At 72.1% G+C, this 56,854-nt stretch carries 53 protein-coding genes, 1 pseudogene and 1 riboswitch; of the genes and pseudogenes, 33 read left to right on the top strand and 21 right to left on the bottom strand.

Annotated elements, in window-relative coordinates:
* Positions 1 to 48 precede the first annotated feature (48 nt).
* The gene (locus AB0447_RS22315; RefSeq protein ID WP_366478456.1) at positions 49 to 489 is read right to left on the bottom strand and encodes a hypothetical protein; all 441 of its coding nucleotides are present in this window, start codon (positions 487 to 489) and stop codon (positions 49 to 51) included.
* 159 nt (positions 490 to 648) lie between these two features.
* Here AB0447_RS22315 and AB0447_RS22310 point away from each other — a divergent pair, with 159 nt between their 5' ends.
* The gene (locus AB0447_RS22310; protein WP_366478455.1) at positions 649 to 1,617 is read left to right on the top strand and encodes a helix-turn-helix domain-containing protein; all 969 of its coding nucleotides are present in this window, start codon (positions 649 to 651) and stop codon (positions 1,615 to 1,617) included.
* Between the two features lie 56 nt (positions 1,618 to 1,673).
* Here the strand turns inward: AB0447_RS22310 and AB0447_RS22305 are convergent, their stop codons facing one another.
* A complete protein-coding gene (locus tag AB0447_RS22305; RefSeq protein ID WP_366478454.1) occupies positions 1,674 to 2,258 on the bottom strand; it encodes a hypothetical protein in 585 nt (194 codons plus the stop codon).
* Entirely contained in the window at positions 2,251 to 3,030 is a 780-nt protein-coding gene (locus AB0447_RS22300) for an alpha/beta fold hydrolase (RefSeq protein WP_366478453.1), read from the bottom strand. Before AB0447_RS22300 ends, AB0447_RS22305 begins: the two co-directional genes overlap by 8 nt.
* A 174-nt stretch (positions 3,031 to 3,204) precedes the next feature.
* Here AB0447_RS22300 and AB0447_RS22295 point away from each other — a divergent pair, with 174 nt between their 5' ends.
* From AB0447_RS22295 to AB0447_RS22275, 5 genes are all read left to right on the top strand, one after another.
* Positions 3,205 to 3,936, top strand: a complete 732-nt coding sequence (locus AB0447_RS22295; protein ID WP_366478511.1) for a lysophospholipid acyltransferase family protein — start codon at positions 3,205 to 3,207, stop codon at positions 3,934 to 3,936.
* A 66-nt stretch (positions 3,937 to 4,002) separates the two neighbouring features.
* Entirely contained in the window at positions 4,003 to 5,217 is a 1,215-nt protein-coding gene (locus tag AB0447_RS22290; protein ID WP_366478452.1) for a DUF5931 domain-containing protein, read from the top strand.
* The gene (locus AB0447_RS22285) at positions 5,214 to 5,894 is read left to right on the top strand and encodes a response regulator transcription factor (RefSeq protein ID WP_366478451.1); all 681 of its coding nucleotides are present in this window, start codon (positions 5,214 to 5,216) and stop codon (positions 5,892 to 5,894) included. The genes AB0447_RS22290 and AB0447_RS22285 overlap by 4 nt, the downstream gene beginning before the upstream one ends.
* Positions 5,895 to 6,013: 119 nt before the next feature.
* On the top strand, positions 6,014 to 7,042 hold the full coding sequence (locus AB0447_RS22280; protein ID WP_366478510.1) for a 6-phosphofructokinase: 1,029 nt from the start codon (positions 6,014 to 6,016) through the stop codon (positions 7,040 to 7,042).
* Positions 7,043 to 7,111: 69 nt separating this feature from the next.
* Entirely contained in the window at positions 7,112 to 8,104 is a 993-nt protein-coding gene (locus tag AB0447_RS22275; protein ID WP_366478450.1) for a 2-hydroxyacid dehydrogenase, read from the top strand.
* 157 nt (positions 8,105 to 8,261) lie between these two features.
* Here the strand turns inward: AB0447_RS22275 and AB0447_RS22270 are convergent, their stop codons facing one another.
* Entirely contained in the window at positions 8,262 to 10,160 is a 1,899-nt protein-coding gene (locus tag AB0447_RS22270) for an anthranilate synthase family protein (RefSeq protein WP_366478449.1), read from the bottom strand.
* Positions 10,161 to 10,260: 100 nt separating this feature from the next.
* Positions 10,261 to 10,317, bottom strand: a complete 57-nt coding sequence (locus tag AB0447_RS22265; protein ID WP_071528813.1) for a trp operon leader peptide — start codon at positions 10,315 to 10,317, stop codon at positions 10,261 to 10,263.
* A gap of 101 nt (positions 10,318 to 10,418) precedes the next feature.
* On the opposite strand from AB0447_RS22265, the gene AB0447_RS22260 reads away from it, so the two are divergent.
* Together AB0447_RS22260 and AB0447_RS22255 are read left to right on the top strand one after the other, a co-directional pair.
* Positions 10,419 to 11,774: a class II 3-deoxy-7-phosphoheptulonate synthase gene (locus AB0447_RS22260; protein ID WP_366478448.1), complete on the top strand. Its 1,356-nt coding sequence runs from the start codon at positions 10,419 to 10,421 to the stop codon at positions 11,772 to 11,774.
* A gap of 154 nt (positions 11,775 to 11,928) precedes the next feature.
* Positions 11,929 to 12,171, top strand: a complete 243-nt coding sequence (locus tag AB0447_RS22255) for a (2Fe-2S)-binding protein (RefSeq protein WP_366478447.1) — start codon at positions 11,929 to 11,931, stop codon at positions 12,169 to 12,171.
* On the opposite strand, the gene bfr is transcribed toward AB0447_RS22255, so the two are convergent.
* Positions 12,172 to 12,648 (bottom strand): bacterioferritin, encoded by a 477-nt coding sequence (gene bfr, locus AB0447_RS22250; RefSeq protein WP_366478446.1) that lies wholly within the window; start codon positions 12,646 to 12,648, stop codon positions 12,172 to 12,174.
* A gap of 154 nt (positions 12,649 to 12,802) precedes the next feature.
* On the opposite strand from bfr, the gene AB0447_RS22245 reads away from it, so the two are divergent.
* The gene (locus tag AB0447_RS22245; RefSeq protein WP_366478445.1) at positions 12,803 to 13,435 is read left to right on the top strand and encodes a sulfite oxidase-like oxidoreductase; all 633 of its coding nucleotides are present in this window, start codon (positions 12,803 to 12,805) and stop codon (positions 13,433 to 13,435) included.
* Positions 13,436 to 13,438: 3 nt separating this feature from the next.
* Here AB0447_RS22245 and AB0447_RS22240 read toward each other — a convergent pair whose 3' ends face one another.
* The 6 genes from AB0447_RS22240 to thiO form a co-directional block, all read right to left on the bottom strand.
* On the bottom strand, positions 13,439 to 13,981 hold the full coding sequence (locus AB0447_RS22240; RefSeq protein ID WP_366478444.1) for a DUF4396 domain-containing protein: 543 nt from the start codon (positions 13,979 to 13,981) through the stop codon (positions 13,439 to 13,441).
* Positions 13,982 to 14,062: 81 nt separating this feature from the next.
* Positions 14,063 to 14,932 (bottom strand): deoxyribonuclease IV, encoded by an 870-nt coding sequence (locus AB0447_RS22235; RefSeq protein WP_366478443.1) that lies wholly within the window; start codon positions 14,930 to 14,932, stop codon positions 14,063 to 14,065.
* A gap of 6 nt (positions 14,933 to 14,938) precedes the next feature.
* A complete protein-coding gene (pknB, locus tag AB0447_RS22230; protein WP_366478442.1) occupies positions 14,939 to 16,846 on the bottom strand; it encodes a Stk1 family PASTA domain-containing Ser/Thr kinase in 1,908 nt (635 codons plus the stop codon).
* A 324-nt stretch (positions 16,847 to 17,170) separates the two neighbouring features.
* Entirely contained in the window at positions 17,171 to 17,965 is a 795-nt protein-coding gene (locus tag AB0447_RS22225) for a thiazole synthase (RefSeq protein ID WP_366478441.1), read from the bottom strand.
* A 4-nt stretch (positions 17,966 to 17,969) separates the two neighbouring features.
* Positions 17,970 to 18,170 carry a sulfur carrier protein ThiS gene (thiS, locus tag AB0447_RS22220; RefSeq protein WP_366478509.1) on the bottom strand — a complete coding sequence of 67 codons (201 nt, stop codon included), beginning with the start codon at positions 18,168 to 18,170 and terminating at the stop codon, positions 17,970 to 17,972.
* An 8-nt stretch (positions 18,171 to 18,178) separates the two neighbouring features.
* Positions 18,179 to 19,348, bottom strand: a complete 1,170-nt coding sequence (gene thiO, locus AB0447_RS22215) for a glycine oxidase ThiO (protein WP_366478440.1) — start codon at positions 19,346 to 19,348, stop codon at positions 18,179 to 18,181.
* Positions 19,346 to 19,458, bottom strand: a riboswitch (TPP riboswitch). It overlaps the preceding gene by 3 nt.
* A 160-nt stretch (positions 19,459 to 19,618) precedes the next feature.
* On the opposite strand from thiO, the gene AB0447_RS22210 reads away from it, so the two are divergent.
* The 5 genes from AB0447_RS22210 (at position 19,619) to AB0447_RS22190 (ending at position 23,981) form a co-directional block, all read left to right on the top strand.
* Positions 19,619 to 20,782 carry an FAD-dependent oxidoreductase gene (locus tag AB0447_RS22210; RefSeq protein ID WP_366478508.1) on the top strand — a complete coding sequence of 388 codons (1,164 nt, stop codon included), beginning with the start codon at positions 19,619 to 19,621 and terminating at the stop codon, positions 20,780 to 20,782.
* A 100-nt stretch (positions 20,783 to 20,882) separates the two neighbouring features.
* Positions 20,883 to 21,248: an Rv2175c family DNA-binding protein gene (locus tag AB0447_RS22205; protein WP_366478439.1), complete on the top strand. Its 366-nt coding sequence runs from the start codon at positions 20,883 to 20,885 to the stop codon at positions 21,246 to 21,248.
* 78 nt (positions 21,249 to 21,326) lie between these two features.
* Positions 21,327 to 21,962: a thiamine phosphate synthase gene (thiE, locus tag AB0447_RS22200; protein WP_366478438.1), complete on the top strand. Its 636-nt coding sequence runs from the start codon at positions 21,327 to 21,329 to the stop codon at positions 21,960 to 21,962.
* Positions 21,963 to 22,048: 86 nt separating this feature from the next.
* The gene (gene metF / locus AB0447_RS22195) at positions 22,049 to 22,966 is read left to right on the top strand and encodes a methylenetetrahydrofolate reductase [NAD(P)H] (RefSeq protein ID WP_366478437.1); all 918 of its coding nucleotides are present in this window, start codon (positions 22,049 to 22,051) and stop codon (positions 22,964 to 22,966) included.
* Positions 22,967 to 23,009: 43 nt separating this feature from the next.
* Complete coding sequence (locus AB0447_RS22190) at positions 23,010 to 23,981, top strand: hypothetical protein (RefSeq protein WP_366478436.1); 972 nt, start codon at positions 23,010 to 23,012, stop codon at positions 23,979 to 23,981.
* A gap of 100 nt (positions 23,982 to 24,081) precedes the next feature.
* Here AB0447_RS22190 and AB0447_RS22185 read toward each other — a convergent pair whose 3' ends face one another.
* The 5 genes and pseudogenes from AB0447_RS22185 to AB0447_RS22165 form a co-directional block, all read right to left on the bottom strand.
* Positions 24,082 to 25,542, bottom strand: a complete 1,461-nt coding sequence (locus tag AB0447_RS22185) for an NAD(P)/FAD-dependent oxidoreductase (RefSeq protein ID WP_366478435.1) — start codon at positions 25,540 to 25,542, stop codon at positions 24,082 to 24,084.
* Between the two features lie 22 nt (positions 25,543 to 25,564).
* The gene (locus tag AB0447_RS22180) at positions 25,565 to 26,203 is read right to left on the bottom strand and encodes a DUF4126 domain-containing protein (protein WP_366478434.1); all 639 of its coding nucleotides are present in this window, start codon (positions 26,201 to 26,203) and stop codon (positions 25,565 to 25,567) included.
* A 63-nt stretch (positions 26,204 to 26,266) separates the two neighbouring features.
* Positions 26,267 to 26,677 carry a DUF3040 domain-containing protein gene (locus tag AB0447_RS22175; protein ID WP_351311459.1) on the bottom strand — a complete coding sequence of 137 codons (411 nt, stop codon included), beginning with the start codon at positions 26,675 to 26,677 and terminating at the stop codon, positions 26,267 to 26,269.
* A 281-nt stretch (positions 26,678 to 26,958) separates the two neighbouring features.
* The gene (locus tag AB0447_RS22170) at positions 26,959 to 27,717 is read right to left on the bottom strand and encodes a methyltransferase domain-containing protein (RefSeq protein ID WP_366478433.1); all 759 of its coding nucleotides are present in this window, start codon (positions 27,715 to 27,717) and stop codon (positions 26,959 to 26,961) included.
* 91 nt (positions 27,718 to 27,808) lie between these two features.
* Positions 27,809 to 28,267 (bottom strand): annotated as a pseudogene (locus AB0447_RS22165) (SAV_6107 family HEPN domain-containing protein); the annotation flags it as partial.
* A 213-nt stretch (positions 28,268 to 28,480) separates the two neighbouring features.
* On the opposite strand from AB0447_RS22165, the gene AB0447_RS22160 reads away from it, so the two are divergent.
* Genes AB0447_RS22160 through AB0447_RS22150 form a run of 3 tightly spaced genes read left to right on the top strand, consistent with a single transcriptional unit; the run spans position 28,481 to position 32,199 of the window.
* A complete protein-coding gene (locus AB0447_RS22160; protein ID WP_366478432.1) occupies positions 28,481 to 29,497 on the top strand; it encodes an ATP-binding cassette domain-containing protein in 1,017 nt (338 codons plus the stop codon).
* On the top strand, positions 29,469 to 31,553 hold the full coding sequence (locus AB0447_RS22155) for a YhgE/Pip domain-containing protein (RefSeq protein WP_366478431.1): 2,085 nt from the start codon (positions 29,469 to 29,471) through the stop codon (positions 31,551 to 31,553). The genes AB0447_RS22160 and AB0447_RS22155 overlap by 29 nt, the downstream gene beginning before the upstream one ends.
* A gap of 22 nt (positions 31,554 to 31,575) precedes the next feature.
* Complete coding sequence (locus AB0447_RS22150) at positions 31,576 to 32,199, top strand: TetR/AcrR family transcriptional regulator (RefSeq protein WP_366478430.1); 624 nt, start codon at positions 31,576 to 31,578, stop codon at positions 32,197 to 32,199.
* Between the two features lie 493 nt (positions 32,200 to 32,692).
* Here the strand turns inward: AB0447_RS22150 and AB0447_RS22145 are convergent, their stop codons facing one another.
* From AB0447_RS22145 to AB0447_RS22130, 4 genes are all read right to left on the bottom strand, one after another.
* Entirely contained in the window at positions 32,693 to 35,083 is a 2,391-nt protein-coding gene (locus AB0447_RS22145) for a DUF3488 and transglutaminase-like domain-containing protein (RefSeq protein WP_366478429.1), read from the bottom strand.
* Positions 35,080 to 36,447: a DUF58 domain-containing protein gene (locus tag AB0447_RS22140; protein ID WP_366478428.1), complete on the bottom strand. Its 1,368-nt coding sequence runs from the start codon at positions 36,445 to 36,447 to the stop codon at positions 35,080 to 35,082. Before AB0447_RS22140 ends, AB0447_RS22145 begins: the two co-directional genes overlap by 4 nt.
* On the bottom strand, positions 36,447 to 37,544 hold the full coding sequence (locus AB0447_RS22135) for a MoxR family ATPase (RefSeq protein WP_366478427.1): 1,098 nt from the start codon (positions 37,542 to 37,544) through the stop codon (positions 36,447 to 36,449). Before AB0447_RS22135 ends, AB0447_RS22140 begins: the two co-directional genes overlap by 1 nt.
* 119 nt (positions 37,545 to 37,663) lie before the next feature.
* Positions 37,664 to 38,221 (bottom strand): carbonic anhydrase, encoded by a 558-nt coding sequence (locus AB0447_RS22130; protein ID WP_366478426.1) that lies wholly within the window; start codon positions 38,219 to 38,221, stop codon positions 37,664 to 37,666.
* A 338-nt stretch (positions 38,222 to 38,559) separates the two neighbouring features.
* On the opposite strand from AB0447_RS22130, the gene rsmH reads away from it, so the two are divergent.
* The 16 genes from rsmH to AB0447_RS22050 all read left to right on the top strand — a co-directional run bounded on the left by rsmH (position 38,560) and on the right by AB0447_RS22050 (position 56,559).
* The gene (gene rsmH, locus AB0447_RS22125) at positions 38,560 to 39,519 is read left to right on the top strand and encodes a 16S rRNA (cytosine(1402)-N(4))-methyltransferase RsmH (protein ID WP_366478425.1); all 960 of its coding nucleotides are present in this window, start codon (positions 38,560 to 38,562) and stop codon (positions 39,517 to 39,519) included.
* A gap of 109 nt (positions 39,520 to 39,628) precedes the next feature.
* Positions 39,629 to 40,204, top strand: coding sequence for a hypothetical protein (locus AB0447_RS22120; RefSeq protein ID WP_366478424.1), 576 nt, complete (start codon positions 39,629 to 39,631; stop codon positions 40,202 to 40,204).
* A gap of 4 nt (positions 40,205 to 40,208) precedes the next feature.
* Positions 40,209 to 42,179: a penicillin-binding transpeptidase domain-containing protein gene (locus AB0447_RS22115; protein WP_366478423.1), complete on the top strand. Its 1,971-nt coding sequence runs from the start codon at positions 40,209 to 40,211 to the stop codon at positions 42,177 to 42,179.
* 39 nt (positions 42,180 to 42,218) lie between these two features.
* On the top strand, positions 42,219 to 43,898 hold the full coding sequence (locus AB0447_RS22110; protein ID WP_366478422.1) for a UDP-N-acetylmuramoyl-L-alanyl-D-glutamate--2,6-diaminopimelate ligase: 1,680 nt from the start codon (positions 42,219 to 42,221) through the stop codon (positions 43,896 to 43,898).
* Positions 43,895 to 45,322 (top strand): UDP-N-acetylmuramoyl-tripeptide--D-alanyl-D-alanine ligase, encoded by a 1,428-nt coding sequence (gene murF, locus AB0447_RS22105; RefSeq protein ID WP_366478421.1) that lies wholly within the window; start codon positions 43,895 to 43,897, stop codon positions 45,320 to 45,322. The genes AB0447_RS22110 and murF overlap by 4 nt, the downstream gene beginning before the upstream one ends.
* Complete coding sequence (gene mraY / locus AB0447_RS22100; protein WP_366478420.1) at positions 45,319 to 46,389, top strand: phospho-N-acetylmuramoyl-pentapeptide-transferase; 1,071 nt, start codon at positions 45,319 to 45,321, stop codon at positions 46,387 to 46,389. The genes murF and mraY overlap by 4 nt, the downstream gene beginning before the upstream one ends.
* Positions 46,371 to 47,897, top strand: a complete 1,527-nt coding sequence (murD, locus tag AB0447_RS22095) for a UDP-N-acetylmuramoyl-L-alanine--D-glutamate ligase (RefSeq protein ID WP_366478419.1) — start codon at positions 46,371 to 46,373, stop codon at positions 47,895 to 47,897. Before mraY ends, murD begins: the two co-directional genes overlap by 19 nt.
* Positions 47,898 to 47,943: 46 nt before the next feature.
* Positions 47,944 to 49,305: a putative lipid II flippase FtsW gene (ftsW, locus tag AB0447_RS22090; protein ID WP_366478418.1), complete on the top strand. Its 1,362-nt coding sequence runs from the start codon at positions 47,944 to 47,946 to the stop codon at positions 49,303 to 49,305.
* A 6-nt stretch (positions 49,306 to 49,311) separates the two neighbouring features.
* The gene (murG, locus tag AB0447_RS22085; RefSeq protein ID WP_366478417.1) at positions 49,312 to 50,406 is read left to right on the top strand and encodes an undecaprenyldiphospho-muramoylpentapeptide beta-N-acetylglucosaminyltransferase; all 1,095 of its coding nucleotides are present in this window, start codon (positions 49,312 to 49,314) and stop codon (positions 50,404 to 50,406) included.
* A 194-nt stretch (positions 50,407 to 50,600) separates the two neighbouring features.
* Entirely contained in the window at positions 50,601 to 51,284 is a 684-nt protein-coding gene (locus tag AB0447_RS22080; RefSeq protein WP_366478507.1) for an FtsQ-type POTRA domain-containing protein, read from the top strand.
* A gap of 279 nt (positions 51,285 to 51,563) precedes the next feature.
* Entirely contained in the window at positions 51,564 to 52,784 is a 1,221-nt protein-coding gene (gene ftsZ / locus AB0447_RS22075; protein WP_366478416.1) for a cell division protein FtsZ, read from the top strand.
* On the top strand, positions 52,781 to 53,515 hold the full coding sequence (gene pgeF, locus AB0447_RS22070; RefSeq protein ID WP_366478415.1) for a peptidoglycan editing factor PgeF: 735 nt from the start codon (positions 52,781 to 52,783) through the stop codon (positions 53,513 to 53,515). Before ftsZ ends, pgeF begins: the two co-directional genes overlap by 4 nt.
* 3 nt (positions 53,516 to 53,518) lie before the next feature.
* Positions 53,519 to 54,238, top strand: coding sequence for a YggS family pyridoxal phosphate-dependent enzyme (locus AB0447_RS22065; RefSeq protein WP_366478414.1), 720 nt, complete (start codon positions 53,519 to 53,521; stop codon positions 54,236 to 54,238).
* A gap of 149 nt (positions 54,239 to 54,387) precedes the next feature.
* Positions 54,388 to 55,005, top strand: coding sequence for a cell division protein SepF (sepF, locus tag AB0447_RS22060; protein ID WP_366478413.1), 618 nt, complete (start codon positions 54,388 to 54,390; stop codon positions 55,003 to 55,005).
* A 38-nt stretch (positions 55,006 to 55,043) separates the two neighbouring features.
* Positions 55,044 to 55,334, top strand: coding sequence for a YggT family protein (locus tag AB0447_RS22055; protein WP_366478412.1), 291 nt, complete (start codon positions 55,044 to 55,046; stop codon positions 55,332 to 55,334).
* 61 nt (positions 55,335 to 55,395) lie between these two features.
* Positions 55,396 to 56,559: a DivIVA domain-containing protein gene (locus tag AB0447_RS22050; protein WP_366478411.1), complete on the top strand. Its 1,164-nt coding sequence runs from the start codon at positions 55,396 to 55,398 to the stop codon at positions 56,557 to 56,559.
* Positions 56,560 to 56,854 lie beyond the last annotated feature (295 nt).

Genomic DNA, 56,854 nt, shown 5'->3' with positions numbered 1-56,854 from the left:
GGTGGCCGGGCGCCGGGCGGAATCGCCCGGCGCCCTTCGTGCCCGCCGTCAGCGGAACTGGACGGAAAGGGTCCGGTCATTCATCCAGTTGCCGATGTAGTCGTTCGGACCGCCCCACCAGCCGCTGGCGTCCCCGGTCCCGTTGTAACCGGAACGGTGGTTGGCCTGGCACCAGGACCAGGTGCGGAACGAGCTGATGTTCCCGACCGCGGTCCCCCACACGTTGCCCGTGATCAGCACGCCGGAATTGCAGGGCGTGCTGCCGTAGAAGGAGCCCAGGAACCCGCGCCGGCCCGCGTGCGTGTACTCCTCGCTGTAGTGGATCGAGGCCGCCGGGACCAGAGTGGAGCCGTTGCTGAAAGCCGCCTGCGCCGGCGATCCGCCCGCCCGGTCGGCACCGCCGTCCGCCGCCGCCGCATGTCCGGTACCGAGACCTGCCACGGCCGCCAGTGCCGCCAGACCGGCGGCAATCCGGGAACGCTTCATCATTTCCCCCTCGTTTCGGTTGGGATTTCCTCCATCAGTTTTGCAAGGAACCTCCCCTCCGGATTGGCGCAGAGTGAACAGTTCCTTGGCGGAGAATGCACTCTCGCCCCGTCGCCGGGCTGTTGCACCATGGCACGCCACGAGACGAAGCGGGGGTGCTCGATGATCGTGGAAACACTCGACAGCGCGGTTGTTCCGGCGGCCGAGCGATTCGACTGGTGGTGCGATCTCGTCGGCCGGGACACCGCGCCCACCCGGATAAGCAGCGATCACCACAGCGATTTCCGGGCCAGTATCGGAATGCTCCGGATGGGGGCGGTGGGCCTCTCGCTGCTCTCCATGCCGCCCATCCGGTCCGAGCGGACGCCGACACTGATCCGGCGTTCGGATCCGGAGGCGTACGAGCTCTGCCTGATCCTCGGCAGCGACATGTGGCTGGAGCAGCGCCGCTCCGACGCCCGGGTCCGGGCCGGCGACCTGCTGCTGTGGGACACCTCGCAGCCGTTCGACGGCCGGGGACTGGGGGCGGACGGTCAGCTGTCGCGGGCGATCATCCTGCACCTGCCGCGAGCGGCGCTGCCGTTACCGGAGGCGCGCCTGAACGAGCTGCTGGCCCGCCGGATGCCCACCGACGCCGGGATGGGGGCGCTGCTGGCCGGGTTCCTGCGCGGGCTCGTCGACGAGGCCGGAGCCTGGACCGGGCAGGACGCCGTCCGGCTCGGGTCCGTGGCGATGGAGCTGTCCGCGGCCTTCCTCGCCCACCGCCTCGACGCCGGTGCGGCCCTGCCGCCGGAGACCCGGCAGCAGTCCCTGCTCCACCGCATCCTCGGCTTCATCGACCTCAACCTCGCCGACCCGCAGCTCACGCCCGCCGCGGTGGCCGCGTACCACCACATCTCGGTGCGCTACCTGCACCGGATCTTCGAGCACCAGGACGCCACGGTGGCCGCCTGGATCCGCCGCCGCCGGCTCCAGCGCTGCCAGGCGGACCTGATCAATCCGCTGTACGCGACCCAGCGCGTCCACGCGATAGGCCGCCGCTGGGGCTTCGTCCACCCCGCCGACTTCACCCGGGCGTTCCGGCAGGCGTACGGCATGACGCCGACGGCCTACCGGAGACTGGGCGCCTGAAGGGGCCGTACCCCTGTGACGGCGCACGCAGCCGCGGCCGGCCGCCCGGACACGTCCTAGACGACGGCGCCGCGGCCCGGGTCGTCGTCCTCGTCGTCGCCGTGGGCCATGCGGCCCACCAGCGTCGCGAAGCCGCCCAGGAAGCCGCCCACCCCCAGTGTGGTCAGCCACCACGTCATGTCCCAGCGCAGCAGCACCGCGAGCAGCAGCAGCACCGGCCCGCCCACCACCGCCAGCCAGGCGAACTTGGCCGTGGTGTCGGCGGCCGGCAAGGGCGGCGGCTCCGGCGGAACGAAGTGGCCCTCGTCGGACTCGTCGAGGTCGTCCTCGCCCGGCTCCGCCAGGGAGTGGTCGCGGGGCCCAGCCCCGCCCACGCCCGGGGCGAACACCACCGAGCTGCCCAGCGGGGCCGGCGGGGCCGCCGGCCCGGTGTCCTTCTCCGGCGGCTTCGCCCCGGCGGCCGGGGCCGGCGACTCCGGCAAGACGTCCTCCTCCGGCAGCAGCAGGTCCTCGATGGGCTTGAACGGCCGCGCCCCCGGCGGGTCCGGCGGCTCCTGTCCGTACCCGGCGACGATCGCCGCCCAGGCCGCTTCCTCGTCCAGCGGCGGGACGCCCCCCGACGGTTCCTCCTGCTCAGCCACCGGTTGCCGCCCCCTCCCTGTCGCCGGTTCCCGCGAGCCGGCCGATGAACGCATGACTGTCCGCGAAGATCCGCTCCGCATCATGGTCCAACGTCGCGACGTGGTAGCTCTGTTCCAGCAGGGTCTCGGTCACGTCCGTCGAGGACACCCGGGCCAGCACCCGGGCCGAGTCGACCGGCGGTACCACGTGGTCCTGCGGGCTGTGCAGCAGCAGCAGCGGCTGCGTGACCTGGGGCAGTTCCTTGTCCACGAGCTGCAGGAACTGCCGCAGAGAGTGCGCGGCCCGGGTGGGGACCCGGTCGTAGCCGACCTCCTCCGAACCGGGCTTGGCGATGTCGGAGGCGATGCCCGGGGTGGAGCGGATGAAGTGCTTGGCCACCGGCAGGGCCACGGCCAGCGGGTCGTGCACCTTGTTGGCCGGGTTGACCAGCACGAGCCCGCTGATCGCGTCCCCGTGCTTCGCCGCCAGCCGCAGGGACAGGGCCCCGCCCATCGACAGGCCGAAAACGAAGACCTTGGCGCACCGGTCCAGCAGGTCCCGCAGGGCCCGGTCGACCTCCGCGTACCAGTCCTGCCACCCGGTCATCTGCATGTCCTGCCAGCGCGTGCCGTGTCCGGGCAGCAGCGGCAGGGACACCGTCAGACCACGCTCGGCCAGATACTCGGCCCACGGCCGCAGTGACTGCGGGGAGCCGGTGAAGCCGTGGCAGAGGAGGACGCCGACCTCTCCGCCCTCGTGGCGGAACGGCTCGGCACCGGGGAGGACGGGCACCAGGATCTCCTTGAAGGCGGTGGGAAAGCGATGTTCGGGGCGGGTGCGCTGTGTGACTTCACCGTACGCGACGGGACAGGCACCGACCAGGGTCGTCGGGCCGCTCCGGGCACGACCACGGGATAAGGTCTGTTCGACGGACACAGGAAGGCTTTCGAGTTGATCTACGGCGCAATGAAGTTCTCCATCGGGGGTTCCCTGAAGCTCGCCTTCAGGCCGTGGGTGGAGGGCCTCGAGAACATTCCCGCCGAGGGGCCGGCGATCCTCGCGAGCAACCACCTGTCGTTCTCCGACTCCTTCTTCCTTCCGGCCGTGCTCGACCGGAAGGTCACCTTCATCGCGAAGGCGGAGTACTTCACGTCCCCCGGCGTGAAGGGGAAGCTGACCGCGGCCTTCTTCAAGGGCGTGGGCCAGCTCCCGGTGGACCGCTCCGGCGCCCGCGGCGCCGGTGAGGCGGCCATCAAGAGCGGCATCGAGGTCATCGAGCGCGGGGAGCTGTTCGGCATCTACCCCGAGGGCACCCGGTCGCCCGACGGCCGGCTCTACCGCGGCAAGCCCGGCGGGCTCGCCCGGGTCGCGCTGGCCACCGGCGCGCCGGTGATCCCCGTCGCGATGATCGACACCGAGAAGATCCAGCCGCCCGGCAAGGTCGTCCCGAAGCTGATGCGCCCGGGCATCCGGATCGGCAAGCCGCTCGACTTCAGCCGCTACCACGGCATGGACGGCGACCGCTTCATCCTGCGCTCGGTGACCGACGAGGTCATGTACGAGATCATGAAGCTGTCCGGCCAGGAGTACGTCGACATCTACGCGACGGCCGCCAAGCGCCAGATCGCCGACGCCGAGAAGGCGGAGAAGGCGGAGAAGGCCGCCAAGGCCAAGGGCGAGCACAAGGGCGAGCACTAGGGCGACCACAAGGGCGAGGGCGCGGAGTAGCAGCGACGGGCGGGCCGCCCGCGAGGGGTGGGGGAGATGGCGAAACGCGAGCGCGTCGTGCGCATGTCGGTCGAGCAGCCGCTGTGGCGTGCGCTGACCGCCTACCGCGTGATCACCATGGTGTACGCGGTCCTGCTGTTCGCCTCCGCCCATCGGGACTTCCAGCGCCCCGGGCTCGCCATCGGCTACCTCGCACTGCTCGCCGTCTGGACCCTGGCCACCGTCCCCAAGGTGGCCAACGCGGCCCGCTGCACCCGGCGGTTCCTGGGCGCCGACCTCACCGTCGCGCTCATCGGCATCCTGCTCACCCCGCTCGTCGACGCGCACGAGCGGATCGCGGCGGGCGGCCCCACCCTGCCCTCCATCTGGACCGCCGGCTCGGTCCTCGCCTTCGCCATCAAGGGCGGCTGGCGCTGGGCGGGCTTCGCCTCCTCCTTCGTGGCCGTGGCCAACATCGTCCAGCGCGGCGAACCCACCCGGGACACCCTGCACAACGTCCTGCTGGTGTGGGTGGCGTCCATCGCCATCGGGTACGTCGTCGAGGTCGCCCGCGCCAGCGAGGCCACCCTGGCCCGCGCCCTGGAGATCGAGGCCGCCACCCGCGAGCGGGAGCGGCTGGCCCGCGACATCCACGACGGGGTCCTCCAGGTCCTCGCCATGGTGCAGCGGCGCGGCAGCGAGCTCGGTGGCGAAGCCGCCGAGCTCGGCCGGATGGCGGGCGAGCAGGAGGTGGCGCTGCGCACCCTGATGTCCAGCGGGCTGGTGCCGGCCTCCCGGGTCTCCCACGATGCGGCGCGCGGCGCACTGGTCGACTCGGTCGAGGTGGCCGAGCCCGGTGCCGACGAGGGCGAGCTGGACCTGCGGAGCCTGCTGGCCCCGCACGCCGGATCCCGGGTCAGCTTCGCGGAACCCGGCACACCGGTGCCGCTGCCGGCGCCGGCCGCCCGGGAGCTGGCCGCCGCTGTCGGTGCCGCCCTCGACAATGTGCGCAAGCATGCCGGGGACGGGGCGAGCGCCTGGATCCTGCTGGAGGACTGGGGCGACGAGGTGATCGTCACCGTCCGGGACGACGGACCGGGCATTCCGCCCGGCCGTCTCGACCAGGCGGAGGGCGAAGGCCGGATGGGCGTGGCCCTGTCCATCCGCGGCCGGCTGCGCGATCTCGGCGGCACCGCCGAGCTGGTGTCCGTACCGGGCCAGGGCACCGAAGTGGAACTGAAAGTACCCAGGGGGAGGACGGACACCCGATGAGCGAGACCCACGGCAACGGCCACATCAAGGTGATGGTCGTGGACGACCATCCGATGTGGCGGGACGCCGTCGCCCGCGACCTGGCCGCGGCCGGCTTCGACGTGGTCGCCACCGCCGGCGACGGGCCGCAGGCGGTACGCCGGGCCCAGGCGGTCGGCCCCGACGTGCTGGTCCTCGACCTCAACCTGCCCGGCATGCCCGGGGTGCAGGTCTGCAAGGAGCTGGTGGGCGCCAACCCCGCGCTGCGGGTGCTGGTGCTGTCGGCGAGCGGCGAGCACGCCGACGTACTGGAGGCGGTGAAGTCCGGGGCGACCGGCTACCTGCTGAAGTCCGCCGCGGCCGAGGAGCTGATCGAGGCGGTGCGCCGGACCGCCGTCGGCGACCCGGTGTTCACCCCCGGTCTGGCCGGGCTGGTGCTCGGCGAGTACCGGCGGCTGGCCACGGACCCGGCGCCGGCCGCCCCCGACGAGCCGAAGGCCCCGCAGCTGACCGACCGGGAGACCGAGGTGCTGCGGCTGGTCGCCAAGGGCCTGTCGTACAAGCAGATCGCGGAGCGGCTGGTCATCTCGCACCGCACCGTCCAGAACCACGTCCAGAACACCCTGGGCAAGCTGCAGTTGCACAACCGGGTGGAGCTCGTCCGTTACGCGATAGAGCGCGGCCTCGACGACGCGTAATCCTGGCGGGTGAACCTGGCGTACACAACGCCTCGTAATTCCACCGGAATTGGCCCTTCGTGCTCGCGCGCTGTGACCTGAGTCTCACTAGCGTGACCGTCATGGCGAAGGGAGATTCCATGAAGGTCGGAGTGCTGACCGGCGGCGGCGACTGCCCCGGTCTCAACGCGGTCATCCGGGCCGCCGTCCGCAAGGGCGTGCAGGAGTACGGATACGAGTTCATCGGCTTCCGCGACGGCTGGCGCGGTCCGCTCGAAGGGGACGTCGTCCCCCTCGACATCCCCGCCGTGCGGGGCATCCTGCCGCGCGGCGGCACCATCCTCGGCTCCTCGCGCACCAACCCGTTCAAGACGGAGAACGGGGTCCGCGGCATCAAGGAGAACCTCGCCAAGTACGAGGTGGACGCGCTGATCGCGATCGGCGGCGAGGACACCCTCGGGGTGGCGGCCCGTCTGCACGGGGAGTTCGGAGTGCCCTGCGTCGGGGTCCCGAAGACCATCGACAACGACCTGTCGGCCACCGACTACACCTTCGGTTTCGACACCGCCGTCGGCATCGCCACCGAGGCCATCGACCGGCTGCACACCACCGCCGAGTCCCACATGCGGGTCCTGGTGGTGGAGGTGATGGGCCGGCACGCCGGCTGGATCGCCCTGCACTCGGGGCTCGCGGGCGGCGCGAACGTCATCCTCATCCCCGAGCAGCGCTTCGACATCGACCAGGTCTGCGCCTGGGTGACCTCCCGGTTCAAGGCGAGTTACGCGCCGATCGTGGTGGTGGCCGAAGGGGCCATGCCCAAGGACGGCGAGATGGTCCTGAAGGACGCGACGAAGGACTCCTTCGGGCACGTCCGGCTGTCCGGTGTCGGCGAATGGCTGGCCAAGGAGATCGAGGCCCGCACCGGCAAGGAGGCCCGGACCACCGTCCTCGGCCACGTCCAGCGGGGCGGCACGCCCAGTGCGTACGACCGGTGGCTGGCGACCCGCTTCGGGCTGCACGCGATCGACGCGGTGCGCGACGGGGACTTCGGGAAGATGGTGGCGCTGCAGGGCACGGACGTGGTGCGGGTGCCGATCGCGGAGGCGACGTCGAAGCTGAAGACGGTGGATCCGGAGCTGTACCGGGAGGCCGGGGTGTTCTTCGGCTGAGCCGCGACGCGGGACGCTGCCACGGGTCGTATCGTGACGATTCGAGCCGTACGACCTGTGGGAGCGACCGTGGAGATCCTGGCATTCGGCGTGCAGGCGGACGAGAAGCCGCTTCTCGAGAAGGCGTTCACCGGCCGGCACGAGGTCCGCTGCCTGGACGTCTTCCTGGGCGAGGACACCGCGCCGATCGCGGCCGGCTACGAGATCGTCTCCTCCAGCGTGAACGCGGACCTCAACGGGCGGGTCCTGCACACCCTGGCGGACGGCGGGACGAAGATGATCGCCCAGCGGTCCACCGGCTTCAACAACATCGACCTGGACGTCGCCCGCCGGCTCGGGCTGACCGTCAGCCGCGTCTCCTACTACTCCCCCTACTCGGTGGCCGAGTTCGCCTGGACCCTGGCGATGGCCGTCAACCGCAACATCGTCCGCGCCTCGAACCGCACCCGGGACTTCGACTTCCGGCTGAACGGCCTGATGGGCCGGGACATGCGGGGCCGCACCGTGGGCGTCCTGGGCACCGGGAAGATCGGCGAGGCCTTCACCCGGATCGCGGCCGGCTTCGGCATGAACCTGCTGGGCTGGGACGTGGCGGAGAACCCGGCCTGTGTGGAGCTGGGCATGAAGTACGTGGACAAGGAAGCCCTGTTCGCGCTCTCCGACCTGATCAGCCTGCACGTACCGCTGCTGGACTCCACGCACCACCTCATCGACGCGAAGGCGCTGCGGACGATGAAGGACGACGCGATCCTGGTGAACTCCAGCCGCGGCGGCCTGGTGGACACGGAGGCGCTGGTCGCCGAACTGCGGGCGGGCCGGTTCGCGGGGGTCGGGCTGGACGTGTACGAGGCGGAGAGCGGGCTCTTCTTCACGGACCGGTCGCTGGGGGTGGTGGAGGACGACACGTTGGCGCGGTTGATGACGTTTCCGAACGTGGTGGTCACTTCGCACCAGGCGTATTACACGCACGACGCGGTCGGCCAGATCATCGATGCGACGGTCCGGAACGTGGCGGACTACCTGGCAGGCCGGCACAGCGAAAACACGCTCTCGCCGGCATGACCCGCTGCGTCGTACCGTGCGGCGCCGTTGCCGGGGGCGCTGCCCCCGGACCCCCGCGCCTCAAACGCCGGCGGGGCTGGGTGGGCGTTTGAGGTGCGGGGTCCGGGGCGGAGCTCCGGTTCGGGAAGGGGCGGGGAGGGGAAAAGGCCCCGCAGGGCTACGCCGGGGTTCGGGTGGTTACGCCCGACAGCAGGTCGCGGAGGAGGTCCGCGCCGCGGAGGGTGAGGACCGATTCCGGGTGGAACTGGACGCCCGCGAAGCCGGGGCCCCGTAGCGCGTGCACCTCCCCGGTGCCGGGATCGCGGGACACCTCCACCCCCCGCTCCACCAGGCGCCCGGCCAGCACCGCGTCGCAGGCGGCCGCATACGTGTTGTAGAAGCCGACCACCTCCGACCCCCCGAACAGGTCGATCCGGCTCTGCGCGCCCTGCGCCGGCTCCCGCTTCCGGACCAGCGGAAGCCCCAGCTCGGCCGCCAGCAGTTCATGGCCCAGGCAGACCCCGAGCAGGCCGTGCCGGTGTCCGGTCAGCAGCTCCGCGGCCAGGGCCCGCAGCAGCCGCATCTTCGGGTCCGCGGAGTCCGCCGGGTTCCCGGGGCCCGGGCCGAGGACCACCGGGCCCGGGTGGGCCAGGGCCGCGGCGCGCAGCTCCGGATCGTCGTAGCGGCGTACCGTCACGGTGAACCCGGCCACCCGCAGGACGTGCGCCAGCATCGCCGTGAAGGTGTCCTCCCCGTCCACCACCAGCGCATGACCCGCCGGCGCCGCCGGCCGCTCCTGCATCCGCAGCCAGAACGGGGCCAGGTCCGCCCGGCGCGCGGCGAGCGCCGCCTGGACCCGGGGGTCGTCCGCGAGCCGCCCGGCCCCCTCCCGGGAGGCCCGCGGGCCGGCCGGCCGGACCCCCAGCGCGGCCAGCACGCCGGCCGCCTTCGCATGGGTCTCGGCGACCTCCCCGGCCGGGTCGGAGTGCCGGACCAGGGTGGCGCCCACCCCCACCTTCAGGGTGCCGTCGGCGGCGATGTCGGCGGTCCGGATGAGGATGGGGGAGTCCAGGGTCTGGCCCCCGGCCGCGTCCCGGCCGAGCAGGGCCAGCGCCCCCGCGTAGTAGCCCCGCCCGTCCCCGTCCCCGCGGGGCTCGTACCGCTCGATCACCCGGCAGGCGTTCTCCACCGGCGAGCCGGTCACGGTGGCCGCGAACATGGTCTCCTTCAGGACCTCCCGCACGTCCAGCGAGGAGCGCCCGCGCAGCTCGTACTCGGTGTGCGCCAGGTGGGACATCTCCTTCAGGCGCGGCCCGACCACCACCCCGCCCCGGTCGCCGACCGTGCACATCATCTTCAGTTCCTCGTCGACCACCATGGAGAGCTCCTCGGTCTCCTTGCGGTCCGCGAGGAAGGCCAGCAGCGAGTCCACCGAGGGCCCCTCGGCCGGATAGCGGTAGGTCCCGCTGATCGGGTTCATCACGACGGTCCCGCCGGACATCCGGACGTGCACCTCCGGGCTGGCCCCGACCAGCGTCCGTGCGCCCGTGTGCACGACGTACGTCCAGTACGCCCCGCGCTCGGCGGTCAGCAGCCGGCGGAACAGGGCCAGCGCGTCGGCCCGGCCGAAGCCCTCGATCCGGCCCCGGTAGGTGCGCCGGATGACGAAGTTGGCGCCCTCGCCGCGGCCGATCTCGTCCTCGATCACCCGCTCGACGGTGGACGCGTACTCCTCGTCGCCGACGTCGAAGGCGCCCCCGGTGACCGTGACCGGGTGCGCGGGCAGCGCGGCCAGGGCCTCGGCGAGCGGGATCCCGTACGCCTCCTCGGCGACCAGCACGCTCAGCGGGGTCCCGTCGTCGCGTACGTCGAATCCGCGCTCGCGGATCTGCCGGAACGGGACCAGGGCCAGGGTGGGCAGCTCGCCGACGGGCAGGTCGGCCAGCCGGTCCGCCTCGTGGACGGGGCCGACGAGCACCTCGACGGTGTCGTGGTCGCGGCCGGGGGTGCGCCGCCGGAGCAGGGCGAAGGGCGGGCAGCCGGGGTCGAGCAGCCGGCTGAGGGGGCTGTCGGTCATGGGGGCGGGTTCCTTCCGGAGGAGGATGGAGAGGAACGGCCCCGGACAAGCAGAAAGGCCGCCCTCGGGCGGCCTTCGCGTCGGTATCGGGTACGCGCAGTCAGTGGGCCGCCGGATGAGCGGTCCACCACCAGTTCTGGGTCGAATGCGCGAACATGCCGCAAACCCTACATGGACATCGGTGTGACCTGACAGACATGCGTCTCACGTTGTGGGCAGCGGGCCGGACCGCGACATTCAGCCCGTAATGTTTACGAGGTGACCGTGAACGCAGAAACCCAAGCCCCCGCCGCCAAGGCGACCTGGCGAGATCTTCCCGCGGCGCAGCAGCCTTCGTACCCCGATGCCGAGGCTCTGCGCGCTGTCGTCGCGGACCTCGAGTCGTATCCTCCGCTCGTTTTCGCGGGTGAGTGCGACCAGCTGCGCGCCCGTCTGGGAGCCGTCGCCAAGGGCGAGGCGTTCCTGCTCCAGGGCGGCGACTGTGCCGAGGCCTTCGATGCCGTGTCCGCCGACCACATCCGAGCCAAGCTGAAGACGCTGCTGCAGATGTCGGCCGTCCTGACCTACGCGGCCTCCGTGCCCGTGGTCAAGGTCGGCCGGATCGCCGGCCAGTACTCCAAGCCGCGCTCCAAGGACACCGAGACCCGCGACGGCGTGACCCTGCCGACCTACCGCGGCGACTCGGTCAACGGCTTCGCCTTCACCGAAGAGGCCCGCGTCCCGGACCCGGAGCGGCTGAAGCGGATGTACCACGCCTCCGCCTCCACGCTGAACCTGGTGCGCGCCTTCACCACCGGTGGCTACGCCGACCTGCGCCAGGTGCACGCCTGGAACCAGGACTTCGTGAAGTCCTCCCCGTCCGGGCAGCGCTACGAGCAGCTCGCGCGGGAGATCGACAACGCGCTGAACTTCATGAAGGCCTGTGGCACCGACCCGGCCGAGTTCAAGGCGGTCGAGTTCTACGCCTCGCACGAGGCGCTGCTCCTCGACTACGAGGGTGCGCTGACCCGCACCGACTCGCGGACCGGCAAGCTGTACGACACCTCCGGCCACATGGTGTGGATCGGTGAGCGCACCCGCCAGCTGGACCACGCGCACATCGAGTTCTGCTCGCAGATCGCCAACCCGATCGGCATCAAGCTCGGCCCCACCACCACCGTGGACGAGGCCCTGACGTACATCGACCGGCTGGACCCGGAGCGTCAGCCGGGCCGGCTGACCTTCGTCGTCCGGATGGGCGCCGACAAGGTCCGCGACAAGCTCCCCGAGCTGGTCGAGAAGGTCACCGCCTCCGGTGCCACCGTGGCCTGGGTGACCGACCCGATGCACGGCAACACCTTCGAGGCCGCCTCCGGCCACAAGACCCGCCGCTTCGACGACGTGCTCGACGAGGTCAAGGGCTTCTTCGAGGTCCACAAGGCGCTGGGCACCCACCCGGGCGGCATCCACGTCGAGCTCACCGGTGACGACGTCACCGAGTGCGTGGGCGGCGGCGACGAGATCTTCGTCGACGACCTGCACCAGCGCTACGAGACGGCCTGCGACCCGCGGCTCAACCGCAGCCAGTCCCTGGACCTGGCGTTCCTGGTCGCCGAGATGTACCGCGATCAGTAAGTACTTTCCTACGACTGTGGGGCGTGGATCTGTGATCCGCGCCCCACAGTCGTATTCAGGTCTTTTAGGTGACCCTAACTTTGGGTACGGTTAGGTAAGCCTCACCAAAAGGGGATGGCTCGCACGACCCGTTCCTGCCCGGGAGGTGAACCGCGTGTACGTCTGCTCTTGCTTCGGTATCACCGACCAGCAGGTCAAGGAACACGCGGCTGCCGGGGCCTGCACCCCCCGCCAGATAGCCTCGGCCACCAAGGCCGGCACGGACTGCGGATCCTGCGTACGCACCATCCAGGGCCTCCTCGGCCGGGGCGCGTGCCCGCGCCGCGAGCTGCTGGAGAGGGGCAAGACCCCGGCCGTCGCCCTGGCCCCGGAGTCCGAGCTGGCCGGCGCGGCCTAGCTATTCCGGCTGCTCGACCAGCTGCGCGATGTAGAGCGGCTCACCGAGGGTCTCGATGAGCTCCAGCTGGGTGTCGAGGTAGTCGATGTGGTGCTCCTCGTCGGCGAGGATCTCCTCGAAGAGGCGGGCGGAGGTCACGTCCCCCTTGCCGCGCATCACCTCGATCCCGCGCTTGAGCCGGTCGATCGCCTCGACCTCGACCTGCCGGTCGGCCTGGAACATCTCGGTGAGGGTCTGGCCGACCCGGACGTGGAAGAGCCGCTGGTAGTTCGGTAGCCCGTCCAGCATGAGGATGCGCTCGGTGAGCTTGTCCGCGTGCTTCATCTCGTCGATGGATTCTTCACGCGTGTACTTGGCGAGCTTCGTCCAGCCCTTGTTGTCCTGGATGCGGTAGTGCAGCCAGTACTGGTTGATCGCCGTCAGCTCACCGGTGAGCTGTTCGTTCAGAAACTCGAGGACCTCGGGGTCGCCCTGCATCGCAGAGGCTCCTTCCAAGCAAGAGAACCGGCAGGTGCGCGCATCCTTGCACCGCTGCCGGGGGTCGTCCAGTAAGTGCCTCCTTAGTAGGAGTTGCCCGAATCAGGGCTAAACCTGGTCATGACCACCCTTGCCAGTCTGTCACCATGGAGTCATGGGTCAGCCGGAAAGCCGGGAATCTCCGGGAGCAGAGCAGCTGGAGCTTCCTCCGGGGCAGCGGCTGCAACGCGGCTGGCCGGTGACGCACTACGGTCCGGTGCCCAAGTTCAAGCCCGACCGGTGGGAGTTCCGGGTCTTCGGCGCCACCGCCGACGGTGAGAAACACTGCTGGAACCACGAGGAGTTCTCGGCGCTGCCGTTCGCCTCGGTGGTCGCGGATCTGCACTGCGTTACGAAGTTCAGCATGCCGGGGGCCGAATGGGGCGGTGTGCTCGCGCGTACCGTGCTGGAGCTCGCCCCGCCGTCGCCGCAGGTCACCCATGTCATGGTGTGGGCCGAGTACGGCTTCAGCTCCAACATGCGGCTGTCGGACTTCGCTTCGGAGCGGACGGTCTTCGCCACCCACCAGGGGGGTGAACTGCTGACCGCGGAGCACGGGTTCCCGCTGCGGCTGGTGGTTCCGCACCTGTACGCCTGGAAGGGGCCCAAGTGGGTCCGCGGCGTGGAGTACATGACCGCCGACCGCCGCGGCTTCTGGGAGGAGCGCGGCTACCACAACATCGGCGACCCCTGGCGCGAGCAGCGCTACTCGTACCAGGAGGAGCCGGGGGACGGTCCCGAACTGTAGTTCTCAGTGGTACTGGTGGACCACGGCGTGACCCTTGCCGCGGCCGATCATCCACTTGTTGACGGGCACCGTGATCACGAAGGCGGCCGCCAGGGCGATCGCCAGCACGATCCAGAACAGCGGCGCCGACAGGTGCGCGTCCATGGCCCCGGGCCACAGGGCGATCACGCTGTTGTCGATCAGCTCCATCACCGCGATGGACAGAGTGTCGGCGGCCAGCGCCACCCGGACGGCGGTGCGGAAGTCCACGCCGGCGCTCAGGATGCCGCGCAGGGTGAAGGCGTAGCCGAAGAAGAACGCCAGGACGATCGCCAGGACCATGGTGGGGACGTTTCCCCAGCCCAGCGCGGTGCCGATGACCATCCCCAGCACCTCGCCGATGGCGCAGCCGGTGAGGCAGTGCAGGGTGGCCTTCGCCGCCATGGCCCAGCTGACCTTGCCGTGGCCGTGGTGGCCCTGGTGGCCCTGGTGGCCGTCGTGGCCGTCGTGCGTGTCGTGTCCGTGGTGCGCGTTGTGCTCGTGATGTGCATGGTGTGCGTGGTCCATCGGAACCCCCTGGGAACGCCGGAGCAACGGTCCTGTCGGATACCCAGAACCGTATACCCCCCAGGGGTATTCCTCAAGGGATCACCCCAGGCCGCGCAGCTCCTTCAGCAGGGCCACGTCCGCCGCGTGCCCCTCCTTGCCGCCCGGCGTCTCGATGATCAGCGGTACGCCGTCCATCTCGGCGTGCGTGAACAGCTCGGCGAAGGCCTCGCGCCCGATGTGCCCGGCGCCGATGTTCGCGTGCCGGTCCTTGTGCGCGCCCACGCCCTCCTTGGAGTCGTTGGCGTGGATCAGCTTCAGACGCCCCGCACCCACCGTCTCCACCAGCAGGTCCAGGGTCTCCTTGGTCCCGCCCGGCCCGGCCAGATCGTGGCCCGCCGCGAACACGTGGCAGGTGTCGAGGCAGATCCCGAGCTTCGGATGGGCGTCCAGCGCCTCGAAGTACGGCCCGAAGTCCCAGGTCCGCGAGCACAGCGAGGACCCCTGGCCGGCCGTGGACTCCAGCAGCAGGAACGGGTCGTCCTCGTGCGTCAGCTCGTCCAGCAGCGGCAGCATGTGCTCCCTGACCTGCGCGAGCGCCACCTCGCGCGGCCGCCCCCCGGTCGCGGAACCGGTGTGCACCACCACGCCCAGCGCGCCGATCTCCCGGCCCCGGCGCAGCGAATGCCGCAGCGACTCCACCGACTTCTCGACGGTCGCCTCCGTGTGCGAGCCGAAGTTGATCAGGTACGGCGCGTGCACGTACGCCGGGATGCCCTCGGCCGCGCACTGCGCGCGGAACAGCTCGTCCTGGGCCGGATTTCCGGCCGGGGTGGCCCAGCCGCGCGGGTTGGCCACGAAGACCTGCACGGCCTCAGCGCCCATCTCCCGGGCATAGCTCAGCCCGACCGAGGCGAGTCCGCCGGCGACGGGCACGTGCCCGCCCACTGGATTGCGTACGGCGTCGTTCACGTGCGGCTACAGCCCCTTGGTCCGGATGGTGATCGTGCTGCCCTCGGGGGCGGTCTGGCCGCCCGGCACCGACTGGCTGTCCACGGTGTTCGAGAAGGAGAGGAAGGGCCGGTCCACCTTCACCTTGAAGCCGGCGCCCTCCAGGGACCGCCGGGCCGTGTCCACATCCCGGCCGGTGACGTCCGGAACCTGGACCGCGCGGGGCCCCTTCGACACCGTCAGCGTCACCGTGTCCCCGGCCGCCGCCTGGGTGCCGGCCGCCACCGACTGGTTGGCGACCCGGCCGGCCGGCTCCGGCGAATTGACCTGCTCCGGCGCCAGCTCGACCTTCAGGCCGAGCCTCTCCAGACCCGACCGGGCCTGCTCCACGGACTGCCCGACGGTGCTCGGCACGGGCACCGGGCGGCCCTTGCTGACCACGATCGCGACCGCGGTGTCCGGGGCGCGCTTGTCGCCGGCCGCCGGATCGGTGTTGATCACGGCGCCCTGCGGGATGCCCTCGCTGAAGGCCTGGGTGACCATGCCGGGCGCCAGGCCGTCCTTGACCAGCTCGGCCTTGGCGGCCTCCAGCGGCTTGCCCTTCACGTTCGGTACGGACACGACCTCCGGCCCGCGCGAGACGATCAGGGTGACGGAGCCGTTCCCGCGGATCTGCTTCCCGGAGGCCGGGTCACTGCCCATCACGGTGCCGCGCTCGAAGGTGTCGCTGAACTTCTTGTCGATCCGCTTCACGCCCAGCCCGGACGCCGACAGCTGCTCCCGGGCCTGTGGCTCGGTCTTCCCCAGCAGGTGGGGGACCTGGGTGAACTGGCCGGAGCTGATGTACCAGACGCCGGTGCCCAGACCGAGGGCCAGCAGCACCCCGGCGACGGTCAGGAACAGGCCGCGCCGGGACGGGCGTACCGGCGGGGCCGCGGGCGGGTGCGGGGGCGGCGGCAGGGTCTCCAGCCGGGAGGTGTGCTGCGGCCGGTGCCGGGAGGGCACCGGCCGCGGGATCACCCCGGTGCGGTCCTCCGAAGCGGACCGGTCCTCGGCGCGCTCCTGCGGCGGTACGGCGTCCAGCTCGGCGTCGGTCAGCCCGGCGCGGGCTTCCCGGGCCAGGCCCAGCAGGACCACCGCGTCGTGCGGGCGCAGCTCGGGGGAGCGGGCGGTGGCGTGCGCGACCAGCCCGTCCAGGCCGGCCGGGAGGCCGGGCACGGCGGCGGAGGGCGGCGGCACGTCCTCGTGCAGGTGCTGGTAGAGCACCTGGGCCGGGGTGCCGCCGGTGCGCGGTTTCGCGCCGGTGAGCATCTCGTACAGGACGACACCGCAGGCGTAGACGTCGACGCGGGTGTCGGTGGCGCCGTTCTCGATCTGCTCCGGGGCGAGGTAGGAGACGGTGCCGAGGACCGAGCCGGTGGTGTTCGTGACCGAGTCCACGCTGCGGACCAGCCCGAAATCGGCGACCTTGACCCGGCCGTCGTCGCCGATCAGCACGTTCTCGGGCTTCATGTCCCGGTGCACGAACCCGGCCCGGTGGGCGGCGCCGAGGGCGGCGAGGACGGGCTCCAGGATGTCCAGTGCGGCCCGGGGGCGGAGCGCGCCGCGCTCCCGGAGCACATCGCGCAGGGTGCAGCCGGAGACGTACTCCATGGCGAGGTAGACGTAGCCGCCGTCGGTGCCCTGGTCGAACACGGCGACCACGTTGGGGTGGGCGAGCCGGGCCACGGACTTCGCCTCCAGGATGAACCGGTCGACGAACCCGTGGTCGGCGGCGAGTGCCGGGTGCATCACCTTGAGGGCGAGGACGCGGTCCAGGCGGGTGTCGAGGGCGCGGTAGACCGTGGCCATGCCGCCGACCGCGATGCGGGCGTCGATGCGGTAGCGGCTGTCGAGCAGGCGCCCGACGAGGGGGTCATCCAGGGTCGTATCCACCCGGCGATTCTACGAGCGCCGGGTGCGGGCCCTGCCCGGCCGGGTGCCCTTGCAGCGCAGCTGTGACGTGGCTGCCGCCCGGCCGCCGCTGCGCGGGCCTGTCCCCCCTACCCGCCCCTTCCCCCTGTGCCTGATATGCGGCTCCGCCGCGTGGGGGGGCTCCGCCCCGGACCCCGCGCCTCGAACGCCGACGGGGCTGGATTTTCCAGCCCGTCCGGCGTTTGAGGACCGGGTCCGGGCAGAGCCCGGTTTCGGGAAGGGGCGGGGTGGGGGAAAGCTCCGCGCAGCGGCCGCCCGGGCCCCGCGGTCGGGCCCCCGGGCCGGTCAGAACGCCGGGCGTTCCGGGTCCAGGGTGGCGCGCCCCTCGGTGGGGGAGGACGCCTCGGCGAAGCGGCGGGGCGGGATGCGGCCCGCGCGGTGGGCCAGCCGGCCCGCCGAGACCGCGTCCCGCATCGCCGCGGCCATGAGCACCGGCTCCTGCGCCCGGGTCACCGCAGACGCCAGCATCACCGCCGCACACCCCAGCTCCATCGCCAGGGCCGCATCCGAAGCGGTCCCGGCACCGGCGTCCAGGATCACCGGCACCCCCGCCCGCTCCACGATCAGCTCGAAGTTGTGCGGATTGCGGATGCCGAGCCCGGACCCGATCGGCGAACCGAGCGGCATGATCGCCGCGCAGCCCACGTCCTCCAGCTTCCGCGCCAGCACGGGATCGTCGTTCGTGTACGGCAGGACCGTGAAGCCGTCGTCGACCAGGGTCTCCGCCGCGTCCAGCAGCTCCACCCCGTCCGGCAGGAGCGTCCGCTCGTCCGCGACGACCTCCAGCTTGATCCAGTCGGTGCCGAGGGCTTCCCGGGCCAGCCGGGCGGTCAGGACGGCCTCGCCCGCCGTGAAGCAGCCCGCGGTGTTCGGCAGGACGGCGATGCCGAGCCGGGTCAGGACGGAGAGCACGGAGCCCTGGACCGTGGGGTCCAGGCGCCGCATCGCCACCGTGGTGAGTTCCGTGCCCGAGGCGACCAGCGCGCGTTCCAGGACGTCCAGGCTGGGCGCCCCGCCGGTGCCCATGATCAGCCGGGAGGAGAAGGTGCGGCCGCCCAGGGTGAACAGATCGTCTGCCATGTCCTCAGCCTCCCTGGACCGCGGTGAGCACCTCGACGCGGTCACCCTCGCCGAGTGCGGTCGCGGGCCACTGCCCGCGCGGTACGACGGTTTCGTTGAGCGCCGCCGCGACCCCCGACGGGGCCTTGGTGAGGCCGGCCACCACCAGGTCCAGGGTGGTGCCGGCGGCGACCTCGCGCGGCTCGCCGTTGACGGAGACGGTCATGCGTACGGTCATGCGTACGACTCCTCTCGGACGGACGAGAACCGGCGGGGGGTGAACGGGCGGGCCGCCTCGGGGAGTTGCCCGGTGGCCAGGAGCTCCGCCATCACGTCCCCGGTCACCGGCGTGAGCAGGACCCCGTTGCGGTAGTGGCCGGTGGCCAGGTGCAGGCCCGGCAGGTCGGTGGGGCCGAGCAGCGGGGCGTTGTCGGGGGTGCCGGGCCGCAGCCCGGCCCGGGTTTCGGTGAGCGGGAGTTCGGTGATGCCGGGTACCAGCTCGTGGGCGTCCCGCAGCAGCTCGTACACCCCGCCCGCGGTGACCGTGGTGTCCCAGCCGAGTTCCTCGCTGGTGGCGCCCACGACGAGTTCGCCGTTCTCGCGCGGGACCAGGTACACGTGGCTGCCGCGGACCACCGCCCGTACCGTCCGGGACAGGAACGGCGCGTACGCGGCGGGTACCGACAGCCGCAGCACCTGGCCCTTCACCGGGCGGACCGGGGGGACGGCCCCCACCGGTACGCCGGCCAGCCGGCCGCTGAGGCTGCCGGCCGCCAGGACGACCTGGCCGGCGGTGAGCTGGGTGCCGTCGTCGAGGACGGCACCGGCCGCCCGGTCGGCGGTCACCGTCAGGCGTTCGGCGTTCGCCCGGTGGAAGACCACGCCGGCGCGCTCGCAGGCGGCCAGCAGGGCGGCGGCCAGCCGGCGCGGGTCCACCTGGTGGTCGCCGTCGACGCGCAGTCCGCCGCGCACGCCGGGAGCCAGCATGGGCTCCAGGCGGCGGCATTCGCGGCCGGTCAGCCACTCGGACTCCAGGCCGCAGCGCTGCTGCAGGGCGTGGAGTTCGCGCAGGTGGAGCCGGTCGTCGGAGTCCAGGGCGACGGACAGGGTGCCGCAGGCCCGGTAGCCGATGTCCAGGCCCCCGCTGGCCTCGGCGAGTTCGGCGGCGAAGGCCTCGTACCGGGCGGCGGAGGCGGTGTTGAGGGCGAGCAGGGTCTCCTCGCCGTAGTGCAGTTCGGTGACGGCGGCCAGCATGCCGGCCGCGACCTGGGCGGCTCCGCCGCCGGGCGCCGGGTCGGCGAGGGCGACGGTCAGGCCGCGGCGGGCGGTCCGCCAGGCCGTGACCAGCCCGATGATCCCGCCCCCGATGACGAGGACGTCCGACCTGTGGGTGGATGAGTGCATGGGCGTCCAGCCCCTCCCTTCGCCGGCATGATCCGGATCAGGTTCGTACGGTCGGAGGCCGTCCAGCCTCCCTCTCAGCCCGGTGCGTCCGGACTCCCGCGGATGGGTACGGTGGCCAGACTAACCCCCGCCCCGAGGGCCGGGTAAGGCCGCCCGTTCCTGATGTGGCGTCAGGTAGTTAGGGTGTGCGGCGTGAACGATCAGACGGAACAGATCGAACGGGCCGAAGAGAACACCGCCCCGGCCGGCGTGGTGATCGTCGGTGCCGGAATGGCCGGTGTGCAGACGGCGGTCGCCCTCCGCGAGGCGGGCTACGGCGGCCCGGTCGTCCTGCTGGGCGCCGAACCGCACCAGCCCTACGACCGCCCCCCGCTGTCCAAGGCCGTGCTGCTCGGCACGGCCGAGGGCTCCGCCTTCGAGGTCGACTTCGAAGACCTCGGCATCGAGCTCCGGCTCGGCGTGGAGGTCACCGGGGTGCGCGCGGCCGACCGGGAGGTCGACACGGCCGCCGGACCGGTTCCGTACGGCGACGCCCTGGTCCTCGCCACCGGCGCCGAACCGCTGACCCTGCCCGGCAGCGAAGGCGTCCCCGGAGTCCACCTGCTGCGCACCCTGGACGACGCGGAGCGGCTGCGTCCGGTGCTGGCCGCGGCTCCGGAGGTGGTGGTCGTCGGAGCGGGCTGGATCGGCGCCGAGTTCGCCACCGCCGCCCGGGAGGCCGGCTGCGCGGTCACCGTGGTCGAAGCCGCGGACCGGGTGCTGCCCGGCGCCCTCCCGGCCGAGGTCGCCGCCCCGATGGCCCGCTGGTACGCCGAGGCCGGCGCCCGGCTGCTCACCGACGCCCGGGTCGCCTCCGTCGAGCCGGGCCTGGTCCGGCTCGCGGACGGCCGCGAGCTGCCGGCCGGCGCGGTGGTCGTCGGCATCGGGGCCCGCCCCGCGACGGGCTGGCTGACCGGCTCGGGCGTGGCCCTCGGCCCGGACGGCTCCGTCACCGCGGACGACCGGCTGCGCACCTCCCTGCCCGGCGTGTACGCGGTGGGCGACTGCGCCTCCTTCCCGTCCGCGCGGTACGCCGCCCGGCTGCTGGTGCACCACTGGGACAACGCCCTCCAGGGCCCGCGCACCGTCGCCGCCAACATCCTCGGCGCGGACCTGGCCTACGACCCGGTGCCGTACTTCTGGTCCGAGCAGTTCGGCCGCTTCGTCCAGTACGCCGGCCACCACGCCGCCGCCGACACCCTGCTGTGGCGGGGCGACCCGGCCGAGCCGGCCTGGTCGGTGTGCTGGCTGCGGGACGGCGCCCTGACCGCCGTACTGGCCGTGGGCCGCCCGCGGGACCTGGCGCAGGGGCGCCGCCTGATCGAGTCCGGCGCCGCCGTGGACCCGGCCAAGGCCGCCGACCCCGGCGTTGCCCTGAAATCGGCGGTGCTCTGACGGCCCGCCGAGGCCCCTCCCACGGGGCTTCACGCCCGGGCACAGCCACGGACGCGCCGCCCGGCTACCGACTGTCGGTCCGGGATGGCAGGCTTGTCCCGTGACCGAGATTGACGCAAAGATCGATGCTCTCGTCCCCGAGTGGCTCTACCTCCCCGACATCGCCGAAATGCTCGACGTCGAGGTGACCAGAGTCCGCCAGCTGGTCAAGGAGGGCCAGCTCATCGCCGTACGGCGTGGTGAGAACCGCGCCCTGCAGGTGCCTGCCGCCTTCATCGACGGCGACAAGGTGGTCAAGGGCCTCGCCGGCACCCTGACCCTGCTCCGGGACGACGGCTTCACCGACGAAGAGATGCTGGAGTGGCTCTTCACCGCGGATCCGACCCTGCCCGGCACCCCCGCGCAGGCGCTCAGCGAGAATCGCGGCACGGAGGTGAAGCGCCGCGCCCAGGCGCTCGCCGTCTGATCCGACTGTTCGATCCGCTCCACGCGGTGTACGGGCTCCAGCGGGTGCCCGTACACCGCCCACCCGGGGGGTTTTCCCATGTCCTTGGCCGACGCACGGCTCTACCTCTGCACCGATGCCCGCAAGCGCCAGGGTGACCTGCCCGAGTTCCTGGACGCCGTCCTCGCGGGCGGCGTGGACATCGTCCAGCTCCGCGACAAGGGCATGGAGGCGGGCGAGGAGCTGGAGCACCTCCAGGTCTTCGCTGAGGCCGCCCGCCGGCACGGCAAGCTCCTCGCGGTGAACGACCGGGCGGACGTCGCCCACGCCATCGGCTCCGACGTGCTGCACCTCGGCCAGGGCGACATCCCCGTCCCGGCCGCCCGCGCGATCCTGCCCCCCGGCGTGCTCATCGGCCGGTCCTGCCACGCCGAGGCCGAGGTGGACGCCGCCGTCGCCGAGGCCGGCGTGGACTACTTCTGCACCGGCCCCTGCTGGCCCACCCCGACCAAGCCGGGCCGGTACGCCCCCGGCCTCGGGCTCGTCCGGTACGCGGCCTCCCTCGAGCAGGACCGCCCCTGGTTCGCCATCGGCGGCATCGACGCCTCCAACCTGGACGAAGTGCTGGACGCCGGCGCCACCCGCGTGGTCGTCGTCCGGGCCCTCACCGAGGCCGAGGACCCCGGCGCCGCCGCGGCCGGCCTCGCCAAGCGGGTCCGCGAGCGCCTCGCCTAGCGGGCCTGCTGCGGAAGGTGTCCAAAAACGTGTCCAATGGATGGACGCGGCTTCGGCGTGCCGGAGCGCCCGTCTAACCTGCCCGTATGGCCCTTGGTACCGCTTCGACCTGGACAGACCGTGCACGCACGGTCCATGACCTGCTCGCGTCCGGCACGCCCTCGTACTCCTTCGAGTTCTGGGCCCCCAAGACCGAGAAGGGCGAACGGAACCTCTGGAACGCGCTCCGCAGGGTCGAGGCGGTCGCCCCGAGCTTCGTCTCGGTGACCTACGGAGCCGGCGGCTCCACCCGCGGCGGCACCGTCAAGGCCACCCAGGAGATCGCCGAGGACACCACCCTCACCCCGGTCGCGCACCTGACCGCCGTGGACCACTCCATCGCCGAGCTGCGCCACGTCATCGGCCAGTTCGCCGACGCCGGCATCCGCAACATGCTCGCCCTGCGCGGCGACCCGCCGGGCGACCCGATGGGCGAGTGGGTTCCGCACCCGGACGGCGTGCTCTACGCCGCCGACCTGGTCCGGCTGCTCAAGGAGTCCGGCGATTTCTGCGTCGGCGTCGCGGCCTTCCCCGAGATGCACCCGCGCTCCTCGGACTGGGATACGGACATCCGGCACTTCGTGGACAAGTGCCGCGCCGGGGCCGACTATGCGATCACCCAGATGTTCTTCGATCCGGAGAATTATCTGCGGCTCCGCGACAGCGTCCAGAAGGCCGGCTGCGAGACCCCGATCATCCCTGAGGTCATGCCTGTTGTGGGCATCAAGCAGCTCGACCGGCTGCCGCAGCTCAGCACCGCAGTCTTCCCCCCGCACGTGAAAGAGCGCATGCTCGCGGTCAAGGACGATCCCGCCGCTGTACGCTCCATTGGCATCGAGTTCGCCACGGAGTTCTGCGCGCGGCTGCTGTCCGAGGGTGTCCCGGGGCTGCACTTCATCACGCTGAACAATTCCACGGCGACTCTCGAGATCTACGAGAACCTCGGCCTGCACCAGCGGGCCTAGACCGGCCGCACCCCGTCGGCGGCCGTAGCGAGAGGGGCCAGGCATGGGGATGTACGTCCTCTACGGCGCATTCGGCTTGGTCGCGTTGTGGCTGCTCGCCGAGGTCCTGCTGCAGTACAAGGCCCGGCTGCGCTGGCGTCTGCTCGCTTTCGCCGGGTTCCTGGGCGTGGTCGCCGGAGTGATCCTGCCCTCGGTGCCGGTCATCGGCGCCGGCGCGGCCGCCTTCGCCCTGGGCCAGACCCTGGTGACCCTCTCCTTCCGCAAGGGCTTCGTGGCGGGCTGGGCGCTGCGCCGCGGCGAGGAGGTCCCCGAAGCCGAGGAGCCGCCCACCAGGCGCCGCCGGGGCGCGCCGGCAGCCCGCCGGGAGCCCGCACTGCAGGTCTCCGGGCTCGCGTACGAGGCGCCGAGCGCCCCGGCCCGGCCCGTGGTGGCGGACGGGGACGGGCCGGACCCGGTGTTCTTCAGCCCGCAGCCGCTGCCCGAGGACACGGGCTCGTACGGCATCCAGAGCTTCCAGGACCAGGGCGGCCAAGGCGGCCAGGGGCAGGGCTACGCCTCCGGGGGCTTCGCGCCCGGCGGGTTCGCCCCGGCGCCCGATCCCTCGCAGACCGCCCCGTTCGCCTCCCCCTTCGGCACCGGCGAGCAGGACGCCCACCAGTACGCGGCCTACTACGACCCGCAGACCCAGGGCGGCACCGGCCAGTACGACTATTCGGGCGGCTACCAGACCGGCGGCGAGCAGCAGGTGTACGCGGCCTACTCCGACCCGTACATCGGCACCGCGGGCGTCGCCCAGCCCCAGGCCTACGGCTACGCCGACCCCTACACCCAGGGCCAGTACGCCATGGACACCCCGCCCGGCGGCGTCTGGGTCCCGCAGCAGCGGTCGGACGAGGCGCAGGCCTACCCGCAGCAGCCCTGGACGGGGCAGGAGCAGCAGCAGTACCAGCAGCAGTACGACCCCCAGGGCTACCCGTACCAGGGGACCGGCGAGTACGAGCAGTACCGGTACTGACTGCGGCCTGTACCGGCTGCCGGGCTACCGGCTCGATCCGTACCGGCTCGGTCCGTACTGGCTCGGTCCGTACCGGCTGGGTCCGTACCCGCCTGCCGGCTCACTGGGAGCCGCGGAACCCGGCCCCTTCCATGATCAGCCCGGCCACCAGTGCCCCGGTCATCCCCGCATGCGGGAGACCGCCGCCGGGGTGTGCCCAGCCGCCCGCCAGGTACAGCCCGGAGAGGGCGGTGCTGTTGGCCGGGTAGAGCAGCCGGCCCCCGGCCCCCGCGAGAGCGGGCAGCGGCACGGCACCGGCCACCGCACCGGTGGCCTGGGCCACCTGCACCGGAGTCCGCGCCTCGTGCCACAGCAGCCGCTGCTGGAGGTCGGGGACGACCAGCGCGGCCGCTTCCAGCAGCCGTTCGGCGTGCGGACGGGCCACCGAGGGCTCCGACCAGTCGATCACCCCGTGCGGGGCGCAGACGGCCTGCACGGTGACCGCCTCGTGCTCCTCGTCGGGCCGGGTGGCGGGGTCGTCCGGCCGGAGCACGGTCAGGTCGGGGGCGGTGCCGCGGCTGTACAGCCGGGTGCGGTGTGCGGTGCCCGCAGGGCGGGCGCCGCGGAGCGCCAGGAACAGGGTGAACCGGCTGGTTCCGCCCGGGCCGCCGCGGGCCGGGACCCCGTCCGCGGGCAAGGGCACGGACGGCGCCGGAAGCTGTCCGGGGTCGATCCCGCAGACCACCGAGTCGGCCGCCACCTCGGTGCCGTCGGCCAGCAGCAGCCCGGCCGCCCGGCCCTCCCGCGCGAGCACCTCCCGGACCTCCGCGCCGAAGGCGAACTCGACCTTCCGTTCCAGGCAGCGCTCGTACACGGCGGTGGCCAGCGCCCGCATGCCGCCGCGTACGTACCAGCTGCCGAAGGTCTGCTCCATGTACGGCAGGACGGTGGCGGACCCGGGTGCCGTGGCGGGGTCCAGCCCGTACTCGGTGACCAGGCCGGTGAGGAGTTCGCCGAGGGCGCCGCCCAGCTCGCGGTCGGCGATCTCCGCCAGGGTCGGCGGTCGGCGGCGCAGCAGGCCGCTCTTGCGCAGGGCGGGGTAGGGGTCGGTGCCCAGGGCGGCCGGCCGGCCGGGGTGCAGCGGCTCCTCCAGCAGCGGGCGGCGGGTGGCGTCCCAGACGTCCCGGGCCCGGCTCAGCAGGCCGTTCCAGCGGTCGCCGGAGCCCGGACCGAAGGCTTGGTCGAGGGCGGCGGCGACGCCGCCGTGGGAGGCGCCGGGGAGGGTGACGTCGATGCCGTAGTCGGGCAGGAGGTGCCGGACGGCCGGGTTCACCTGCACCATGTCCACGCACTGTTCCAGGGGCCGCTTGCCGGTCTTGACGAACAGGTCGCGGTAGACGGCGGGGAGGTGCAGCAGGCCCGGCCCGGTGTCGAAGGCGAAGCCGTCGCGTTCGTACCGTCCGAGCGAGCCGCCGTACGTTTCCGAGCGCTCGTACACCGTCACCCGGTGCCCTGCCACGGCCAGCCGGGCGGCCGCCGCCATCGCGCCCATGCCGGCGCCGATTACCGCAATTCGTGCCATGCGGTGACCTTATCGAGCCAGGTCAGCCCGGGGGCGACCCGGTCCGTTCGTGGGCTTCGGCCTTCGCCTCGGCGGCGAGGTGTTTCTCCTCGCGGCGCTGGGCGCGGCGGCGCAGGAAGCGGCGGATCCGGGCCCAGAGGTAGACCAGCAGGGCGAGGCCGAGGACCAGCAGGACGGCCGCGATGATCGCGGCGGCCTCGGGGTTGAACATGGCGAAGGTGATGATGCTGCAGACGCCGAGGTCCTCTGCGGTGCTCATGGCGATGTTGCTGAAGGGCTCGGGCGAGGTGTTGATCGCCATCCGTGTGCCCGCCTTGACGGCATGGCTGGCCAGTGCGGTGGAGCCGCCGATGGCGCCGGCCGCGAGATCGGAGAGCGAGCCGCTCTGCCCTGCCAGCAGGGCGCCGACGACGGCACCGGAGACGGGGCGGATCACGGTGTGGACGGTGTCCCAGAGGGAGTCCACGTAGGGGATCTTGTCGGCGACCGCCTCGCAGAGGAACAGGACGGCGGCGGCGGCCAGGACATCGGTGCGCTGAAGGGACTCGGGCACCTCGTCGGTCAGCCCGGTCGCGCCGAAGATGCCGAGCAGGAGGACCACGGCGTACGCGTTGATCCCGCTCGCCCAGCCGCTGGTGAACACCAGGGGGAGCACGCTCATTCGCCCAGCATGACGCAGGAAGGGGGTGGCCGCCTCGGCGGCCACCCCCTCACCAAGTGGTTCTCAGTGTCCCTGCTGTTCGTCGCGGCGACGCTGCCACCGCTGTTCGATGCGGGTCATCATCGACCGGCGCTGCCGGTTGTGGCCTCGGCCCGTACCGCCGGCACTGCTGCCGGAGACGGGCTGCTCGCCGGGTTTGGGTGCCTTGCGCCATCCGGTGACCGCGAGAACCGCGCAGCCCAGCATGACGAGGAAGCCCACCACGCTGATCCAGATCAGATTTCCCTGCGCGACCATTCCGGTCATGAGGAGCGCGATACCCACCAGAAAGCCTGCGACCGCCTGGTAGACCCGTCGCCGGGTGTACGTACGCAGCCCGCTTCCCTCAAGCGCTGTCGCGAACTTGGGATCTTCGGCGTACAGCGCTCGCTCCATCTGCTCGAGCATTCGCTGCTCGTGCTCCGAGAGCGGCACGGGAGTCCTCCTCATCCGTCGGTCGCGGGGGGTAGCGACCGGGGGTCCCCTTCAGGATAGGCAGGGAATCGCCCCCGTGAAACCCGCCCCTCTACGCCATGTTTCAGAAATAGGCACTGCGTACAAACCGTACCGTCGCAAGGGCGGCCGGTGAGGCCATTGTTCCCCAACGGCCTCTCCACCACACCGGACGGTGTTCCCCGATCATACGGGTCCGCCCGCCGGAGCGGAGGGCTTGTGGATGCACTGCGTCAGATCGATGGCCACGGCAGCGCCCCAGCTCAGACCCGCTTCTCGCCCAGAACGTGCAACTGCGTGGCGACCGCGTGGAAGGCGGGCAGCTCGGCGGCGGCCTCCTCCAGCTTGAGCAGGGCTTCGACGGCTCCCGGCTCGGTGTCCACCAGAACCCCGGGCACCAGGTCGGCGAAGACCCGGACGCCGTGGACCGCGCCGACCTCCAGACCGGCTCCGCCGACCAGCTCGGCGAGCTGCTCGGCGGTGAACCGGCGGGGCACCGGGTCCCCGGAGCCCCAGCGGCCGGCCGGGTCGGTGAGCGCGGTCCTGGCCTCGGTGAAGTGCCCGGCGAGCGCCCGGGCCAGCACCGCGCCGCCGAGGCCGGCGGCGAGCAGGCTCAGGGTGCCGCCGGGGCGCAGCGCGGCGACGGCGTTGGCGACGCCCTCGGCCGGGTCGTCCACGTACTCCAGGACCCCGTGGCAGAGCACCACGTCGTACGAGCCCTGCTCGACGACGTCCAGCAGGCCCTGGGCGTCGCCCTGGACCCCGCGGACCAGGTCGGCGACCCCGGCCTCGGCGACCCGGCGCTCCAGCCCGAACAGCGCGTTCGGGCTGGGGTCGACCACGGTGACCCGGTGGCCGAGCCGGGCCACCGGCACGGCGAACTTGCCGGTGCCGCCGCCGGTGTCCAGCACGTCCAGCACGTCCTGCCCGGTCGCCTTGACCCGGCGGTCGAGGGCCTCCTTCAGGACCTCCCACACCACTGCGGTTCGGAGGGAGGCACGGGGGCGGGAAGTGTCGGACACGTCGAATGACTCCTCGGCGCGGAAAGGGTGTGCGGTGCGGTAAGCGGTGCGGCCTCCACCCTATTGCCTTCCGCCGCCGGGCCGGTCATCCCGCGTCGGGCCGCGGCTTCGGGAGGGTCGGCTGGAGCGCCAGCATCCGCTCGACCAGGCGCAGGAACATCGAGGCCGCGCGCAGCAGGTCGTCCGCGTCCCGGGTGCTCGCCGCGTCCGGTATCCCCGCCTCGGCCCTGGCCCGGCGTGCCGCGCCGGAGGCGAAGAGGGCGCTCCACTCGGACAGCTCCGGCGCTATCTCCGGCAGGACCTCCCAGGCGCTCCGGATCCGGGGCCGCCGGCGCGGGCTCACCGGCTCGGGGCGGCCGCGGGCGGCCAGCACGGCGGCGGCCGTGCGCAGGGCGGCCAGGTGGGCGGTGGCGTACCGCTCGTTGGGGCGGGGGAGCTGAGCGGCCTCGTCGAGGCCGCTGCGGGCCTTGGCGAGCAGGTCGAGTGCGGCCGGCGGGGCCGTCGACTTCCGCAGGACGGGGTGGACAGGGGACGGGGACGGTGTGGCCATGACGAACCTCCTGTCGAGCGTGCTGTCGGTCGTGCTGTCGGTCGTGCGTGGTGTCCGTTCTTGGCATCCATCGTGACCGGTACCACTGACAATTCGGCTGACCTGCGGTTTTGCCGGACAGGGGGTGCGGTTGCGGTGCGGGCTACGAAGGGTGGTAGTTTTTGAACTGACCGGTCAGTTCAAAACGCGGACGGCAGGATGAAGGGGGAAGGCGTGGACAGCCCGCACGGCGCGGCCGTCAAGGCCGAGAACTTCGGACTCAAGGGCCCACGGGGCTGGGTCTTCCGGGGCGTCGACGTCGACGCCGCCCCCGGATCGCTCATCGCCCTCGAAGGCCCCTCCGGCAGCGGCCGGACCTGCCTGCTGCTCGCCCTCACCGGCCGGATGAAGCCGACCGAGGGATACGCGGAGGTCGGCGGCCACCGGCTGCCGAAGCGGATGACCGCGGTCCGGCGCAGTGCCGGGCTCGGCCCGGTGCCGGGGGTCACCGACCTCGACCCCGCCCTGACCGTGGCCGAGCAGCTGCGCGAGGGCGCACTGCTGCAGCGCCGCTACGAGGGACCGGTACGGGCCCTGCTCCGCTCCCCGCGGGAACGCGCCGCCGCGACCGCCGCCCGGATCGACGCCGCCCTGGCCGAGGCCGGCCTGGACGTGGCCGCACTGCCCAAGGGCCCGCGCACCTCGATCCGCGACCTGGAGCGCCTGGAGGCCCTCCGCCTCTCGGTGGCGATCGCCCTGCTGGGCCGCCCGCGCCTGCTGGCCGTCGACGACACCGACCTGAAGCTCTCCGGCGCCGAGCGGGCCGAAGCCTGGGACCTGCTGCGCGGCCTGGCCGCCGCCGGCACCACCGTCCTCGCCGTGTGCAGCGAGGCCCCGGACGGCGCGGTGCCGCTGCGCACCCGCCGAGCCGCGCCGGAGCCGGTGGAGCCGGGGGGCTCCACCGCCTCCGCCGCGCCCGACGCCCCGTCCTCGTACACCGACGAACCCGCGGACACCGACGAACCCACGGACACCGAGGCGGCCGCGGCCCCCGAGGCGGCCGCGGAGACCACGGAAGCCGAGACCACGGAAGCCGGGACCACCGAAGCCGGGACCACCGAAGCCGGGACCGACGAGGCCGGGACCGACGAGACCGGGACCGGCGAAGAGCCGCGCAGCGGCGCCGACGACGACGCCCACGACACCGCGAAGGAGACGGCCGATGCGATCGCCGAAGCTCGCAGCGCTTGAGCTCAAGCGCTTCGGCAGGGGGAAGCTGCCGGCGGCCGCGCTCGTCTCGCTGCTGCTGCTCCCGCTGCTCTACGGCGCCCTGTACCTCTGCTCGTTCTGGGACCCGTACAGCCGCCTCGACAAGGTGCCCGTCGCCCTCGTCAACGCCGACCGGGGCGCCACCGTGGACGGCAAGCGCATCGACGCCGGCGACGAGATCGCCGACAAGCTGAAGGACAGCAAGACCTTCGGCTGGCAGGAGGTCGGAGCAGAGGAGGCCGCCGAAGGCCTCGAGGACGGCACCTACTACCTCACCCTCACCATGCCCGCCGACTTCAGCGAGCGGATCGCGTCCAGCTCCGGCGAGGACCCCACCACCGGCGCCCTCCAGGTCCGCACCAACGACGCCAACAACTACATCGTCGGGTCCATCTCCAAGACCGTCTTCTCCGAGGTCCGCGCCGCCGCGTCCAGCAACGCCTCCCGCGGGTTCCTCGACAAGATCTTCGTCTCCTTCTCCGACCTGCACGACAAGACCGCCGAAGCCGCCGACGGCGCCACCCAGCTCAAGGACGGCACCGTCAAGGCGAAGAAGGGCGCCAAGGACCTCGCCGACGGCCTGGACACCGCCAAGGAGAAGACCGGCGAGCTGTCCGACGGCCTCAAGAAGCTCGACTCGGCCGCCGGCGAGCTGGAGACCGGTACCAAGAGCATCGCCTCCGGCACCCAGACCCTCGCCGACAAGGTCAACGGCGCCGCCGCCAAGGCACGCCCCTTCCTGAAGGACCCCGAGCAGCTCGCCGACTCCGCCGAACTGGTCGCCGACACCGCCAAGACCGTCCGCAACCACCTCGGCACCTTCGCCGAGAAGGCCCCGGCCGCGGCCACCGCCACCCGCAAGGTCTCCGACCGGGCCGACAGCGTCTACACCAAGACCTGCGCGAAGGGCACCAAGCCGCTGCCCGCCACCTGCCCCGACCTCAAGAAGCTCAAGGACGGCGCCGCCGAGGCCGCCGAACTCGCAGGCGACGTCAACGCCCTGGTCAAGAACACCAACGGCGACCTGGTCAAGCTCAAGTCGCAGCTCACCGACCTGGAGAAGGAGGCCCGCGACGTCGTCAGGAGGGCCCCGGCCCTCTCCGCCGACCTCGATGCGGCCGTCGCCAAGGTCAACGCCCTGAACGCCGGCGCCAAGAAGGTCGCCACCGGCATGGACAAGCTGCACACCGGCATCACCTCCGCCAGCAAGGGCTCCACCGGCATCGACAACGGCGTCGGCAAACTCGGCGACGGCGCGCACAGCCTCGACGGCGGCATCTTCAAGCTGGTCGACGGCTCCGGCGAGCTCGCCACCGGCCTCCACGAGGGCGTCGGTAAGATCCCCGACTACGACGAGCAGCAGCGCGACACCCGCACCGAGGTCATGGCCGACCCCGTCCGGCTCGCCGCCGAATCCCTGCACAAGGCGCCCAACTACGGCACCGGCTTCGCCCCCTACTTCATCCCGCTCTCCCTCTGGGTCGGCGCGATGGTCGCGTACATGCTGATCGCCCCGGTGAACCGCCGTGCGCTGGCCGCCGGTGCCTCCCCCTGGCGGATCGCCCTGGCCGGCTGGCTGCCGGTCGCCTCCCTCGGCGTCCTCCAGGTGGCCCTTCTGATGTCCGTCCTGCACTTCGGACTCGGCCTGGAGATGGCCCATCCGGCCGCCACCATCGGCTTCCTCGCCCTGGTCACCGGCTGCTTCGCCGCGATGGTGCAGTGGCTGAACGCCAAGTTCGGGGCGGCCGGCCGGATCCTGGTCCTCGCCGTGCTGATGCTCCAGCTGACCTCGGCCGGCGGCACCTACCCGGTGCAGACCAGCCCCGGGTTCTTCAACGCCATCCACCCCTACCTGCCGATGTCGTACGTCGTCGAAAGCCTGCGCAGGCTCATCAGCGGCGGGGACCTCGCCCCGGTCTGGCAGGGCTGCGCGGTGCTGCTGGCCTTCACCGCGGGCGCCCTCGCCCTCACCGCACTCGCCGCCCGCGGCAAGCAGGTCTGGACGATGAGCAGGCTGCACCCGGACCTGAGCCTCTAGCGGACCTGTGAGAATCAGCGCCATGGACAGCAGCACCAGCACCGGCACGACCCGGCGGCAGGCCACCCGGCAGAAGCTCTACGAAGCGGCCGTCACCCTCATCGCCGAGCAGGGCTTCTCCGCGACCACGGTCGACGAGATCGCCGAACGGGCCGGCGTCGCGAAGGGCACCGTCTACTACAACTTCGCGAGCAAGACCGACCTCTTCGAGGAGCTGCTGCGGCACGGGGTCGGCCTGCTGACCGCCTCGCTGCGGGCCGCCGCGGAGGAGACGGAACGGCGCGGCGGCACCAAGGTCGAGGCGCTGGACGCGATGATCCGGGCCGGCCTCGTCTTCATCGACCGCTACCCGGCCTTCACCCAGCTGTACGTCGCCGAACTCTGGCGCACCAACCGGGCCTGGCAGTCCACCTTGATGGTGGTCCGTCAGGAAGCGGTCGCGGTGGTGGAGACGGTCCTGCGGGAAGGCGTGGAACGCGGCGAGCTCAGCGCCGAGATCGACGTGCCGCTCACCGCGGCGGCGATGGTCGGGATGGTGCTGGTGGCTGCGCTGGACTGGCAGTCCTTCCAGAGCGAGCGCTCCCTGGACGACGTGCACTCCGCGCTGTCCCTGCTGCTGCGGGGGCGGGTCAGCGGGAACCGGTGACCCGGTCGGCGGTGTTCTCGGCGGCGTCGGGGCGCGTAGAACTGAGTATCCGTACCTAGGCGCAGAGATGAGTACGCGCACGGATAGGCCTCCACCTGCGGAAACAGCAGACTGGAGGCGACGGACAGGGGCGCTCGGCCCGCACCGCGGACACGGGGCTGCGGAGCGGGTCGGGGCTCCGTCCGGCACAGTGCGGCGGGGCTCGGGGGGATCGAGCCTCGCCGCACTTCTTTGTACCCCCGGCCGCCCGGCGGTGCCTGCCGCTGCGCGGAGCCTTCCCCCACCCCGCCCCTTCCCGAAACCGGGCTCTGCCCCCCGGACCCGGTCCTCAAACGCCGGACGGGCTGGAAAATCCAGCCCCGCCGGCGTTCGAGGCGCGGGGTCCGGGCAGAGCCCCCCACGCGGCGGAGCCGCATATCAGGCACAGGGGGAAGGGGCGGGTAGGGGAACAGGCCCGCGCAGCGGCAGCCGCGCCCCGGCCCGCCCTCTTGCGTCAGCTTCGCTTCAGGCGGGGGATCCGGGACACGAGGGCGGACGTGTGGTGGGACAGGACGGACCAGCGGGATGCCAGGGCCCAGGCCAGGCGGGTGGCCGAGCGCGGGAGGAGCAGGGCGCGCAGGCGGCCGGCGCGGGTGGCCGCGGACAGCAGGCCGGCCCGGGCCGTCAGGACGTCCGCGGCCAGGCCCTCGTACGACCGGGCCGCGCCCGGCGGCGCGTACAGAGCACGCTCCACCGCTCCGGCCACCCGGTGCACCGCCTCCGCGGCATTCGCCTCCACCCCGCCGAGCTCCACGATCCGCATCGCCGCCCGGCGCGGGGACAACGCCTCGTCCGGCCGGATCCCCACGTCCCAGGCCGCGTCGCCGAGCTCTCGCCACGCGGCCAGCGGTTCCCCGCCGGCCAGCCGCCGGGCCCGCACCCGGCCGCGCCACAGCACCGGCAGGAACGGAACCGCCAGCACCAGCGCGCCCAGGGCGGTGAAGCCGAGGACGGTGCCCCAGGGGAAGCCCTCGTCCGATTCGCCGCCGCTCGGCGCGGCCGCGGTGTCGCAGTCGCCCAGCCGCTTCAGCTCCGGCGGGCAGGCGTCGTCGCTGCGCGACGGGGCCGGGGCCGGGGCGCTCGCACTCTGCGAGGGCAGCGGGGCCGGCGCCGAGGGCTGCGCGGCCGGGGTCTCCGGCCGGGTGTAGTCGGGGGCGGTACCCCGCGTGGGGGTCGGCTCGAAGCGGGTCCAGCCCACGCCCTCGAAGTACAGCTCGGGCCAGGCGTGCGCGTCCTTCATGGTGACCTGCATGCTGCCGTCCGACAGCGAGCTGCCCGGCGTGAACCCGACCGCGACCCGCGCCGGAATGCCCAGCGAGCGGGCCATCGCCGCCATCGAGAAGGAGAAGTGGACGCAGAAGCCCTCCTTGTCCTTCAGGAAGCGGACGATCGCCTGCGAACCGGAGCCCGAGGCGGTCTTCGTGTTGTACGTGAACCCGCCGTTCGACTTCACCGCGAACCAGTCCTGCAGCTTCAGGGCCTTCGCGTAGTCGTCTTTCGCACCCCGGGTGACCTGCCGCGCCGTGTCCGCCACCACCGGCGGCAGGTCCTCCGGCAGCCTGGTGAACTCCTCCCGGAACGCCGCCGACGCCTTGGGCGCCGCCGACAGCTGCTGCGCGGTGGGCCGCAGCTGCAGGCTGGACACCGTGTACTGGGCGCCCTGCACCGTCTGCCGTTTGCCCTTGCCGAGGTCGTCGCCGATCACGGTCATGCCGACCCGCTCGAACCGCCAGCGTCCGCCGATCTCCACCCCGGTCGCCGGGTACGGCATCGGCACGTACCGCTGCACGTAGTCCTCGGCGGCCGAGACGCTGGTGCGCACCTCGGTCCCGTTCAGCCGGACCTGGCTGCTCAGCCCGGGCGCCTGCGGCAGCCGGTCCGGCACCTCGGTGAGGCTGCGCCCGGAGGACTTCCATTCGACGCCGTCGAACTCGTCCAGCGACACGATCCGCAGGTACTGGTCGGCCTGCCGGTTGTCCGTGCGGTACCGCAGCACCACCCGGTTGTCCTGCGCGTTCAGGCTGCTCTGCAGCGCGACGAGCGGGTTGACCGCAGATATCGTCCCGCCGCCGGGGCCGTTGCCACCGCCCTCGCCGTTGCCGCCGAGCAGCCCGCCCTCCGGCGTGGGAAGTACGTACGCCGCGCCGACCGCGACGAGCACGGCCACCGCGCCGATCCGCCGGCCGGTCCGTACCGGCGCCAGCGCTGCTCCGCCCGCCGTGCCGGATCCGCCCGAAGATCCGCGCGCGCCGCCGCCGAAGACGCGGCCCCACTGGGCCAGCCGGTCCCGGCTCTCCGCGAGGAGGAGCAGCAGGTAGCCGCTGCCGGCGAGCACGAACAGCAGCCAGGCGTTGCCGCCGGACAGGCCCGCGGCCACCGAGTACAGGGCGAGCAGCGGCAGTCCGGCGGCCGCGGCGGTCCGGAAGGTGACCGCGAGCAGGTCGACCAGCAGGCCGATCAGCAGCACTCCGGAGACGAGCAGCAGCCGGATGCCGTCCGTCTGCGGTGCCGGGATGGCGTACTCGCCGACATCCGCCAGACCCTCCTGGTACAGGATCCCGAGCCCGGTGAACAGCTGGGCGCCCGGCGCGCCGGCCTCGGCCGCCCGGCCTTCGCCGGCGAACAGCAGGACCAGCAGCACCAGGCTCACCAGCAGCTGCGCGCCGATGGTCAGCATGCGGGCCAGCGGCACCCGCCGGCACAGCGCGCCCACCCCGCTCTGTACGGCCAGCAGCCAGCCGGCCTGCAGCAGCCAGGCCTGCGAGGCCACCAGGGGGGCCAGCGACAGTGCGGTGAGCAGCGTCGCCAGCAGTGCGAACAGTGTCAGTCTCGTTCGGCCGCTCACGACCAGCCCCCCGCACCCGAAGTTCCCGTGCCCTGAGGCATTCCACCGGCGGCCGGGGCCCCGGCCTGCCGCCACAGTTCGCCGAGCGCCGCGCCGGGCGGCACGGCCAGGGCCGTCCAGCCCGCTTCGCGGAGCCGGCGCACCGGTTCCGCCGCCGGGCCGCCGGCGCCGTTCGGGGCGGCCCGGCCGGTCCAGGCCGCGGAGTCCAGGACGAAGGCCACCGCGCCGCCGGTGCGCTGCCGCATCCGGGCGGCCAGATCGGCCTGGGCGTCGTCGAGGTCGCCGAAGAAGGCGATCAGCAGTCCCTCGTTGCCGCTGCGGGCGGCGTCGTAGGCGCGGGACAGGCTGCTGCCGTCGGAGTGGCCGATGACGGCCAGCGTGTCCATCATCAGTCCGGCGGCCTCGGCGGACTCCTGTCCGCCGCCGCCGGAGAACCCGCCGCCGCCCTCGCCGGGCACCGCGTCCCCGGTGTCCGTCAGCAGGCGTACGGAGAAGCCGCGTTCGACCAGGTGCAGCAGGGCGGACCCGGCCCCGGAGACGGCCCATTCGAAGGCCGAGTCCGGTCCGGCGCCCTGGAACGCCACCTGGCGGGTGTCCAGCAGAACAGTGGCGCGGGCCCGCTGCGGCTGCTCCTCCCGGCGCACCATCAGCTCGCCGTAGCGCGCGGTGGACCGCCAGTGCACCCGGCGGAGGTCGTCGCCGTACCGGTAGCCGCGCGGGATCACGTCGTCGTCGCCGGCCAGGGCCAGCGAGCGCTGGTTGCCCTCGCCGTAGCCGTTGGCCTCGCCGGTCAGCCGGACCGGCGGCAGCGGCTCGGTCCGCGGGATCACGGTGAGGGTGTCGTAGGTGCTGAACGACCGGGTCAGCTCGACCAGCCCGAACGGGTCGGTCAGCCGCAGCTGCAGCGGGCCCAGCGGGTAGCGGCCGCGCAGGTCGGAGCGGACCCGGTAGGACACCTCGCGGCGGCCGCCGGGCTCCACCCGGTCCAGGACGAAGCGGGGCCGCGGCCCCAGGACGTACGGGACCCGGTCCTGGAGCATCAGCAGGCCGGTGGGCAGCCGGGACACGTTGTCCATGCGCAGCTGTACGCGGGCCTCGCCGCCGGCCGACACCCGTACCGGGGTGAGCCGTCGGCTGCCGGAGACCCGGTACCGGGTGCGGTGCAGGGCGTACACGCAGAGCAGCGGAAGCACCGTGATCAGCAGGCCGACCTGGAGCAGGGCGTGCTGGCCGAGTACGAAGGCGCAGACGGCCGCGGCGAGGCCGGCGGCCAGGAAGGACCGGCCGCGGGTGGTGAGCCCGGACAGCGCGGTGCGCAGCCCGCCGCTCTCCCCGCCGGCACCGCCAGGGGTACCGGTGGCCATCAGAAGCCCCGGACGCCCGGCTGCTGCTGCCCGGTGTGCTGCCCGGTGTGCGGCTGCCCGGCGTGCGGCTGACCCGCGTGCGGCTGCCCGGTGTGCGGCTGGCCGGTCTGCAGGTGCGCCGTGTGCTGCTGCTGTGCGGCGGGCACCGGGGTGCGCTGCAGGATGTCGGCGACGACCTGCTCGGCGGTGCGCCGGTTCAGCTGGGCCTGCGCGGTGGGCAGCAGGCGGTGCGCGAGCACCGGGGCGGCCAGTGCCTGTACGTCGTCGGGCAGGACGTAGTCCCGGCCGGACAGGGCGGCGGAGGCCTTCACGGCGCGCAGCAGGTGCAGGGTGGCCCGGGGGGAGGCGCCCAGCCGCAGGTCGGGGTGGGTGCGGGTGGCGGCGACCAGGTCGACGATGTAGCGCCGGACGGGTTCGGCGACGTACACCTCGCGGACGGCTTCGATCAGCTTGATGATGTCGTGGGCGTGGGCGACGGCCTGCAGGTCGTCGAGGGGGGAGACCCCGCCGTGTACGTCGAGCATCTGCAGTTCGGCGGCCGGGCTGGGGTAGCCGACGGACACGCGGGCCATGAAGCGGTCGCGCTGGGCCTCGGGGAGCGGGTAGGTGCCCTCCATCTCCACCGGGTTCTGCGTGGCGACCACCATGAACGGGGAGGGCAGCTCGTAGGTCTGCCCGTCGGTGGTGACCTGCCGCTCCTCCATCGATTCCAGGAGCGCCGACTGCGTCTTGGGCGAGGCGCGGTTGATCTCGTCGCCGATCACGATCTGGGCGAAGATCGCGCCGGGCTTGAACTCGAACTCGCGGCGCTGCTGGTCGTAGATGCTGACGCCGGTGATGTCGGAGGGCAGCAGGTCCGGGGTGAACTGGATGCGCTGGACGGAGCAGTCGATGGACTTCGCCAGGGTCTTGGCCAGCATCGTCTTGCCGACCCCGGGGACGTCCTCGATCAGCAGGTGGCCCTCGGCGAGGAGCACGGTCAGCGCGATCCGTACGACCTCGGGCTTGCCCTCGATCACGCTCTCCACCGACCTGCGGACCCGCTCCGCGGTGCTCGTCAGATCCGCGAGGCTGGCACGGTCGTCGTAGGTCGTCACCTGGTTCTCCACCCCAAACACCCAAAAACGATCAAAAATGGGGACGCCTTGTCCCGGAGAAGAGACAGCCCGGGTGGCGTTCCTCCCGCATTCTTGACGCCGTCACCGCCCCGTGTCACTCACGAGGCCGGGTCGATCTCCCGCAGCAGGCCGGTGTGGACGTCGAAGACGAAGCCTCGCACATCGTCCTTGTGCGGAAGGAAGGGGTTGGTGCGGACGCGCTGCATGGACTGGCGGACGTCCTGGTCCACGTCCCGGAAGGCCTCCACGGCCCAGGCGGGGCGCTGGCCGACCTCGTCCTCCAGCTCGTGCCGGAAGTCCTCGGTGAGGTTCTCCAGGCCGCAGCCGGTGTGGTGGATGAGTATGACGCTGCGGGTGCCCAGGGCGCGCTGGCTGATGGTGAGGGAGCGGATGGTGTCGTCGGTGACCACGCCGCCGGCGTTGCGGATGGTGTGGCAGTCGCCGAGCTCCAGGCCGAGGGCGGCGTGCAGGTCGAGGCGGGCGTCCATGCAGGCCACCACGGCCACCCGGAGGACCGGGCGGGCGTCCATGCCCGGGTCGGTGAAGCGGGCGGCGTACTCGCGGTTCGCAGCGACCAGGCGGTCGATGACGGTGTCGCCGCCCAGGGCCTCGGGCGCGGCGGCGGAGTCGGCAGGCAGGTGTGCGGAGGTCGTCATGTCTACGACGGTAATGGTCACCGCTGGTGAAGGCCTTGTGTGAGGGCGGACAAAGAACGTCAACCAGCCTTGGTGTGAGCTAACCCACAAGGGTGGGGCGGACGCGGCCGGACGGGTGATTCGGGGCTTTTGCGGGTTCGCCGGAGGCGGGCCACACCGGTCGAGGGCCGGTTCGTTGACCGCGGCGACCGTTGGACTAAAGTGACGCGAAACCGGCCGGGGCCCGGCCGTGCGCCGCCGACACGGCCTCGAAGCCGGACGGGCCCCGTCGATCAACCCGCGTGCGCGGTGCGTACGCCTACGCATACGACTGCCGCGCCGTTATCTGAGAGGGCGCCTTGACCAGCGAATCCCGACACGTCCCGGTGATGCTCCAGCGGTGCCTGGACATGTTGGCCCCGGCGCTGGAGGCCCCCGGGGCGGTCGTCGTCGACTGCACCCTCGGCCTCGGCGGCCACAGCGAGGCCCTGCTCCGGCAGTTCCCGGAGGCCCGGCTGATCGCACTGGACCGCGACAAGGAGGCCCTGCGGCTGTCCGGCGAACGGCTCGCCCCCTACGGCGACCGGGCCACCCTGGTGCACGCCGTGTACGACGAGCTCCCCGAGGTCCTGGACCGGCTCGGCACCCCCACCGTCCAGGGCATCCTCTTCGACCTGGGCGTCTCCTCCATGCAGCTGGACGAGGCCGGGCGCGGTTTCGCCTACGCGCAGGACGCGCCGCTGGACATGCGCATGGACCAGTCGACCGGGATGAGCGCGGCCGAGGTGCTCAACACCTACCCGCCGGGCGAGCTGGTCCGCATCCTGCGCGCCTACGGCGAGGAGAAGCAGGCCAAGCGGATCGTGTCCGCGATCGTCCGGGAGCGGGAGAAGGAGCCCTTCACCAACAGCGCCCGCCTGGTCGAGCTCATCCGCGACGCCCTTCCGCAGGCGGCCAAGCGGACCGGCGGCAACCCGGCCAAGCGCACCTTCCAGGCCCTGCGGATCGAGGTCAACGGGGAGCTCTCGGTCCTGGAGCGGGCCATTCCGGCCGCGGTGGACCGGATCGCGGTCGGCGGCCGGATCGCCGTCCTGTCGTACCACTCGCTGGAGGACCGCCTGGTCAAGACGGTGTTCGCGGCGGGCGCCGCGTCCACCGCCCCGCCCGGCCTGCCGGTGGTCCCGGAGAAGTACCAGCCCAAGCTGAAGCTGCTCACCCGCGGCGCGGAACTCCCCACCGAGGAGGAGGTCGCCGAGAACCGCCGCGCGGCCCCCGCCCGCCTGCGCGGAGTCCAGCGCATCCGCGAGGCCGACCTGTGACCCCGGCCGGCCCACCACGGGCGCACCGGGCACACGCGGCACACCAGGCACACCAGGCACACCAGGCATATCGGGTGCACCGGGCCGGGGCCCGGCACCGGGAGGGAGCGTGAGCAAGGTGGCCACCGCCACGCGGATGCGGGTCGCCCGGCTCGGGGCCCGGCGGCCCCGCGGGCCGAGGGGGCCCAGGGGGCCGCGGCCCGCCGGGGGAGGGGCCGGGCAGGCCGCCCGTACCCCGTTCGTGCTGCTGGTCGTCGTCCTGCTCGGCGGCGGGTTGATCAGCCTGCTGCTGCTGAACTCGGCGCTCAACCAGGGCTCCTTCCAGCTCAGCCGGCTGAAGAAGGAGACCACCGCGCTCACCGACGAGCAGCAGGCCCTCCAGCGCGACGTGGACGCCCACTCGGCGCCCGACGCCCTGGAGCGCCGCGCCCGCGAACTCGGCATGGTCCCGGGCGGCAGCCCGGTCTTCCTCGGGCCGGACGGGAAGACCAGCGGCACCCCCACCCCGGCCGAGGCCCCGCCGCCCCCCTCGCCGCCGGCCGCACAGCCGCCCGTGCAGGCCCCCGCGCCCGCCTTGGAGCAGCCCGCGCCCGGCGCCTCCGTACCGCCCTCCGCACCTGCTCCGGCACCTGCAGACCCACCCGCAGCGGAACCCGTAGAGCCCACCCAGACCCCTGGACGGTGACGACGTGAGCCCCAAGGAGCCGCCCCGCAGGCGGGTGCCCGGACCGGCCAGGCCGCGGCCGCAGAGCGCGAGCAGGGCCGGCGCGCGGCCGACCAGCCGCCCCGCCACCCGCCGCCCGCCCGCCCCGCGCAAGCCGCACACCATCCGGCTCGGCAGCCCCCGCCCCCGGCTCCGGCTGGTCAGCGCCGGACTGACCCTGGTCATGCTGGCCTTCGTGGTCCGGCTGCTCCAGGTGCAGGCCGTGGACGCCTCCACCTTCTCCGCGGTGGCCTCGAAGAACCGGTACGCCAGCTACACCCTGGCCGCCGAACGCGGCGACATCACCGACCGCAAGGGCGTGGCCCTCGCCACCAGCGTGGACGCCTACGACATCACCGCCGACCCGTCCATGTTCACCGTCAAGGAGAGCAAGGCCCCCGACGCCCCGGAACAGGCCGCCGCCCTCCTCGCGCCCATCCTGGGCAAGGACGCCAAGGAACTGGCGGAGCGGCTCCGCACCAAGAACACCCGCTACGTGATCCTCGCCCGGCGGCAGACCCCCCAGGTCTGGAACCAGATCAAGGACCTCAAGCGGGTCTTCGCCGACAAGGCCGCGGCCGACAAGAAGAACAACGGGCCGGGCGCCAACGTGCTCGCCGGGATCTTCAACGAGGAGAGCAGCAAGCGGGTCTACCCCAACGGCTCCCTGGCCGCCGGGATACTGGGCTACGTCAACGCCGAGGGCGCCGGCGCCGGCGGTCTGGAGTCCTCCCTCGACGGCAGGCTGGCCGGCCAGGACGGCCAGGTCACCTACGCCCAGTCCGGCGGCCGCCGGGTCCCCACCGCAGGCTCCAGCGAGAAGCCCGCCGTGCCCGGCCAGGACATCGAGCTGACCATCGACCGCGACATCCAGTGGGCGGCGCAGAGCGCCATCACCGAACAGGTCGAGAAGTCCCAGGCCGACCGCGGCTACGTGATCGTCCAGGACACCCGCACCGGTGAGGTCCTGGCCATGGCCAATTCCCCCGGCTTCGACCCCAACGACCTGACCAAGGCCAGCTCCACGGCCATGGGCAACGCCGCCCTCCAGGACGTCTACGAGCCCGGCTCCACCGCCAAGGTGATGTCGATGGCCGCCGTCCTGGAGGAGAAGAAGGCCACCCCCGGCACCCATGTGACCGTCCCCAACCGGCTGCACCGCGGCGACCGGCTGTTCAAGGACGACATCGACCATCCGACCTGGTACCTGACCCTCAACGGGGTCCTCGCCAAGTCCAGCAACATCGGCACCATCCTGGCCACCGGACAGCTCGGCCCCACCCAGCCCCAGGCCAACAAGGTCCTCCACTCCTACCTGACCAAGTTCGGCATCGGGCAGCCCACCGGCCTGGGCTACCCCGGCGAATCCCGCGGCATCCTCGCCGAACCCGAGGACTGGTCCACCTCCCAGCAGTACACGATCCCCTTCGGTCAGGGCCTCTCCCTCAACGCCATGCAGGCCGCCTCCGTGTACTCCGCCATCGCCAACGACGGCGTCCGGATCGAACCCACCCTGGTCCGCGGCTACAAGGGCCCCGACGGCCGCTTCATCCCCGCCCCCGCGCCCAAGAAGACCCGCGTGGTCAGCGAGGAAACCGCCAAGACCCTCGCCCGGATGCTCGAATCGGTCGTCGACGACCAGGAGGGCACCGGCACCAAGGCGAAGATCCCCGGCTACCGGGTCGGCGGCAAGACCGGCACCTCCAACCGGGTGGATCCGGCCACCGGCCGCTACAAGGGCTACACCGCCTCCTTCGCCGGATTCGCCCCCGCCGACGACCCGCGGATCACCGTCTACTGCGCCATCCAGAACCCCACCAAGGGCAGCTACTTCGGCGGCCAGATCTGCGGACCCATCTACAAGAAGGTGATGGAGTTCGCCCTCAAGACCCTCCAGGTCGCCCCCACCGGAACCGCACCCGCCGGTCTGCCGGTCACCTTCCAGCCCGGCCAGTGACCGCAGAACCCGTGACCAGAAATGCGCGAGGCACCATCAGTGACGACGATCACCCCGAACCCCGGGAACCGGAACGGCCCGGCCCCCTCAATTCCCGGCGGGCCCACTGCGCCCGGTACGCTCACCGCCGTGCCCCACGCTGATCAGCCCAGAACCACCCAGAAACCCCCGGCAGCGCCGCCGGGAGCGCCCCGGCCTGCCGCCGTCCGCCCGACCCCGCTCGGCGACCTGGCAGCCCTGCTGGGAACCGCCGCTCCGGGAACGGCGCAGATCACCGGCATCACCCACGACTCGCGGGCGGTCCGCCCCGGCGACGTGTACGCGGCCCTGCCCGGCGCCCGCCTGCACGGCGCCGACTTCGCCGCCCAGGCGGCGTCCCTGGGCGCCGCCGCGGTCCTGACCGACCCGGCGGGTGCCGAACGCGCCGCCGCCACCGGCCTGCCGGTGCTGGTCGCGGAGGACCCGCGGGGCCGGATGGGCGAGCTCGCCGCCGAGATCTACGGGCGGCCCGGCGAGGACCTGCTCCAGATCGGCATCACCGGGACCTCCGGCAAGACCACCACCGCCTACCTCATCGAGGGCGGCCTGCGCGGCGCCGGACGCCGCACCGGACTGGTCGGCACCGTCGAGATGCGGATCGGCGACGAGCGGATCAAGTCCGAGCGCACCACCCCCGAGGCCACCGACCTCCAGGCGCTGTTCGCGGTCATGCGCGAACGGGGCGTGGAGGCCGTCGCCATGGAGGTCTCCAGCCACGCCCTGGTGCTCGGCCGGGTCGACGGGTGCGTCTTCGACGTCGCCGTCTTCAACAACCTCAGCCCGGAGCACATGGAGTTCCACTCCGACATGGAGGACTACTTCCAGGCCAAGGCCCGGCTGTTCACGCCCGCCCGGGCCCGCCTCGGCGTCGTCAACACCGACGACGAGTACGGCCGCCGCCTCGCCAAGGAGTCGGCCGTCCCCGTCATCACCTTCTCCGCCGCGGGCGACCCGGCCGCCGACTGGCGCGCCGAGGACGTCGTCTCCGGCCACACGGACTCCACCCTGACGCTGGTCGGGCCGGACGGGCAGCGGATCCGCGCCACCGCCCCGCTGCCCGGCCCGTTCAACGTCGCCAACACCGTCGCCGCGATCGTCACGCTCGCCGCCGCCGGCATCGACCCGCAGACCGCCGCCGACGGCGTCGCCGCGGTCCCCGGCGTTCCCGGCCGGCTGGAGCGGGTCGACGCGGGCCAGCCGTACCTCGCCGTCGTCGACTACGCGCACAAGACCGACGCCGTCGAGTCCGTCCTGCGGGCGCTGCGCGAGGTCACCGCCGGCAAGCTGCACATCGTCCTCGGCTGCGGCGGCGACCGCGACACCACCAAGCGCGGCCCGATGGGCGCCGCCGCCGCCCGGTTCGCCGACACCGCCGTCCTCACCTCCGACAACCCGCGCTCCGAGGACCCCCTGAGGATCCTCGCCGCGATGTTCGAAGGCGCCGTGTCCGTCCCGGCCGAGGAGCGCGGCACCGTCCTGGTCGACGCCGACCGGGCCGCCGCCATCGCCGCCGCCGTCGCCCGCGCCGAACCCGGCGACACCGTCCTGGTGGCCGGCAAGGGCCACGAGCAGGGCCAGGACACCGCCGGCGTGGTCCGGCCCTTCGACGACCGCCAGGTGCTCCGCGCGGCCATCGCAGAACAGCTCCAGCACGTCCGACAGGCCGAGGTGAACCAGTGATCCCCCTCTCCCTCGCCGAGATCGCCGACATCACCGGCGGGCGCCCCCACGACATACCGGATCCGTCGGTCCAGGTCACCGGACCGGTCGTGTACGACTCCCGGGAGGTCGAGGCGGGCAGCCTGTTCGCCGCCTTCGTCGGCGAGCGCGTCGACGGCCACGACTTCGCCGAACGGGCCGTCGCCGCCGGTGCCGCCGCCGTCCTGGCCACCCGGCCGGTCGGCGTGCCCGCGATCGTCGTGGACGACGTCGTCGCCGCGCTCGGAGCCCTCGCGGGCACGGTGGTCGCCCGGATCGGCACCGACGTGGTCGCCCTGACCGGCTCGGCCGGCAAGACCTCCACCAAGGACCTCATCGCCCAGGTCCTCCAGCACCACGCACCCACCGTGTGGACCCCGGGGAACCTCAACAACGAGATCGGCCTGCCGATCACGACGCTGCGGGCCACCGCGGAAACCCGGCACCTGGTGCTGGAGATGGGCGCCCGCGGCATCGGGCACATCCGCTACCTCACCGGGCTGACCCCGCCCCGGATCGGCCTGGTCCTCAACGTCGGCACCGCCCACATCGGCGAGTTCGGGGGCCGCGAAGCCATCGCCCAGGCCAAGGGCGAACTGGTCGAGGCCCTGCCGAGCGAGGCCGAGGGGGGCGTCGCCGTGCTCAACGCCGACGACCTGCTCGTCCGCGCCATGGCCTCCCGCACGAAGGCCCGCACCGTCCTGTTCGGAGAGGCCGACGACGCCGAAGTCCGGGCCACGGACGTACGGCTGACGCCCCAGGGACAGCCGTCCTTCACACTGCACACACCCTCCGGGTGCAGTGATGTGACCTTGCGGCTGTACGGTGAGCACCACGTGTCGAACGCGCTTGCCGCGGCCGCCGTCGCCCACGTGCTGGGCATGTCCACCGCCGAGATCGCCACCGCGCTCTCCGGCGCGGGCACGCTCTCGCGGTGGCGCATGGAGGTCACCGAGCGGGCGGACGGCGTGACGGTCGTCAACGACGCCTACAACGCGAACCCCGAGTCCATGCGGGCCGCACTGCGCGCGCTCGCCGCGATGGGCGGTGCCGCCCAGGAGCGCGGGGGACGCACGTGGGCGGTGCTCGGCCCGATGGCCGAGCTCGGTGACGATTCGCTCGCCGAGCACGACGCGGTCGGACGACTCGTCGTCCGGCTCAACGTGAGCAAGCTCGTCGCAGTCGGGGGCAGGGAAGCGTCCTGGCTGCAACTGGGCGCATATAACGAGGGTTCGTGGGGTGAGGAGTCGGTGCTCGTGTCCGACGCGCAGGCGGCGGTCGACCTGTTGCGCAGTGAACTGCGCCCGGGTGACGTCGTGCTGGTGAAGGCTTCCAGGTCCGCAGGTCTGGAGCGGGTCGCGCAGGCGCTGCTCGACGGTGCCGAGGGCGAGGTCGCCGGCCGATGAGGCAGATCCTGTTCGCGGGTGTCATCGGTATGTTCCTCACCGTCGTCGGCACCCCGCTGCTGATCAAGCTGCTGGCCCGCAAGGGCTACGGCCAGTTCATCCGGGACGACGGCCCGCGCGGCCACGCCGGGAAGAAGGGCACGCCCACCATGGGCGGCATCTCCTTCATCCTGGCCACGCTCGTCGCGTACGCCCTCACCAAGGTCATCACCGGCAGTGAGCCGACCTTCTCCGGCCTGCTCGTCCTGTTCCTGATGGCGGGCATGGGCCTGGTCGGCTACCTCGACGACTACATCAAGATCGTCAAGAGGCGGTCGCTCGGCCTCCGGGCCAAGGCCAAGATGTCCGGCCAGCTGATCGTCGGCATCGCCTTCGCGGTGCTCGCACTCCAGTTCAAGGACTCGCGCGATCTCGCCCCGGCCTCCACCAAGCTGTCGTTCGTCACCGACTTCGGCTGGTCGATCGGCCCGGTGCTGTTCGTCGTCTGGGCGCTGTTCATGATCCTCGCGATGTCCAACGGCGTGAACCTCACCGACGGCCTGGACGGCCTGGCCACCGGTGCCGCCGTCATGGTGTTCGGCGCGTACACCTTCATCGGTGTCTGGCAGTACCAGGAGTCCTGCGCCAACGCGGAGACCCTGACCAACCCGGCCGCCTGCTTCGAGGTCCGCGATCCGCTGGACCTCGCGGTGGTCGCCTCCGCCCTGATGGGCGCCTGCTTCGGCTTCCTGTGGTGGAACACCTCCCCCGCCAAGATCTTCATGGGCGACACCGGCTCGCTGGCCCTCGGCGGCGCCCTCGCGGGCCTCGCCATCTGCTCCCGCACCGAGCTGCTGGTCGCCCTGCTCGGCGGCCTCTTCGTCCTCATCACCATGTCCGTGGTGATCCAGGTCGGCTCCTTCCGCCTCACCGGGAAGCGCGTCTTCCGGATGGCTCCGCTGCAGCACCACTTCGAACTCAAGGGGTGGTCCGAAGTCCTTGTGGTGGTCCGCTTCTGGATCATCCAGGGCATGTGCGTCATCGTGGGTCTGGGTCTCTTCTACGCCGGATGGGCAGCGGACAAGTGAGCAACGCCGACCAGAACCCCGCCGGAACCGAGCCGGGCGCGCCCGGGCCGGGCGCCGGCCTGGCCGCGTACGGCCTGCCCGCGCGGATCACCGTCGCCGGTCTCGGCGTCAGCGGGATCAGCGCGGCCCGGGCACTGGCGGGGCTGGGCGCGACCGTCACGGTCGTGGACAACGGCGACGGCGACGCCCACCGGGCGCGCGCCGCCGAACTCGCCGAACTCGGCATCGAGGTCCGCCTCGGCCGGCTGGCCGACGGATACCACGCCGGCGAGGTCCTTCCGGACGGCACCGAGCTGGTCGTCACCTCTCCCGGCTGGCAGCCGGACAGCCCGCTCTTCAAGGCCGCCGCCGAGGCCGGCGTGGACGTCGTCGGCGACGTCGAGGTCGCCTGGCGGCTCCGCGGGCTCGGCGGACGCAAGCCCGCCGAGTGGCTCGCCATCACCGGCACCAACGGCAAGACCACTACCACCCAGATGCTCGCCTCGATCCTGAGGGCCGCCGGGCTGCGCACCGCCGCCGTCGGCAACATCGGCACCCCGATCATCGACGTGGTCCTCGGCGAGCAGGAGTACGACGTGCTCGCCGTCGAGCTCTCCAGCTACCAGCTGCACTGGGCCCCCAGCCTGCGCGCCCACTCCGGGGCCGTGCTCAACCTGGCCCCCGACCACCTCGACTGGCACGGCTCCATGGAGGCCTACGCCGCCGACAAGGGCCGGATCTACGAGGGCAACACGGTGGCCTGCGTCTACAACGCGGCCGACCCGCAGACCGAGAAGCTGGTCGAGAACGCGGACGTGGTCGAGGGCTGCCGGGCGATCGGCTTCACCCTCGGCGCCCCCGGCCCCTCCATGCTCGGCGTGGTCGACGGCATCCTGGTCGACCGGGCCTTCGTGGAGAACCGGCAGAAGAACGCCCAGGAGCTCGCCGAGGTCGCGGACGTCAACCCGCCGGCCCCGCACAACATCGCCAACGCCCTGGCCGCCGCCGCCCTGGCCCGCGCCTTCGGCGTGGAGCCGCGCGCGGTCCGCGACGGGCTGCGCGACTTCCGCCCGGACGCGCACCGGATCAGCCACGTCGCCGAGGTCGGCGGGGTCACGTACATCGACGACTCCAAGGCGACCAACACGCACGCCGCCGAGGCCTCGCTGGCCGCCTACGACCCCATCGTGTGGATCGCCGGTGGCCTCGCCAAGGGCGCCACCTTCGACGAGTTGGTGCAGCGGTCGGCGAAGCGCCTGCGCGCGGCCGTGCTGATCGGCGCCGACCGGGCGCTGATCCGGGACGCGCTGGCGCGACACGCCCCCGATGTCCCGGTCGTCGACCTCGACCGGACCGACACTGAGGCGATGCTCGCAGCGGTCCGGGAAGCGGCCCGGCTCGCCGAGCCCGGCGACACGGTCCTGCTGGCACCTGCCTGTGCCTCGATGGACATGTTCGCGAACTACAACAAGCGCGGGGACGCCTTCGCCGACGCGGTGCGCGAACTGGGCGCGGAGCAGAGCGCCTGAGGTCCGTCCGACCGGCTGCTCGTACGAGTGGAGGGGAAGACGACAGATGCCGGCCAAGCAGATGCTGCCCGGGCGGCGGCCCACCGCCGTCCGTGCGCAGGCCCGCAAACGGCCCGCGCCGAGCGCCAAGGGGCCCGGCGGACACGGTCCGTTGGCCGGTCTCCGGCGCACCCACCGTCAGCTGCGCCGGACATGGGATCGGCCGCTCACCGCGTATTACCTGATTTTCGGCAGCTCGTTGCTCATCACCGTGCTCGGACTGGTGATGGTCTACAGCGCTTCGATGATCAAAGCGCTCCAGCTCGGCCTGGCCCCCTCGTACTTCTTCCAGAAGCAGTTCCTCGCGGCCTCGATCGGCACCGGGCTGCTGCTGGCGGCCTCCCGGATGCCGGTGAAACTGCACCGGGCGCTGGCCTACCCGGTGCTGGCCGGAACCGTCTTCCTGATGGTCCTCGTCCAGATCCCCGGGATAGGAGTCTCGATCCAGGGCAACCAGAACTGGATCTCGCTCGGCGGCCCGTTCATGCTGCAGCCCAGCGAGTTCGGCAAGCTGGCGCTGATCCTGTGGGGCGCCGACCTGCTGGCCCGCAAGGGCGACAGGGGCCTGCTGACCCAGTGGAAACACCTGCTGGTGCCGCTCGTGCCGGTGGCCTTCCTGCTGCTCGGACTCATCATGCTCGGCGGCGACATGGGCACCGCGATGATCCTGTGCGCCATTCTCTTCGGCCTGCTGTGGCTGGCGGGCGCCCCGACCCGGCTGTTCGTCGGCGTGCTGGCGGTGGCCGCGACGATCGGAGCGGTCCTCATCAAGACCGCTCCGCACCGGATGGAGCGACTCTCCTGCATCGGTGCGACCGATCTGGGTCCCAAAGGTGAATGCTGGCAGGCGGTCCACGGAATTTTCGCCCTCGCCTCCGGCGGATGGTTCGGTTCCGGACTCGGCGCCAGTGTGGAAAAATGGGGAGAACTACCCGAAGCACACAACGACTTCATCTTTGCCATCACCGGGGAGGAACTGGGACTGGCGGGGACGCTGTCGGTACTGGGTCTGTTCGCGGCTCTAGGCTATGCGGGTATCCGCGTGGCCGGACGCACGGAGGACTCCTTCGTCAGGTATGCCGCGGGAGGCGTGACCACCTGGATCACGGCCCAGGCCGTGATCAACATCGGTGCGGTGCTCGGTCTGCTGCCGATCGCCGGTGTCCCGCTCCCGCTGTTCTCCTACGGAGGGTCAGCCCTGCTGCCGACCATGTTCGCCGTCGGACTGCTCATCGCCTTCGCGCGTGAGGAGCCCGCGGCGCGCGCGGCGCTCGCGATGCGACAGCCGAAGTTCGGCTGGAAGCGGTCCGGGCCGATTTGGAAGTCGATGAGACGGCGCGTCAAGAAGCGTCCGTCCGGAGAGCGGTGAATTTCGGTGCATGTCGTACTCGCCGGTGGGGGGACCGCCGGCCACATCGAGCCGGCGCTCGCCCTCGCGGACGCCCTGCGCAGGCAGGACCCGACCGTGGGCATCACAGCCCTCGGTACGGAACGCGGCCTTGAGACCCGTCTGGTGCCGGAGCGCGGCTACGAGCTGGGTCTGATCCCCGCCGTTCCGCTGCCCCGCAAGCCCACACCCGAGCTGATCACCGTCCCGGGACGGCTCCGCGGCACCATCAAGGCCGCCGAGCAGATCCTGGAGCGCACCAAGGCCGACTGCGTGGTCGGCTTCGGCGGCTACGTGGCGCTGCCCGGCTACCTGGCCGCCAAGCGGCTCGGGGTGCCGATCATCGTCCACGAGGCCAACGCACGGCCCGGTCTGGCCAACAAGATCGGCTCCCGGTACGCGCACGCCGTCGCCGTCTCCACGCCCGACAGCAAGCTCCGCAACGCCCGCTACGTGGGCATCCCGCTGCGGCGCACCATCGCCACCCTGGACCGGGCCGCCGTACGCCCCGAGGCCCGGGCCGCGTTCGGCCTCGACCCGAACCTGCCCACCCTGCTGGTGTCCGGCGGCTCCCAGGGCGCCCGCCGGCTCAACGAGGTGGTGCAGCAGGTCGCCCCGGTGCTGCAGCGCTCCGGGATCCAGATCCTGCACGTGGTCGGCCCGAAGAACGAACTGCCGCACGTGGACAACATGCCCGGTATGCCGCCGTACATCCCGGTACCGTACGTGGACCGGATGGATCTCGCGTACGCCGCCGCCGACATGATGCTGTGCCGCGCGGGCGCGATGACCGTCGCCGAACTCTCCGCCGTCGGGCTGCCCGCCGCGTACGTCCCGCTGCCGATCGGCAACGGCGAGCAGCGGCTCAACGCCCAGCCGGTGGTCAAGGCCGGCGGCGGCCTGCTGGTCGACGACGCCGAGCTGACCCCGCAGTGGGTGCAGCACAACGTCCTCCCGGTGCTCGGCGACCCGCACCGGCTGTACGAGATGTCCCGCGCGGCCGCCGAGTTCGGCCGCCGGGACGCCGACGAGCTCCTGGTCGCCATGGTGTACGAGGCGATCGCCGCCAACAGGAACCGCTGACGCAGGAGGCACCACACGTGGCCGGAGCGACGACCGCCGAGCGCGGGAACCCCGGGGCCGGGGAGAACGGCAGACCGCCGAAGTCCCCCAAGCCCCCGAAAGCGGTCAAGTCGTCGAAATCGTCGAAGGCGTCGAAGGACTCCGGACCCGACGGCCACGAGGGCCCCGGCTGGAAACGGCTCCGCCGGGGCCCGGTGCCGGCCGCGCTCGCCGCGGCCCTGCTGCTCGGCGGCGGCACCTGGGTGCTGTACGGCTCGGACTGGCTGCGGGTGGAGAAGGTCGGCACCGCGGGCACCGAGGTGCTGACCCCCCGGCAGGTCCTGGACGCGGCCGCGGTCCCGGTCGGCGCCCCGCTGGCCACCGTGGACACCGACGAGATCGCGGCCCGGCTGACCGCCCGGCTGTCCCGTATCGAATCGGTCGATGTGGTGCGTTCCTGGCCGCACACGATCGGGCTGAAAGTGACGGAGCGCAAACCCGTCCTGCTCATCAAAAAGGGCGCCGACTTCGTCGAAGTGGACGCTTCGGGTGTGCGATTCGACACGGTGACGAAAGCACCGGCCGGTGTTCCGGTCCTGGAACTGGACGCGGACCGGTCGCCGAGCATGCGCCGCTTCGACGAGGAGCGGCTCCTGCACGAGGCGGTGGGCATCGCCCGGGACCTCCCCGACGCCGTGGCCAGGGAGACCTTGCGGCTCACCGTCCGCTCGTACGACTCCGTGGTACTGGAGTTGACCCGGGAACGGACGGTGGTGTGGGGCAGTGCCGAACAGGGTGAGGCGAAGGCCCGTGCGCTGACGGCTCTGCTGAAGGCCGCGCCCAAGGCTGAACACTTTGACGTGAGCGCCCCCACCGCCCCTGCGGTGTCGGGGAGTTGACGTCGGGTCCAACACCGACGCACCCTGGTTGGCCAGCGATACGGGTGATCACATAGGGTGAAAAGAAAAACGGGAGGTTCGGCGTGTTCGTTGAACACGCGCTACTTGTCGACTTAGTGTCCTGTTCGGAAGAGTCCAAGGAACAGACACACCCCTAACCCTAAACTTCAGGGTTAGGGTTCGGGTCGGCGCGTTCGGACCGTCCCTATTTCGGCATCAGTCGTCGCACCGCAGGCCCGCGAGGCGGCGACACGTAACTCGAGGCGAGAGGCCTTCGACGTGGCAGCACCGCAGAACTACCTCGCAGTCATCAAGGTCATCGGTGTCGGCGGCGGTGGTGTCAATGCCATCAACCGAATGATCGAGGTCGGTCTCAAGGGCGTCGAGTTCATCGCCATCAACACGGACGCGCAGGCGCTGTTGATGAGCGACGCCGACGTCAAGCTCGACGTCGGCCGGGAACTCACCCGGGGCCTCGGCGCCGGCGCCAACCCGGCAGTCGGTCGCAAGGCGGCAGAGGACCACCGTGAGGAGATCGAGGAGGTCCTCAAGGGGGCCGACATGGTCTTCGTCACCGCCGGTGAGGGCGGCGGCACCGGCACCGGCGGCGCACCCGTCGTGGCCAACATCGCGCGCTCGCTCGGCGCCCTGACGATCGGTGTGGTCACCCGGCCGTTCACCTTCGAGGGCCGGCGCCGCGCCAACCAGGCGGAGGACGGCATCGCCGAGCTCCGTGAAGAGGTCGACACCCTCATCGTCATCCCCAACGACCGCCTGCTGTCCATCTCGGACCGCCAGGTGAGCGTGCTCGACGCCTTCAAGTCGGCCGACCAGGTGCTGCTGAGCGGCGTCCAGGGCATCACCGACCTCATCACCACCCCGGGCCTGATCAACCTCGACTTCGCCGACGTCAAGTCCGTGATGTCCGAGGCCGGCTCGGCGCTCATGGGCATCGGCTCGGCCCGCGGTGACGACCGCGCGGTGGCCGCCGCCGAGATGGCGATCTCCTCGCCGCTGCTGGAGGCGTCCATCGACGGCGCCCGCGGCGTGCTGCTCTCCATCTCCGGCGGCTCGGACCTCGGCCTGTTCGAGATCAACGAGGCCGCCCAGCTGGTGAGCGAGGCCGCCCACCCCGAGGCGAACATCATCTTCGGCGCCGTCATCGACGACGCCCTCGGCGACGAGGTACGGGTCACCGTCATCGCCGCCGGCTTCGACGGCGGACAGCCGCCGGCCCGCCGGGACAACGTCATCGGCGCCGCGTCCACGAAGCGCGAGGAGCCGACCCCGGCTCCGGTCCGCGCCGCCGAGCCGGCCCGCCCGGCCTTCGGCGGACTCGGCACGGTCACCCCGCGCGAGGAGCCCCCGGCCCCGGTCGAGGCGGCTCCGGTGAACGAGGACCGCCAGTCCTCCACCAGCTCCGCCCCGCCCGTCCCGTCGGCCCGCCCCTACCAGGACAGCCCGGCCGAGGAACTGGACGTTCCGGACTTCTTGAAGTGACGATAGGGCAGCAGCACACCGCGAGCGGCGCCCACTTCGCCTTCACCGACAGGTGGGGCGGGGTGAGCGCCGTTCCGTACGAGGAGCTCAACCTCGGCGGCGCCGTCGGCGACGACCCGGCCGCCGTCCGGGAGAACCGGACCCGCGCGGCGAAGTCCCTGGGCATCGACGCCGACCGGGTGGTCTGGATGAACCAGGTGCACGGCCGGGACGTCGCCGTGGTGGACGGTCCCTGGGATCCGGAGCAGCAGGTCCCCGCGGTGGACGCGGTGGTGACCGGCCGTCGGGGACTGGCCCTGGCCGTGCTCACCGCCGACTGCGTTCCGGTCCTGCTGGCCGACCCGGTCGCCGGAGTCGTGGCCGCCGCGCACGCGGGCCGCCCCGGCCTGGTCGCCGGAGTCGTTCCGGCCGCGGTCGAGGCGATGGTCTCGCTCGGCGCCGACCCCGCCCGGCTGATCGCCCTTACCGGACCCGCCGTCTGCGGGCGCTGTTACGAGGTGCCGGCGGACATGCGGGACGCGGTCGCCGAGGTGGTGCCGGCCGCCCGCGCCGAGACGAGCTGGGGGACCCCGGCCGTCGACGTGGCCGCCGGGGTGCACGCCCAGCTGGCGGAGCTGGGGGTGACGGACGCCCGGCGTTCCCCGGTCTGCACACTGGAGTCGCGGGACCACTTCTCGTACCGCCGGGACCGGGTGACCGGCCGGCTCGCCGGATATGTCTGGTTGGACTGATTCATGATGGACCGTAAGGCTGAGCTCGCGGCGAACCTCGCGCGGGTGGAGGAACGTATCTTGTCCGCCTGTGCTGCGGCCGGGCGCAAGCGGGAGGAGGTGACCCTCATCGTGGTCACCAAGACCCACCCCGCGAGCGACGTACGACTGCTGGCGGAGCTGGGTGTCCGTCATGTTGCGGAGAATCGCGACCAGGACGCCGCGCCCAAGGCCGCCGCCTGCGCGGATCTGCCGCTCACCTGGCATTTCGTCGGCCAGTTGCAGACGAACAAAGTCCGTTCCGTGGCGGGATACGCGCATGTCGTGCAGTCCGTCGACCGGCCCAGGCTGGTCACCGCCCTCTCCGCGGCCGCGGAGAAGACCGGCCGGGAGCTCGGCTGCCTGGTGCAGATCGCCCTCGATGCGGAATCGGGGGAGCAGGGTTCGCGGGGCGGCGCCGCCCCGGACCTGCTCGGGGAGTTGGCGGAGCTGGTGGCCGGCGCGCCCGGGCTCCGGCTCGGCGGGCTGATGACGGTGGCCCCGCTGGCCGGTCCGTACGCGGGCCGCGAACAGGCTGCTTTCGAGCGGTTGATGGAATTGTCAAGCGACCTGCGCGCCGTCCATCCGGCTGCGACCATGGTGTCGGCCGGGATGAGCGCAGACCTGGAACAGGCCGTGGCGGCCGGAGCGACACATGTACGCGTCGGCACTGCGGTACTCGGCGCGAGACCCCGGCTCGGGTAACGTCGCGAAGAAAGTCGGACCACAGCAGAAAATATGGTCATTCCCGCCGATGAGCGGACAGACCACGTGGATCGCGGGCAGTTGGTGACTTTGGTGACACTGCGGTATTTGTCGGTGGGCGATCCACCACAGAGCGGAGGACTCGGAGAATGGCCGGCGCAATGCGCAAGATGGCGGTCTACCTCGGCCTCGTGGAGGACGACCGGTACGACAACCCGGGATACGACCCCGATGACGAGTTCGAGCCGGAGCCGGAGCTGGAGCGCTCCCGGGACCGGGATCGCCGGCAACAGCCGGTGCACCAACCGCCCGTAACGGACGAACCGGTACGAATCGCACAGCCGCCGGCACCGCGTGAACCGATCCCGCTGCCGGTGGAAAACGGACGACCCGCACGAATCGCCCCCGTGGCATCCATCACACCCGAACGCTCGAACCTGGAGAAGAACGCCCCCGTGATCATGCCCAAGGTCGTGTCCGAGCGGGAGCCGTACCGCATCACGACACTGCACCCCAGGACCTACAACGAGGCCCGTACCATCGGGGAACACTTCCGCGAGGGCACCCCGGTGATCATGAACCTGACCGAGATGGACGACACTGACGCGAAGCGTCTGGTCGACTTCGCGGCCGGGCTGGTGTTCGGACTGCACGGCAGCATTGAACGCGTGACACAGAAGGTGTTCCTGCTGTCGCCTGCTAACGTCGATGTCACGGCGGAGGACAAGGCCCGCATCGCGGAGGGCGGGTTCTTCAACCAGAGCTAGACCGGACAGGCGAGAGCACGGGGAGAGGGAAGCACGGAATGGGTGTCGCACTGCAGGTGGTCTACATCGCGCTGATGTGCTTCCTCATCGTGCTGATCTTCCGACTGGTCATGGACTACGTCTTCCAGTTCGCACGTTCATGGGAACCGGGCAAGGCGATGGTGGTCGTTCTGGAGGCCACCTACACTGTCACCGATCCACCGCTCAAGCTTCTGCGGCGATTCATCCCGCCGTTGCGTCTCGGGGGCGTGGCACTAGACCTGTCCTTCTTCGTGCTCATGATCATCGTCTACATCCTGATCAGTGTCGTGAGCGGCTTCGCGAGATGACGATGGACATGGACGACACGGCCTTGCCGACTGCCGACGACTACGTAGAGGTGAAGAAGAGATGCCGCTGACTCCCGAGGACGTGCGGAACAAGCAGTTCACGACCGTCCGCCTCCGAGAAGGCTATGACGAGGACGAGGTCGATGCCTTCCTCGACGAGGTCGAGGCCGAACTGACGCGCCTGCTTCGCGAGAACGAGGACCTGCGCGCCAAGCTGGCCGCAGCGACCCGGGCCGCCGCGCAGAACCAGCAGCAGCAGAACATGCGCAAGCCCGAGCCGCAGGACCAGCGCGGCCCCGGTGCCCCCGTGCCCGCGGCCATATCCGGCCCGCCGGTCCAGCAGGGCCCCCCGCAGATGGGCCCGCCCCAGCTTCCGGGTGGCGCGCCGCAGCTGCCGCCGGGCCCCGGCGGACACGGACCGCAGGGTCCGGGCCCGATGGGCGGCCCCATGCAGCAGCACCCCATGGGCGGCAACCAGTCCATGGGCGGCCAGAACCCGCTCGGCCAGCAGATGCAGCCCATGCAGCAGATGGGCCAGCAGATGCAGCCCATGGGTCAGCAGATGCAGCAGATGCACCAGCCGCCGCAGCTGCCCCAGCCCGGCCAGGGCCCCGGTGGCGACAGCGCCGCGCGCGTCCTCTCGCTGGCGCAGCAGACCGCCGACCAGGCGATCGCGGAGGCCCGCTCCGAGGCCAACAAGATCGTCGGCGAGGCGCGCTCCCGTGCCGAGGGCCTGGAGCGGGACGCCCGAGCCAAGGCGGACGCGCTGGAGCGGGACGCGCAGGAGAAGCACCGCGTCGCGATGGGCTCCCTGGAGTCCGCCCGCGCCACGCTGGAGCGCAAGGTCGAGGACCTGCGGGGCTTCGAGCGTGAGTACCGTACGCGCCTGAAGTCCTACCTGGAGTCGCAGCTGCGCCAGCTGGAGACCCAGGCGGACGACTCGCTGGCCCCGCCGCGCACCCCGGCCACCGCTTCGCTGCCGCCGTCGCCGGCGCCGTCGATGGCTCCGGCCGGTGCGATGGGCCACTCCGGCCACTCCATGGGTGCTCCGTCGCCGATGGCTCCGCCGTCGCCGATGAGCGGCGGACCGTCCTACGGCGGTCAGCAGCAGATGTCGCCGGCGATGACGCAGCCGATGGCGCCGGTGCGGCCGGCTGGGCCGCAGCCCATGCAGCAGGCGCCGTCGCCGATGCGGGGCTTTCTGATCGACGAGGACGACAACTAAGCGGCTGCGTAGCCGTCGGCAGTCGCCAAGGGCCGGGCCCGATCCCCACGGGGGATCCGGGCCCGGCCCTTTTGCCGCACCTGGGCAACTGACCCCCTTGCCTGGGCCGCCTCGGCCGGGGGTGGGGCTGGGGGTGCCGCTGCGCGGAGCTGTTCCCCTCCCCGCCCCTTCCCGAACTGGGGCTCCGCCCCAGACCCCGCTCCTCAAACGCCGGAGGGGCTGAATCAGGGGCTTGCCCCCAGTTCGGGAAGGGGCGAGCAGCCTCGGATGAGCAGGATGCGGGCGCACCGTCTTG

The sequence above is a fragment of the Streptomyces sp. NPDC051211 genome (assembly GCF_040689505.1).
Classification (GTDB): domain Bacteria; phylum Actinomycetota; class Actinomycetes; order Streptomycetales; family Streptomycetaceae; genus Streptomyces.
The sequence above is the reverse complement of the archived record's forward strand: the minus strand, read 5'-3'. Positions and strand labels throughout refer to the sequence as shown.

Bases quoted from the DNA above. Each gene is read 5' to 3' on its own strand.
- AB0447_RS22315 (WP_366478456.1), bottom strand. From the start codon at position 489: ATGATGAAGCGTTCCCGGATTGCCGCCGGTCTGGCGGCACTGGCGGCC.
- AB0447_RS22310 (WP_366478455.1), top strand. From the start codon at position 649: ATGATCGTGGAAACACTCGACAGCGCGGTTGTTCCGGCGGCCGAGCGA.
- AB0447_RS22295 (WP_366478511.1), top strand. From the start codon at position 3,205: ATGAAGTTCTCCATCGGGGGTTCCCTGAAGCTCGCCTTCAGGCCGTGG.
- AB0447_RS22290 (WP_366478452.1), top strand. From the start codon at position 4,003: ATGGCGAAACGCGAGCGCGTCGTGCGCATGTCGGTCGAGCAGCCGCTG.
- AB0447_RS22285 (WP_366478451.1), top strand. From the start codon at position 5,214: ATGAGCGAGACCCACGGCAACGGCCACATCAAGGTGATGGTCGTGGAC.
- AB0447_RS22280 (WP_366478510.1), top strand. From the start codon at position 6,014: ATGAAGGTCGGAGTGCTGACCGGCGGCGGCGACTGCCCCGGTCTCAAC.
- AB0447_RS22270 (WP_366478449.1), bottom strand. From the start codon at position 10,160: ATGACCGACAGCCCCCTCAGCCGGCTGCTCGACCCCGGCTGCCCGCCC.
- bfr (WP_366478446.1), bottom strand. From the start codon at position 12,648: ATGCAGGGCGACCCCGAGGTCCTCGAGTTTCTGAACGAACAGCTCACC.
- AB0447_RS22245 (WP_366478445.1), top strand. From the start codon at position 12,803: ATGGGTCAGCCGGAAAGCCGGGAATCTCCGGGAGCAGAGCAGCTGGAG.
- AB0447_RS22240 (WP_366478444.1), bottom strand. From the start codon at position 13,981: ATGGACCACGCACACCATGCACATCACGAGCACAACGCGCACCACGGA.
- AB0447_RS22225 (WP_366478441.1), bottom strand. From the start codon at position 17,965: ATGGCAGACGATCTGTTCACCCTGGGCGGCCGCACCTTCTCCTCCCGG.
- thiS (WP_366478509.1), bottom strand. From the start codon at position 18,170: ATGACCGTCTCCGTCAACGGCGAGCCGCGCGAGGTCGCCGCCGGCACC.
- thiO (WP_366478440.1), bottom strand. From the start codon at position 19,348: ATGCACTCATCCACCCACAGGTCGGACGTCCTCGTCATCGGGGGCGGG.
- AB0447_RS22210 (WP_366478508.1), top strand. From the start codon at position 19,619: ATGGCCGGTGTGCAGACGGCGGTCGCCCTCCGCGAGGCGGGCTACGGC.
- thiE (WP_366478438.1), top strand. From the start codon at position 21,327: ATGTCCTTGGCCGACGCACGGCTCTACCTCTGCACCGATGCCCGCAAG.
- metF (WP_366478437.1), top strand. From the start codon at position 22,049: ATGGCCCTTGGTACCGCTTCGACCTGGACAGACCGTGCACGCACGGTC.
- AB0447_RS22190 (WP_366478436.1), top strand. From the start codon at position 23,010: ATGGGGATGTACGTCCTCTACGGCGCATTCGGCTTGGTCGCGTTGTGG.
- AB0447_RS22185 (WP_366478435.1), bottom strand. From the start codon at position 25,542: ATGGCACGAATTGCGGTAATCGGCGCCGGCATGGGCGCGATGGCGGCG.
- AB0447_RS22180 (WP_366478434.1), bottom strand. From the start codon at position 26,203: ATGAGCGTGCTCCCCCTGGTGTTCACCAGCGGCTGGGCGAGCGGGATC.
- AB0447_RS22155 (WP_366478431.1), top strand. From the start codon at position 29,469: ATGCGATCGCCGAAGCTCGCAGCGCTTGAGCTCAAGCGCTTCGGCAGG.
- AB0447_RS22150 (WP_366478430.1), top strand. From the start codon at position 31,576: ATGGACAGCAGCACCAGCACCGGCACGACCCGGCGGCAGGCCACCCGG.
- AB0447_RS22140 (WP_366478428.1), bottom strand. From the start codon at position 36,447: ATGGCCACCGGTACCCCTGGCGGTGCCGGCGGGGAGAGCGGCGGGCTG.
- AB0447_RS22130 (WP_366478426.1), bottom strand. From the start codon at position 38,221: ATGACGACCTCCGCACACCTGCCTGCCGACTCCGCCGCCGCGCCCGAG.
- mraY (WP_366478420.1), top strand. From the start codon at position 45,319: ATGAGGCAGATCCTGTTCGCGGGTGTCATCGGTATGTTCCTCACCGTC.
- murD (WP_366478419.1), top strand. From the start codon at position 46,371: ATGGGCAGCGGACAAGTGAGCAACGCCGACCAGAACCCCGCCGGAACC.
- ftsW (WP_366478418.1), top strand. From the start codon at position 47,944: ATGCCGGCCAAGCAGATGCTGCCCGGGCGGCGGCCCACCGCCGTCCGT.
- AB0447_RS22065 (WP_366478414.1), top strand. From the start codon at position 53,519: ATGATGGACCGTAAGGCTGAGCTCGCGGCGAACCTCGCGCGGGTGGAG.
- sepF (WP_366478413.1), top strand. From the start codon at position 54,388: ATGGCCGGCGCAATGCGCAAGATGGCGGTCTACCTCGGCCTCGTGGAG.
- AB0447_RS22055 (WP_366478412.1), top strand. From the start codon at position 55,044: ATGGGTGTCGCACTGCAGGTGGTCTACATCGCGCTGATGTGCTTCCTC.
- AB0447_RS22050 (WP_366478411.1), top strand. From the start codon at position 55,396: ATGCCGCTGACTCCCGAGGACGTGCGGAACAAGCAGTTCACGACCGTC.